The 57,671-nt window shown below is 37.2% G+C and carries 59 protein-coding genes and 2 pseudogenes (2 of these 61 cut by a window edge); 46 read left to right on the forward strand and 15 right to left on the reverse strand.

All coding sequences use genetic code 11. The features are described from left to right. Positions 1-210 carry the beginning of a GNAT family N-acetyltransferase gene (locus F1560_RS21440; protein ID WP_149476642.1) on the reverse strand. Its footprint begins 345 nt before the window's first position, so the window shows 210 of its 555 coding nt (coding positions 1-210); it begins with the start codon at positions 208-210; its stop codon lies off the left edge, out of view. Between the two features lie 190 nt (positions 211-400). Here F1560_RS21440 and F1560_RS21445 point away from each other — a divergent pair, with 190 nt between their 5' ends. After that, complete coding sequence (locus F1560_RS21445) at positions 401-1,603, forward strand: aminotransferase-like domain-containing protein (protein ID WP_149476643.1); 1,203 nt, start codon at positions 401-403, stop codon at positions 1,601-1,603. A gap of 72 nt (positions 1,604-1,675) precedes the next feature. On the opposite strand, the gene F1560_RS21450 is transcribed toward F1560_RS21445, so the two are convergent. After that, positions 1,676-2,860 carry an NADH-dependent flavin oxidoreductase gene (locus tag F1560_RS21450; RefSeq protein WP_149476644.1) on the reverse strand — a complete coding sequence of 395 codons (1,185 nt, stop codon included), beginning with the start codon at positions 2,858-2,860 and terminating at the stop codon, positions 1,676-1,678. A 240-nt stretch (positions 2,861-3,100) separates the two neighbouring features. Here F1560_RS21450 and F1560_RS21455 point away from each other — a divergent pair, with 240 nt between their 5' ends. The 6 genes from F1560_RS21455 to F1560_RS21480 all read left to right on the forward strand — a co-directional run bounded on the left by F1560_RS21455 (position 3,101) and on the right by F1560_RS21480 (position 8,709). Further along, positions 3,101-3,433: a glycine cleavage system H family protein gene (locus F1560_RS21455; protein WP_149476645.1), complete on the forward strand. Its 333-nt coding sequence runs from the start codon at positions 3,101-3,103 to the stop codon at positions 3,431-3,433. Between the two features lie 85 nt (positions 3,434-3,518). Continuing rightward, on the forward strand, positions 3,519-4,313 hold the full coding sequence (locus tag F1560_RS21460) for a protein-ADP-ribose hydrolase (protein ID WP_149476646.1): 795 nt from the start codon (positions 3,519-3,521) through the stop codon (positions 4,311-4,313). Positions 4,314-4,322: 9 nt separating this feature from the next. Continuing rightward, complete coding sequence (locus F1560_RS21465) at positions 4,323-5,201, forward strand: SIR2 family NAD-dependent protein deacylase (protein ID WP_149476647.1); 879 nt, start codon at positions 4,323-4,325, stop codon at positions 5,199-5,201. Positions 5,202-5,217: 16 nt separating this feature from the next. Then, on the forward strand, positions 5,218-6,249 hold the full coding sequence (lplA, locus tag F1560_RS21470; protein WP_149476648.1) for a lipoate--protein ligase: 1,032 nt from the start codon (positions 5,218-5,220) through the stop codon (positions 6,247-6,249). 30 nt (positions 6,250-6,279) lie between these two features. Further along, entirely contained in the window at positions 6,280-7,287 is a 1,008-nt protein-coding gene (locus tag F1560_RS21475; protein WP_149476649.1) for an LLM class flavin-dependent oxidoreductase, read from the forward strand. Positions 7,288-7,737: 450 nt separating this feature from the next. Beyond that, positions 7,738-8,709, forward strand: a complete 972-nt coding sequence (locus F1560_RS21480; RefSeq protein ID WP_149476650.1) for a GGDEF domain-containing protein — start codon at positions 7,738-7,740, stop codon at positions 8,707-8,709. A gap of 178 nt (positions 8,710-8,887) precedes the next feature. On the opposite strand, the gene F1560_RS21485 is transcribed toward F1560_RS21480, so the two are convergent. Next, positions 8,888-9,607, reverse strand: coding sequence for an EAL domain-containing protein (locus F1560_RS21485; RefSeq protein WP_245347821.1), 720 nt, complete (start codon positions 9,605-9,607; stop codon positions 8,888-8,890). A gap of 274 nt (positions 9,608-9,881) precedes the next feature. Between F1560_RS21485 and F1560_RS21490 the strand changes: the two genes are divergently transcribed. From F1560_RS21490 to F1560_RS21515, 7 genes and pseudogenes are all read left to right on the forward strand, one after another. Beyond that, on the forward strand, positions 9,882-10,268 hold the full coding sequence (locus F1560_RS21490; RefSeq protein ID WP_245347823.1) for a GNAT family N-acetyltransferase: 387 nt from the start codon (positions 9,882-9,884) through the stop codon (positions 10,266-10,268). 308 nt (positions 10,269-10,576) lie between these two features. After that, a pseudogene (locus F1560_RS22695) lies at positions 10,577-10,909 on the forward strand (ArsR/SmtB family transcription factor); the annotation flags it as partial. After that, a complete protein-coding gene (locus tag F1560_RS22530) occupies positions 10,910-11,323 on the forward strand; it encodes an SRPBCC family protein (RefSeq protein WP_245347822.1) in 414 nt (137 codons plus the stop codon). 140 nt (positions 11,324-11,463) lie between these two features. Beyond that, entirely contained in the window at positions 11,464-12,171 is a 708-nt protein-coding gene (locus F1560_RS21500) for an FAD-dependent oxidoreductase (RefSeq protein WP_149476653.1), read from the forward strand. A 270-nt stretch (positions 12,172-12,441) separates the two neighbouring features. After that, a complete protein-coding gene (gene yiaA, locus F1560_RS21505; protein ID WP_149476654.1) occupies positions 12,442-12,912 on the forward strand; it encodes an inner membrane protein YiaA in 471 nt (156 codons plus the stop codon). Between the two features lie 310 nt (positions 12,913-13,222). Continuing rightward, the gene (locus tag F1560_RS21510) at positions 13,223-13,783 is read left to right on the forward strand and encodes a sugar O-acetyltransferase (RefSeq protein WP_149476655.1); all 561 of its coding nucleotides are present in this window, start codon (positions 13,223-13,225) and stop codon (positions 13,781-13,783) included. A 231-nt stretch (positions 13,784-14,014) separates the two neighbouring features. Further along, positions 14,015-14,992, forward strand: a complete 978-nt coding sequence (locus F1560_RS21515) for an NAD(P)H-dependent flavin oxidoreductase (RefSeq protein WP_149476656.1) — start codon at positions 14,015-14,017, stop codon at positions 14,990-14,992. 116 nt (positions 14,993-15,108) lie between these two features. Here F1560_RS21515 and norA read toward each other — a convergent pair whose 3' ends face one another. Next, positions 15,109-16,284: a multidrug efflux MFS transporter NorA gene (gene norA, locus F1560_RS21520; RefSeq protein WP_149476657.1), complete on the reverse strand. Its 1,176-nt coding sequence runs from the start codon at positions 16,282-16,284 to the stop codon at positions 15,109-15,111. Positions 16,285-16,561: 277 nt separating this feature from the next. Here norA and F1560_RS21525 point away from each other — a divergent pair, with 277 nt between their 5' ends. The 4 genes from F1560_RS21525 to phnE (F1560_RS21540) all read left to right on the forward strand — a co-directional run bounded on the left by F1560_RS21525 (position 16,562) and on the right by phnE (F1560_RS21540) (position 20,105). Then, positions 16,562-17,632: a phosphate/phosphite/phosphonate ABC transporter substrate-binding protein gene (locus F1560_RS21525; protein WP_149476658.1), complete on the forward strand. Its 1,071-nt coding sequence runs from the start codon at positions 16,562-16,564 to the stop codon at positions 17,630-17,632. 83 nt (positions 17,633-17,715) lie between these two features. Next, entirely contained in the window at positions 17,716-18,501 is a 786-nt protein-coding gene (gene phnC, locus F1560_RS21530; RefSeq protein WP_149476659.1) for a phosphonate ABC transporter ATP-binding protein, read from the forward strand. Beyond that, the gene (phnE, locus tag F1560_RS21535; protein WP_149476660.1) at positions 18,476-19,291 is read left to right on the forward strand and encodes a phosphonate ABC transporter, permease protein PhnE; all 816 of its coding nucleotides are present in this window, start codon (positions 18,476-18,478) and stop codon (positions 19,289-19,291) included. The genes phnC and phnE (F1560_RS21535) overlap by 26 nt, the downstream gene beginning before the upstream one ends. Positions 19,292-19,301: 10 nt before the next feature. Beyond that, the gene (gene phnE, locus F1560_RS21540; RefSeq protein ID WP_149476661.1) at positions 19,302-20,105 is read left to right on the forward strand and encodes a phosphonate ABC transporter, permease protein PhnE; all 804 of its coding nucleotides are present in this window, start codon (positions 19,302-19,304) and stop codon (positions 20,103-20,105) included. A gap of 139 nt (positions 20,106-20,244) precedes the next feature. Here the strand turns inward: phnE (F1560_RS21540) and F1560_RS21545 are convergent, their stop codons facing one another. Beyond that, positions 20,245-21,702, reverse strand: coding sequence for a catalase (locus tag F1560_RS21545; RefSeq protein ID WP_187773798.1), 1,458 nt, complete (start codon positions 21,700-21,702; stop codon positions 20,245-20,247). A gap of 584 nt (positions 21,703-22,286) precedes the next feature. Between F1560_RS21545 and F1560_RS22820 the strand changes: the two genes are divergently transcribed. The 10 genes from F1560_RS22820 to F1560_RS21595 all read left to right on the forward strand — a co-directional run bounded on the left by F1560_RS22820 (position 22,287) and on the right by F1560_RS21595 (position 33,203). Continuing rightward, complete coding sequence (locus F1560_RS22820) at positions 22,287-22,472, forward strand: DUF1801 domain-containing protein (RefSeq protein WP_425466050.1); 186 nt, start codon at positions 22,287-22,289, stop codon at positions 22,470-22,472. Between the two features lie 210 nt (positions 22,473-22,682). Next, the gene (locus F1560_RS21555; RefSeq protein WP_149476664.1) at positions 22,683-24,554 is read left to right on the forward strand and encodes an anaerobic ribonucleoside triphosphate reductase; all 1,872 of its coding nucleotides are present in this window, start codon (positions 22,683-22,685) and stop codon (positions 24,552-24,554) included. Beyond that, positions 24,551-25,024, forward strand: coding sequence for an anaerobic ribonucleoside-triphosphate reductase activating protein (gene nrdG, locus F1560_RS21560; RefSeq protein WP_149476665.1), 474 nt, complete (start codon positions 24,551-24,553; stop codon positions 25,022-25,024). Before F1560_RS21555 ends, nrdG begins: the two co-directional genes overlap by 4 nt. A 286-nt stretch (positions 25,025-25,310) precedes the next feature. Then, a complete protein-coding gene (locus tag F1560_RS21565) occupies positions 25,311-28,118 on the forward strand; it encodes a UPF0182 family membrane protein (protein ID WP_149476666.1) in 2,808 nt (935 codons plus the stop codon). 501 nt (positions 28,119-28,619) lie between these two features. Continuing rightward, the gene (locus F1560_RS21570; protein WP_149476667.1) at positions 28,620-29,423 is read left to right on the forward strand and encodes an N-acyl homoserine lactonase family protein; all 804 of its coding nucleotides are present in this window, start codon (positions 28,620-28,622) and stop codon (positions 29,421-29,423) included. Between the two features lie 13 nt (positions 29,424-29,436). Further along, positions 29,437-29,910 carry a MarR family winged helix-turn-helix transcriptional regulator gene (locus tag F1560_RS21575; RefSeq protein ID WP_149476668.1) on the forward strand — a complete coding sequence of 158 codons (474 nt, stop codon included), beginning with the start codon at positions 29,437-29,439 and terminating at the stop codon, positions 29,908-29,910. A gap of 133 nt (positions 29,911-30,043) precedes the next feature. After that, positions 30,044-31,087, forward strand: a complete 1,044-nt coding sequence (locus F1560_RS21580) for an alpha/beta fold hydrolase (protein ID WP_149476669.1) — start codon at positions 30,044-30,046, stop codon at positions 31,085-31,087. A 20-nt stretch (positions 31,088-31,107) separates the two neighbouring features. Then, positions 31,108-31,341, forward strand: a complete 234-nt coding sequence (locus tag F1560_RS21585) for an AbrB/MazE/SpoVT family DNA-binding domain-containing protein (protein WP_149476670.1) — start codon at positions 31,108-31,110, stop codon at positions 31,339-31,341. A gap of 196 nt (positions 31,342-31,537) precedes the next feature. Beyond that, positions 31,538-32,446: a LysR family transcriptional regulator gene (locus F1560_RS21590; RefSeq protein WP_275955869.1), complete on the forward strand. Its 909-nt coding sequence runs from the start codon at positions 31,538-31,540 to the stop codon at positions 32,444-32,446. Positions 32,447-32,564: 118 nt separating this feature from the next. Continuing rightward, on the forward strand, positions 32,565-33,203 hold the full coding sequence (locus F1560_RS21595) for an HD domain-containing protein (RefSeq protein WP_149476672.1): 639 nt from the start codon (positions 32,565-32,567) through the stop codon (positions 33,201-33,203). 71 nt (positions 33,204-33,274) lie between these two features. Here the strand turns inward: F1560_RS21595 and F1560_RS21600 are convergent, their stop codons facing one another. After that, the gene (locus F1560_RS21600; protein ID WP_149476673.1) at positions 33,275-34,330 is read right to left on the reverse strand and encodes an LLM class flavin-dependent oxidoreductase; all 1,056 of its coding nucleotides are present in this window, start codon (positions 34,328-34,330) and stop codon (positions 33,275-33,277) included. A 179-nt stretch (positions 34,331-34,509) separates the two neighbouring features. On the opposite strand from F1560_RS21600, the gene wrbA reads away from it, so the two are divergent. Then, complete coding sequence (wrbA, locus tag F1560_RS21605) at positions 34,510-35,112, forward strand: NAD(P)H:quinone oxidoreductase (protein WP_149476674.1); 603 nt, start codon at positions 34,510-34,512, stop codon at positions 35,110-35,112. Between the two features lie 131 nt (positions 35,113-35,243). On the opposite strand, the gene F1560_RS21610 is transcribed toward wrbA, so the two are convergent. Beyond that, positions 35,244-35,879: a nitroreductase family protein gene (locus F1560_RS21610; protein ID WP_149476675.1), complete on the reverse strand. Its 636-nt coding sequence runs from the start codon at positions 35,877-35,879 to the stop codon at positions 35,244-35,246. Between the two features lie 348 nt (positions 35,880-36,227). Here F1560_RS21610 and F1560_RS21615 point away from each other — a divergent pair. Continuing rightward, positions 36,228-37,167 (forward strand): annotated as a pseudogene (locus F1560_RS21615) (ring-cleaving dioxygenase). A gap of 217 nt (positions 37,168-37,384) precedes the next feature. Here F1560_RS21615 and F1560_RS21620 read toward each other — a convergent pair. Further along, positions 37,385-38,263 carry a helix-turn-helix domain-containing protein gene (locus tag F1560_RS21620; protein ID WP_149476676.1) on the reverse strand — a complete coding sequence of 293 codons (879 nt, stop codon included), beginning with the start codon at positions 38,261-38,263 and terminating at the stop codon, positions 37,385-37,387. Positions 38,264-38,363: 100 nt separating this feature from the next. On the opposite strand from F1560_RS21620, the gene F1560_RS21625 reads away from it, so the two are divergent. Then, the gene (locus F1560_RS21625) at positions 38,364-39,266 is read left to right on the forward strand and encodes a DMT family transporter (protein ID WP_149476677.1); all 903 of its coding nucleotides are present in this window, start codon (positions 38,364-38,366) and stop codon (positions 39,264-39,266) included. A gap of 14 nt (positions 39,267-39,280) precedes the next feature. Continuing rightward, positions 39,281-39,388 (forward strand): Uma2 family endonuclease, encoded by a 108-nt coding sequence (locus tag F1560_RS22535; RefSeq protein ID WP_245347820.1) that lies wholly within the window; start codon positions 39,281-39,283, stop codon positions 39,386-39,388. Positions 39,389-39,619: 231 nt separating this feature from the next. Here the strand turns inward: F1560_RS22535 and F1560_RS21635 are convergent, their stop codons facing one another. Together F1560_RS21635 and F1560_RS21640 are read right to left on the reverse strand one after the other, a co-directional pair. Next, the gene (locus tag F1560_RS21635) at positions 39,620-40,801 is read right to left on the reverse strand and encodes a chromate transporter (RefSeq protein WP_149476678.1); all 1,182 of its coding nucleotides are present in this window, start codon (positions 40,799-40,801) and stop codon (positions 39,620-39,622) included. Positions 40,802-40,816: 15 nt separating this feature from the next. Then, a complete protein-coding gene (locus F1560_RS21640) occupies positions 40,817-41,125 on the reverse strand; it encodes a PadR family transcriptional regulator (protein ID WP_149476679.1) in 309 nt (102 codons plus the stop codon). A gap of 282 nt (positions 41,126-41,407) precedes the next feature. On the opposite strand from F1560_RS21640, the gene F1560_RS21645 reads away from it, so the two are divergent. The 5 genes from F1560_RS21645 to F1560_RS21665 all read left to right on the forward strand — a co-directional run bounded on the left by F1560_RS21645 (position 41,408) and on the right by F1560_RS21665 (position 45,888). Further along, a complete protein-coding gene (locus F1560_RS21645; RefSeq protein ID WP_149476680.1) occupies positions 41,408-42,346 on the forward strand; it encodes a phosphotransferase in 939 nt (312 codons plus the stop codon). A 630-nt stretch (positions 42,347-42,976) separates the two neighbouring features. Further along, the gene (locus F1560_RS21650; protein WP_149476681.1) at positions 42,977-43,531 is read left to right on the forward strand and encodes a GNAT family N-acetyltransferase; all 555 of its coding nucleotides are present in this window, start codon (positions 42,977-42,979) and stop codon (positions 43,529-43,531) included. 88 nt (positions 43,532-43,619) lie between these two features. Then, entirely contained in the window at positions 43,620-44,276 is a 657-nt protein-coding gene (locus F1560_RS21655; protein ID WP_149476682.1) for an HAD family hydrolase, read from the forward strand. Between the two features lie 228 nt (positions 44,277-44,504). Next, entirely contained in the window at positions 44,505-45,050 is a 546-nt protein-coding gene (locus tag F1560_RS21660) for a CueP family metal-binding protein (protein ID WP_149476683.1), read from the forward strand. Between the two features lie 142 nt (positions 45,051-45,192). Further along, positions 45,193-45,888, forward strand: coding sequence for a cupin domain-containing protein (locus tag F1560_RS21665; protein ID WP_245347819.1), 696 nt, complete (start codon positions 45,193-45,195; stop codon positions 45,886-45,888). Positions 45,889-46,106: 218 nt separating this feature from the next. On the opposite strand, the gene F1560_RS21670 is transcribed toward F1560_RS21665, so the two are convergent. Further along, positions 46,107-46,646 carry a hydrolase gene (locus tag F1560_RS21670; RefSeq protein ID WP_149476684.1) on the reverse strand — a complete coding sequence of 180 codons (540 nt, stop codon included), beginning with the start codon at positions 46,644-46,646 and terminating at the stop codon, positions 46,107-46,109. A gap of 422 nt (positions 46,647-47,068) precedes the next feature. Between F1560_RS21670 and F1560_RS21675 the strand changes: the two genes are divergently transcribed. From F1560_RS21675 to F1560_RS21685, 3 genes are all read left to right on the forward strand, one after another. Next, positions 47,069-48,127, forward strand: coding sequence for an AEC family transporter (locus F1560_RS21675; protein ID WP_149476685.1), 1,059 nt, complete (start codon positions 47,069-47,071; stop codon positions 48,125-48,127). A gap of 45 nt (positions 48,128-48,172) precedes the next feature. Then, positions 48,173-49,192, forward strand: a complete 1,020-nt coding sequence (locus F1560_RS21680; protein WP_245347818.1) for a 2-hydroxyacid dehydrogenase — start codon at positions 48,173-48,175, stop codon at positions 49,190-49,192. Between the two features lie 258 nt (positions 49,193-49,450). After that, positions 49,451-49,870 carry a hypothetical protein gene (locus F1560_RS21685; protein WP_149476687.1) on the forward strand — a complete coding sequence of 140 codons (420 nt, stop codon included), beginning with the start codon at positions 49,451-49,453 and terminating at the stop codon, positions 49,868-49,870. A gap of 129 nt (positions 49,871-49,999) precedes the next feature. On the opposite strand, the gene F1560_RS21690 is transcribed toward F1560_RS21685, so the two are convergent. Then, the gene (locus F1560_RS21690; RefSeq protein WP_149476688.1) at positions 50,000-50,311 is read right to left on the reverse strand and encodes an AzlD domain-containing protein; all 312 of its coding nucleotides are present in this window, start codon (positions 50,309-50,311) and stop codon (positions 50,000-50,002) included. After that, the gene (locus F1560_RS21695) at positions 50,304-50,999 is read right to left on the reverse strand and encodes an AzlC family ABC transporter permease (RefSeq protein WP_149476689.1); all 696 of its coding nucleotides are present in this window, start codon (positions 50,997-50,999) and stop codon (positions 50,304-50,306) included. Before F1560_RS21695 ends, F1560_RS21690 begins: the two co-directional genes overlap by 8 nt. A 143-nt stretch (positions 51,000-51,142) precedes the next feature. Here F1560_RS21695 and F1560_RS21700 point away from each other — a divergent pair, with 143 nt between their 5' ends. Continuing rightward, positions 51,143-51,712, forward strand: a complete 570-nt coding sequence (locus tag F1560_RS21700) for a helix-turn-helix domain-containing protein (protein ID WP_187773797.1) — start codon at positions 51,143-51,145, stop codon at positions 51,710-51,712. A 378-nt stretch (positions 51,713-52,090) separates the two neighbouring features. On the opposite strand, the gene F1560_RS21705 is transcribed toward F1560_RS21700, so the two are convergent. Together F1560_RS21705 and F1560_RS21710 are read right to left on the reverse strand one after the other, a co-directional pair. After that, positions 52,091-52,981, reverse strand: a complete 891-nt coding sequence (locus F1560_RS21705; protein WP_149476691.1) for a manganese catalase family protein — start codon at positions 52,979-52,981, stop codon at positions 52,091-52,093. A gap of 62 nt (positions 52,982-53,043) precedes the next feature. After that, entirely contained in the window at positions 53,044-53,256 is a 213-nt protein-coding gene (locus tag F1560_RS21710; RefSeq protein ID WP_149476692.1) for a YuzF family protein, read from the reverse strand. A gap of 538 nt (positions 53,257-53,794) precedes the next feature. Between F1560_RS21710 and F1560_RS21715 the strand changes: the two genes are divergently transcribed. The 5 genes from F1560_RS21715 to F1560_RS21735 form a co-directional block, all read left to right on the forward strand. Further along, a complete protein-coding gene (locus F1560_RS21715) occupies positions 53,795-55,489 on the forward strand; it encodes a methyl-accepting chemotaxis protein (RefSeq protein WP_149476693.1) in 1,695 nt (564 codons plus the stop codon). A 332-nt stretch (positions 55,490-55,821) separates the two neighbouring features. Continuing rightward, positions 55,822-56,280, forward strand: coding sequence for a GNAT family N-acetyltransferase (locus F1560_RS21720; RefSeq protein ID WP_149476694.1), 459 nt, complete (start codon positions 55,822-55,824; stop codon positions 56,278-56,280). A gap of 66 nt (positions 56,281-56,346) precedes the next feature. Further along, complete coding sequence (locus F1560_RS21725; protein WP_149476695.1) at positions 56,347-56,547, forward strand: VOC family protein; 201 nt, start codon at positions 56,347-56,349, stop codon at positions 56,545-56,547. A gap of 263 nt (positions 56,548-56,810) precedes the next feature. Next, entirely contained in the window at positions 56,811-57,284 is a 474-nt protein-coding gene (locus F1560_RS21730) for an SRPBCC family protein (protein ID WP_149476696.1), read from the forward strand. Between the two features lie 33 nt (positions 57,285-57,317). After that, positions 57,318-57,671: the 5' end (the start) of a class I SAM-dependent methyltransferase gene (locus tag F1560_RS21735; RefSeq protein ID WP_149476697.1), read on the forward strand. The gene runs 384 nt beyond the window's last position; only the first 354 of its 738 coding nucleotides appear in the window; it begins with the start codon at positions 57,318-57,320; its stop codon lies off the right edge, out of view.

Raw genomic sequence — 57,671 nt, forward strand, 5'->3', positions numbered from 1 at the left:
TTCGGACACTAATATTGGATAACCTTCATCCATCTTTTGTTTATACCATTGTTGTCTGCTTTCAAGCGTCTGGGGTTTATAGGCGTATACAGCAGTAGAATGAAGAATGGCATCATTATAGATATGTAAAATGTCCATTAGATCTTTTGGAGTTGCTTTCCTGATCATATTGTTCTTCCTCTCGTAATAAATGTTTTCTTCTTTGTTTATTTTAGAACGATTTGTACTAAACGTAAAACCTGATAATAATGTAAAATTTTGTAAACAAACAGAAAGGCGCCAAATATTGTCTGATATGACTGAAAGTTCGATTTTCTGTTAAAATAAAGATAGCTATTAAACTATTAAGATAATTGTTTGAATATAAGAGATAGCAAAAAATAAAAAGGAATGTTTATAAATGAAAAGTAAATTTGCTAAGAGAGCTCATTTCGTTAAGTCTTCGGAAACACGTGAAATTTTGAAAATAACAGAAAGGCCAGAAGTAATCTCCTTTGCGGGAGGACTGCCGGCTCCAGAGTTGTTTCCACTAGAAGCTCTTAAGGATGCGTGTAATGCTGTGTTGAATGAAGAGGGAGCGGCTTCTCTTCAATATAGTACGACAGAGGGGTATGTTCCATTAAGAGAGGCTATTAATCGAAGAATGAAAACTGTCGGAATTAACGCTGCTATTGGCAATATCCTTATCACATCGGGATCCCAGCAAGCAATCGACCTTACTGGAAGGTTATTTATCGATGAGGGAGACACGATTATTTGTGAAAGTCCAACCTACCTTGCAGCAATTAATACATTCAAGTCATACAATGCCAACTTTGTTGAAGTAGCGATGGATGAGGATGGAATGGTTATGGAAGAGCTAGAGGAACAGCTGCAGGAGCATCCTAACACGAAATTTATCTATACGATTCCAGACTTCCAAAACCCTACAGGTCGCACATTAAAGCTGGAAAGACGAAAAAGAATGATTGAGCTTGCTAATCAATATGATGTACTGATTGTAGAAGATAACCCTTATGGAGCTATAAGATTTGCTGGAGAGGAACTTCCACCAGTAAAACATTTTGATACGGAAGGTAGAGTAATTTATTTAAGTACTTTCTCCAAAATATTTACTCCTGGCCTTCGACTTGGATGGATTTGTGCAGACCAAGCTTTCATTGATAAGTATGTTACGTTTAAGCAAACAGCTGACTTACATACGGACAGCTTTGCGCAAAGAATTACAGCCAAGTATATGGAACTTTACGATATGGAAGAGCACATTAATAAAATCAAAGCTGTTTATAAAGAAAGGTGCACAGCAATGTTAGCGTGTATTGAAGAATTTTTTCCAAAGAATTTGTCTTACAGTAAGCCAGAAGGTGGATTATTTATTTGGGTAGAACTTCCTGAAGACGTTGATGCAACGCATATATTTACGGAGTGTTTGAAAAACAATGTTGCCTGTGTTCCTGGAACGCCATTTTTCCCGAATGGTACACAAACAAATACATTTCGTTTGAATTTCTCCAATATGTCGATAGAGAAGATTACGGAAGGTATGAAGCGTATGGGGGAAGTGTTATACCGTGAGTTAGAAAAAGAAAAAGCTCTTTTATAATTTATATACGTGCAACTAAGGTTGTCATCAAAAGGCTTGGTAAACCTTAGATGCACGTATAATTATTTAGCACTATTTATATAATTTACGTAGTTCATGACGGGCTTCTTCTGAAAGTGATCCACCGATATCCATTAATTCAACAATGTCTTTAAAAGCTCTTTCGGGAATCGCTAAATCGGCTAGCTCTTCTTTAGAAAAACCTAAGTTAATCTCATCTTCCCGGCCATCTTTTAACTTGATAACAAAATCAGGTTCGGTAACAAAAGGTGTAGACATACCAACCACATCAGAAAATTGGAAGGCTTCTAGTGCCTTTTCTGGTGAGTTGATGCCACCAGTGGCCATAACTGGAACACGACCAGCGATATGTTCGTACACAACTTGATTCATGAATTCACCTTTAAATTTACCTTGGCGAATTGTTTGTTTATAAATGTTCCTGCCCCAACTTGCAGTAGCTAAATATTGGATGTTTGCTACTTCCATGATTCGATCCATGAAATAAAGGAAGTCTTCTACACTGTAGCCAATTTCATTACCGCGCGTTTCTTCTGGTGTACCCCTAAACCCGAGAATAAAGTCAGCTGGTGCTTCTTCATCAATCACTTTCTGAACAGCCTTCATCACTTCGATACCAAAACGTGAACGATTCTCAATGTTTTGGACACCGTATTCATCATCACGCTGGTTAGAATAAGTGGAAAAGAACGTTTGAATTAGTAAACGCTGAGCACTTGAAATTTCAACTCCATCAAAACCGGCTTTAATCGCACGACGGGTTGCGTCAGCATATTGGGTAATAACATGCTCGATTTTGCGTTTGGACATTGGTAAGACGGTATGTTCAACAGGGCTCTTCAAGTTCATTTTACTTGGCCCATAAACGACACCAAAATCTTTAAGCGATATTTTGGAGAAACGACCGGCATGAGTTAATTGAATAATTGCCTTAGAGCCGTCTTTTTTCATCGCTTGAGCAAGTTGTTTAAGTCCTTCGATGCTACGATCATCAACGATACTAAAGCCATACTCAAACAATTGTCCATACTCTTCGATATAAGCTGCCCCTGTAATTTGTAGGGGAGCGGAACAAGCACGTCGTTCCGCATAAGCTAAATCTTCCCCAGTAACATAACCCTCAATAGTTGAAGAATTCGTAATCATCGGGGATAGGACAAAGCGATTATCTAATTCCATACCATTTGGTAGAACGATTGTCTCAAATAAAGGTCTGTATTGTTTTGTTGTCATCATTTGTATATTACCTAATTCCCTTCATCGCGCTATGATTGCTGTTAAATTAAAGCTATCAGCTATGCCAAGTAGTGTCAAATTAATACAGTTTTTCCACCTGTACCAATAGATTTGTTCCATAAAATAATTAGCTATTCTAATTATTTCCACTAGAATAAGCCACTCTGTTTGAGGTCTTGCTAATACATGATATACTTATGTTTATTCTGATAAAATTTAAAAAAGAAAGAAGGAATACGAATGAAAAAACGAGGGAATTTCTTATTTATAGAAAAAAATGATGACGTGTATACGTTAAGTATGACACCAGAATTGCAAGATGATATTGGTACAGTTGGATTTGTAGAATACATGCATGGAGATACACTTAACGTGGATGATAGCATTTTAAACATAGAAGCTTCAAAGACGGTTATTGATGTGGCTTCTCCATTAGCAGGCAAAATTGTTGAACGCAATGAAGCAGCAATAAACGAACCAATCCTTCTAAGCTCTGCCAAAACGGAGGAAAACTGGGTAGTAAAACTAACAGACGTGGATGAAGAAGCATTTAACCAATTAGAAGAAGCTTAATGAATACATGCTATGGAGCTATTCAGATATTCTGTTCAGAATAATAGGTCTATTGTATGTAAGTATATTTCGCAAGGAGTAGCATATGGATCAAGAAGCTAGATTGGATTATCTAATTGATTATTTATGGAGTGAGAACCCAAATGCTCTTGAACAAATGGTGCAGAGTAAAGCGGGTAGCGTAGAAGAAAAAATAGCGTTGTTTCGGGGGCTGTGTAATATCCGACAGCCCGAACCGATCTCAGAGCAATTTGTTAAGGTTCAAGATGCTTTCTTAACACAGTGGAATAACGAACGACATCTAACCTCATTGCATGATTTAGAAGCTGTTCAGCAGCAACTCTATTTATGGCAAGGTGATATTACGAGTCTAGCAGTTGATGCGATTGTTAATGCAGCTAATAGTGAGTTTCTGGGTTGCATGCAAGCAAATCATCATTGTATCGATAATATTATTCATACCCGTGCAGGGGTAAAATTGCGGCTAGATTGTGATGAACTAATAAAAGCACAAGGTCGCAAAGAGCCTGTTGGGAAGGCTAAAATTACTAAGGCATATAATTTACCGTCAGAATATATCATTCATACCGTTGGGCCATTTATCGACCAACGTGGTACTTCACCTTTGAGAGAACAATTACTGGCCTCGTCTTATAAATCTTGTCTAGCATTAGCGGATCAATATCAATTAGACAGCCTTGCTTTTTGCTGCATTTCGACAGGGGAATTTAATTTCCCTAATCAACGTGCAGCTGAAATTGCAATTCAAACAGTAAAAGAATATATGAGAAATACCGATTCGAAGCTTCAGGTCATCTTTAATGTGTTTAAAGATGAGGATTTACAAATCTATCAGTCATTATTAGCGAGGAAAGAATAGGGGATGGCTATGCAACAACTTAATCATTGGCAAACGTTAACAATGGGATCATCATTGACACAAGATAAAGTTTTAAATCAACTAATAGATGAAGCGGAGGCAATTGTCATTGGGATTGGTGCGGGAATGTCGGCAGCGACTGGTTTTACATATGTAGGCAAAAGATTTACGGACGCTTTTCCCGATTTTATTGCGAAGTATCGCTTTTTGGACATGTTACAAGCAAGTTTATTTGATTTCGAAGATGAACAAGAATATTGGGCTTTTCAAAGTCGCTTCAGTTTGTTGAATTTCTTTGATCAACCAGTAGGGCAAGCATATGTTGATTTGCGACGTATGATGACGGATAAAAATTATCATGTTATTACGACGAATGCCGATAATGCGTTTTATGCAGCGGAGTTCGATATGGATAAAGTGTTTCGCATTCAAGGAGAATACGGATTGTGGCAATGTTCGGAGCACTGTCACCAACAGACGTACCATGATGAAGCTTTAATTCGTCAAATGGTTCGGGAACAATCAGATATGAAGATACCTGCAAATTTAGTTCCGCGTTGTCCGAAATGTGGAGCTAGTTTGGAAGTTAACAAACGTAACGAAGAAAAGGGAATGGTCGAAGATGGTCATTTTCATGAACAGAAAGAACGTTATGAACAATTTTTAAAAGAAAATAAAGATAAGAAAGTGCTATTTTTAGAAATTGGTGTGGGACATACAACCCCACAATTTATTAAACATCCTTTCCAACAAATGACGGAAGGGAATGAGAAGGCGTTGTTTGTGACGATGAATCAAAAAGATTATTTCATACCACATGCAATTCGTCCACAAACAGTGCGAATTGATGAAGATATTGCTGAAGTATTACATACAATTAGCAAGTGAATAATGGAGGTTGCAAATGTATTTAATCGAATCGAAACGTAATGGAGAATGGATTTATGATCCAGGAATGGCAATGGCTTTACAAGAATATGTGAAAGACCATATATTCTTAGATGATGATGTTTTGTTTCCATACATGATGCAACCAGCTGTTCAAATTGGGAAATTCCAGAATGCATACGAAGAAGTCAATCAGCCTTATATGGACGCACATGATATTAAAATCATTCGCCGGGAAACAGGCGGCGGTGCGATTTACCTCGATGATCGAAATATGAGTTTTTGTTTCTTATTCGATGGTAGTACGGACATTCATGGAAACTATGCACGTTTGTATGAACCGGTTGTCAAAGCACTTGAGAATTTAGGTGTAGATCAGTTAGAACAAAAAGGCCGTAATGATTTAGTTTTAGATGGCAAGAAAGTTTCTGGTGCGGCGATGACCTTACAGAATGGTCGCATTTACGCTGGGTATTCGTTGCTATTAGATCCCAATTATGAAGCAATGGTGTCCGTATTGAATCCAAACCAAAAGAAAATTAAATCACATGGGATTCAGTCCGTCCGTAGTCGAGTAGGGTCAATCCGTCCTCATCTAGCACCAGAATACCGAGAAATGACGGTCTGGGAGTTTACTGATTATATAATTTGCCAATTACTTGAAATTAATGATGTTAGTGAAGCGAAGCGTTATGAATTAACACCAGAAGATTGGGCGGGTGTCGATAAAATCGCCGCTGATAAATACAATAATTGGGACTGGAACTATGGTCGCTTTCAACAGTTCGAATATCGTTTAACAGAACGTTTTCCAATTGGAACGATTAGTGTCGGTTTAACGATTGAGCATGCCAAAATTACTGCCATTCAGATTTCGGGTGACTTTTTCGGAACAAAAAATATAAAAGATGTGGAAGAAGTATTAGTCGGGGTGCGGTTAAGGAAAGAAGACTTACTTAACGCGTTAGACTCGCTGGAATTAGCTAATTATTTCGGAAATCTTACGAAAGAAGAATTCGTTAGCTTTATCTTAAGTGAAAAAGCATAAGCGCCTTGATACGTAGAAAGAAGGGTAAGATTGGTTAAATTAGGGATTTTAGATTACGCTCAAATTGATGAAGGAAGCAATGCCCAAAAAGCTTTGCAGAATACGATTGAGCTAGCTCAATTAGCAGAATTATTAGGTTATGAACGGTTTTGGATGGCAGAGCATCATAACGTTCCTGCTTTTGCTAGTAGTTCACCGGAACTAATCATGATGCGTTTAGCAGATGCGACTGAACGGATTCGTATTGGTTCAGGCGGCGTGATGATACCACATTATAGTCCTTATAAAGTAGCTGAAAATTTTAGGGTTCTCGAAGCGTTTCATCCTGGTCGAATTGATTTGGGAATAGGGAATACGATAGGAACGTCTCTTGTGAATCGGACGTTAAATGAGAATAAAAAGAGTAAACTAAATTATGAGCAGAGTATTGTTGATTTAACCAAGTATTTAAGCGATCAAGTGGATGAAAACCATCGTTTTTCAGGGATTGTTGCTAGCCCTGTTATCTCAACCGTTCCCGAGATGTGGGTGCTGTCAACTAGTATCAGAAATGCTAAAATGGCCGCTAAATTAGGGATTGGCTATACATTTGGATTATTCCCTCTTGCGGGCATCGATAAATTTCATATTGGTATCGAGGCAGCGGAGACGTATCGTAATGAATTTCAACCCTCATCTTTCATGCGAGAACCTAAAGTGTCCATCGCCCCGTTTGTTGTCGTTGCTGAAACGAATGAGCAAGCGGAAGAATACGCAAAAGCCTTAGATTTGTGGTTACTTGGCACGGATAATTTTGGCCATTTGACAGAATTTCCATCGGTTGAAACAGCTCATAAATATCCGTACACGGAAGATGAAAAAGAAATCATTCAAGCGAATCGAATCCGGATGGTAGTAGGGGACATTGAAAGTGTCACAGATCAATTAAATACGTTGATTAGTCAATTTAAGGCGGATGAAGTCCTGTTAGTACCATTTATGTCAGGGGTGGAAGCCCGTAAAAAAGCAATTGAGTTATTGGCTAGGGCGTTTAAATAGTTCGGTATGCTAAGGGCAAGTTAATGCCTTTTGTAGCTGTTGAGTGATATAAGTTTTTTGCACTTTTCGATTAGATAATTGTATATTCCAGCACAACATATTTAAGAGCCTGTTTTGATCAGTTTTTTTAAAACAGGCTCTAGTTTTTTTTCCATGAATGACTTCTTGAACTCCAATTTGATCAAAATCTATACATGTATTTTCTTCTATTTCATAACAATCTAATAAATCTCCGATAACAAATAGAAGTACTTACCATTACCTGGTCCTTTAACCCTGGGTATTTTTTCACAAAAAATCATGTTATTTACACTAAATTTACTATTTTTTAGTAAAATAATTGTACAATAAAAGAAGAGTGAAATATATTAGAATATTTTATTGCTGCTAATTAGTGGAGCGAATTAAAAACGCACTGAATTGAAGTGTAGAATACAGAGGGGACTTTATATGCATGTTGTTATTGGAGATATTGCAAGAGAAACGATACCGGTATTACCAACTACAAATTGCGAAAATGTTTATGCCTTTTTTAATGAGCAACCTTCCACGGAGGGAATAGTTGTTGCGGTTGATAGGCAACCTGTTGGATTAATAATGAGAGATACATTCTTTCAAAAATTATCCACTAAATATGGATTTGACCTTTTTATGCAACGACCAATTGAATTAATGATGGATAAAACAATGTTAGTTGTTGATTATTTTACTCCACTAACTAAAGTTAGTACGCTCGCCATGAAACGAGAGCAAGAAAGACTCTATGACTATGTTATTGTGCAGAAACAGGAAAAGTTGTATGGAGTTGTAAGTATACGTGAATTGATAATGAAGCTGTCCGAAGTCCAAATTAACATTGCGAAATATTCCAATCCATTAAGTGGACTGCCCGGAAACCATATTATAGACAATACGTTAGAAAAAGTATTGCATTACGAAAGCTATACGGTGCTTTATCTGGATCTCGACCATTTTAAAGCATTCAATGATGTTTATGGATTCAAAGCAGGGGATAAACTTTTGGTTGAGACGGCGGATATCATTCAACAAACAATCGGTACTAAACCAAATTATTTCGTTGGCCATATAGGTGGGGATGACTTTATTGCAGTGATTCCTCATTATCAGCATGAGGACATTTGCAAAAAGATTATTAGCCGCTTCGAACAGGCAATTGTCAGCTTCTATAGTAAAGAAGATATTGAACATGGATATGTCAAAACAATCAACCGAAAAGGTGCCATGGAAAATGTTCCATTGGTAAGTATCTCGATTGCGGTCGTTCAAAATAAACATACATACTTTTCTACGCCAAACGCGCTAAGTAAAGAAGCAGCAGAGATAAAACGGATTTGTAAAGCTAGTGAAGGAAGTATCTACCTAAGCAAGGAAGATAAAAATGCAGGGGAATTAAATGTATAAAAAAATGAGCGATATTTAAAAATCGCTCATTTTTTATGTTTGTTATAGTAGCTTTAACTCGGTATTGGTACGGCACCTTTACGTAATGTTCCAACTGGTTTTCCAATCGCATAGCCCTGTCCCATATCGACACCCATTTCTCGCAAATAGGTGTACTCAGAAAAAGTCTCGATTCCTTCTAGATTACTTTTGTTGCTGATTTATTTGCAAAATCAAGAATAAGCTCTACTAAATGTTGCTTTTCTGGTATTTTTTCGATGTTTCGAATTAATGATTTATCAATTTTTATAAACTCTGGATTTAAGTAAAGAAGTGTTTGTAAACTATTATAACCACTCCCAGCATCATCTACAGCAATCCGAAATCCCTGTTCCCTGTAATGCTCCACTAACTTCACAAATTGAGAATAATTGATTCCAGCCTTCTTTTCCGTCAATTCAAGAACAACTTGCTTAGGAGAAATGTTATGTTTAGCTAATAAATTCATTGTAGTTCCCGCTTGATAGTTTGGGTCTGCTAGAACTTGAGGGTGTATATTTAGGAATACAAAGCAATCTTCACCTTCATCTAATTGTTTAACCTGCTCATGATATCTTTTCAATGCTAAATTTCGTATAAAGCTTTCAACCATAAAAACATGTTTGCTTTCACCAACATAGTCATAAAAAGCATCCGTAGTAGGAAAGCTCTTCGTAAATTCTGGTCGATTCAAGATTTCATAACCAATCGTATCGCCACTATTTAATGATAGAATCGGCTGGAAAAAAGTCTGCATTCTGCTTTTACGGATAACATTTAATAATTCTTCATTCTTATTAAACTCTTGATAAAGTAATTTACGATTTGTATTTAAAAATCGAATAAAATGAATCGATTTATGAACTAAATTTGTTTTCATATGTCCACCTTTGAGTTGATTAAAATTATCAATTTAAATTCTATCGGTGAATTATTAAAATTGATAATTAGTTGTGTAAATTTATTGTAAAACCTGTGAAAGATTTTGTGGTGGAATAATATAATAATATTCAGATAACTAAAGATGTAGATTGTGCATATAATTTATTGAAGTTGGTTAAATAATTATACTAAAACTAAGGAGTATCGTAGTGAGCCAAAACAACATTAAAATAACCCCATATCATCCTAAATATGCTGAACAAACAGTGAATATGTGGCGTGCCAGTAAGGAACAGGCCATTGGTCAGAATGAGATTCATAGCTTTGAAAGTCAAATTGATTTTTTAAACAATATATTACCTAAGGAGTTTGACATAGATCTAGCGATAATTGATAAAAAGGTAGTTGGAATGATTGCCTATAATGAAAGTGAAGTAAGCCAGCTGTATATCCATATAGAATATCAGAGGATGGGTATCGGAAAAATCTTACTGGAAAAAGCAAAAGAACAATCAAGAGGTAGGTTAACTTTATATACATTTGAGGTAAACGAAAAGGCACAACGCTTTTACGAGAAACACGGATTTAAAATTATCGGTAGAGGACATGAAAATGAAAAAAATTTACCTGATATTCAGTATGAATGGATATTCGAATAACGAATATCATTGGATGGAGTTGGATAATATATATAATATTATCCAACTCGAACGATTTTTGACTGCTATTCAATCCGTTATACTAAATAAAAAATATAACATCAGACTGGATCCAGAAAAGATTCAGTCTTTTTCTTTTTAGTTTAATTAAGCAGGGATCATCATGTTAAAAGGGAGTTTATGGTTGAATCCAATTAATCTTGGCTAAAATTTTTATAAGGGGATACTTGACATGACACAAAATGGTGTCGTATTATAAATGCAAATAGGACACCTTATAGTGTCCTTTTAAAATGTAAGATCAGGGGATGGTGATATTGAGCGAAAAGGGAGTGGAAAGAGATGTTTATGATGCTATTTCCGATCACACCCGAAGGAAGCTGCTTCGTCTATTAGCGGATGCGGTAGAATTACCGCTTTATGAATTAACTGTCCCTTTCGAAATGGGTCGTACGGCAGTTTCAAAGCATTTGGCAATCCTAAAAGAGGCTGGACTTGTGACCAGCAGAAAGGTTGGCAGGGAAACGAGGTATCGGTTGAATGCCGCCCCTTTGAAGGAGATTCACGACTGGGTATCTTTTTATGAAGATTTCTGGAAGGAAAGAATGTTTAAATTAAATCTTTTATTGGAGGAACAAAAAATGAAAGCAGATGTATCATTAGATTTTAAATATACAAGTTCAATTGAAGAAGTGTGGAAGGCATTAACAGATTCGGAAATGCTTGCAAAATGGATATGGGAAAATGACTTTAAGCCAGTAGTTGGACATAAATTCCAATTTCGAGCGGAGCCAAATAAATGGTGGAACGGAATTGTAGATTGCGAAGTGCTTGAAGTGGAAGAGCCCCATAAATTATCTTATACGTGGGCAAGCCAAGGTGAGAACACTACTGTTACATGGACGTTGAAGGAAGGTTCAGATGGAACTACTCACTTGCACTTCGATCAAGTTGGATTCAGTGAAGAAACAAAAGCCACCAAAGGAGCTATCGAGGGGGCAATATACAGTTGGACGAAAATGGGTGAACAGCTTGGTAAAGTGTTGGATCAATAAGCATTATTGTCTTTCTCCTTGCCTCATACAGAATTTTTAAACCGGGGGCCAGTGAAACAGCCCCGAACTATTATAGGCTATCAATTGCCCAATTACTAACATGTGTATGGGTAGCTAATTTTAAAAAGGGAGATAAGAAAATGAGTTTCTTCAAAGATATGATAGCGGTGTTTAAGAAAAGAGAATTATCGTTTTTAGAAAGCTATAAAGAATCAGAAGGTGTATATACCTTTCTATTTGAAAAACCGGATGATTTCACCTGGAAAGCAGGGCAACACGGTCTGTTTAGTATCACGCATAAGAAAATAAAAAATGCTACACGACCATTTACAGTGGCGTCTGCTCCTGCAGAAAATGTTGTTAGACTATCCATGCGGATTAATGATAATCCAAGTGATTTTAAACAGGCAATGTTAGAACTCAACCAAGGAATGAAGGTTAGTATGAGCGGACCTGTAGGACCATTTTATTTGGAAAATAAAAGTCCTACCATCCTCATTGCAGGTGGGATTGGCATTACCCCATTTCGATCAATCCTAAAACAAATAGAAGCGGAAGGAAATCTCCATGAGAACCCAATACACCTGCTTTATTTAGATAGCGATAAATCTTACATTTTTAAAGATGAGCTTGATGAAATTGCTAACAATCCTGCCATACATGTAACTTACCTTGATGCAAGGGATGACTTGCATCAGGAGATAGATACGTTTAGCGACTTATATAAGAACGACGGTAAATACTTTATTGCAGGACCAAAATCCATGGTGGAGTCTATTTCAAGCCATTTAAGAAATATGGATGTTCCCAAACGCAATATCAAAAAAGATGCGTTTTTTGGATATTAGTTACAAATAGTACGAGCCTGCACTTAATAGTATCCATACAAAAATCTAATCAGAAAAAGTTTAACAAAAATCCTGTTTGTGCAGGATTTTTGTTTTTTAGCATTCAGTTATTGAAGCTGTTTTAGTACATCGTGAAAAAGGTTTGATTATTATACAGGACTCTTTTATAAATTTAACTTCTATTTGTAGGAATATTAAGTATAATAAGTGTAGAAAAGCGCGCTGCTGAACCGGATACTTATAATTAGCAATAAGAACGGGGGGAGTCTAATGTCTAATGAGCATGAGAGGTTAGTGGATAAGGAAAGAGAAGATGATCCAAAGGTAAAGTTAGAAAGAAAAGAGGGAGAACCAACCGCAGCTTTCAAAGGAGCTTCTTGGGGAGCTTTATTGATCGGTGTTGCAGCTTATCTAATCGGTCTGTTTAACGCAGCAATGGAACTGAATGAAAAAGGCTATTATTTTGCAGTTTTAGTATTCGGGCTTTATTCTGCGGTATCTTTACAAAAAGCAGTACGGGATAAAGAAGAAGGAATCCCAGTTACGAACATTTATTTTGGTATCAGTTGGATTGCACTTATTATATCGATTTTACTGATTGGCATCGGTTTATACAATGCGGGAAGTATTGTTTTAAGTGAAAAAGGATTTTATGGGATGGCATTTGTGCTTAGTATATTCGCTGCGGTAACCGTTCAGAAAAATATTCGAGATACACAGCGAGCGAGAGAAAGAGATTAAGCTTTCTTGTTTTGTAGCGAGCCATGAAGCTATTAGATATGGAATAACATGAATAAAAAATTAAAACTAAATATAATGCCATTTAGAAAGAATCCATGATTCAATGTGGGTTCTTTTTGCTTATTAAATATGTTAAATTTACAGATGTTGATGGTAAGGTGAATATAAGGCATAGATTTTAACGATAATTTAAAAAGGAATATGAACAAGAAACGGTATAATGTAGAGGCTGACTTCTTTGTATAAGCAAGGAACAGGAAGGACATTTAGATTTTTGAAATTCATTAGAGTTGAAAGTAGGTCATTTAAAATGAAAACAGAAAAAGAAAAAATGATATCTGGAGAAATGTATAACCCAGCTGACCCAGAATTAGTGCAGGATCGCACGGAAGCAAGGCGTAAGGTTAGGATATATAACCAAACGTTAGAAACAGAGGGAGAAAAACGAACAAACATATTAAAGGAATTACTCGGATCGACTGGAGAAAACATATATATAGAGCCAACTATACGATTTGATTATGGCTATAATACACACGTAGGTGACAATTTTTACGCAAACTTTGACTGTACGTTTTTAGATATTTGTGAAGTACGTTTTGGAGATAATTGTATGCTTGGTCCTAGAGTACAAATCTATACAGCGACACATCCGCTTCATCCAATAGAACGAAACTCTGGAATAGAAAGCGGAAAGCCGATTACGATTGGCAACAATGTATGGATTGGAGGAAGTGCAATCATAAATCCAGGAGTAACGGTAGGAGATAATGTTGTGATTGGGTCTGGTGCAGTAGTTACGAAAGATATACCTGATAATGTAGTAGTTGGGGGTAATCCTGCTAGAATCATTAAACAAATTGAAGTATAAAGTATCTTTTATTTCAAAACAAGTTAACGCTCTTTACGTTTAAAACAATCGGTACAATTCCGTTCACAAAGAATTGTACCTTTATTTAGAAAGTGGCCATTAAATTAAATTCGAACTAGCTATATTTGCATCAAACCCCATTCGAAAATAACTATATGTATAAATTAGTACCAAGTAATAGTAACAAGTGTTAATATAATTGTAAACACTAATGAGGAAGGTGAAAAGGCAATGAAAACTCGTATAACAGAGATGTTTGGAATTCAATATCCGATCATACAAGGTGGACTGGCTTATTTAGGTTATGCGGAATTAGCTGCTGCTGTTTCAAATGCAGGAGGATTGGGACAGATCACAGCAGCAACTTTACGTACACCTAAAAACCTTCGTAATGAAATTCATAAAGTACGTAAGCTTACAAACAAGCCGTTTGGTGTAAACTTTGCCATCGCAAGGTATAACGGGGAGTATGAGGAATTATTAGAAGTGGCAATTGAAGAAAAGGTGCCAGTAATCTCCATTACCGGTGGAAACCCACAACCAGTTTTAGAACGACTCAAAGGTGAGAATATCAAGACGTTCGTTCTTGTTTCAGGAGTTAGACACGCGCAAAAAGCGGAGCAACTTGGAGCGGATGCTCTTATTGCTGTAGGACAAGAAGGCGGAGGCCATTTAGGACGTGATGATATTGGTACAATGGTGCTCATTCCTCGTATCGTAGATCATGTATCCATTCCTGTATTAGCGGCAGGCGGAATAGGGGATGGCAGAGGCTTATTAGCAGCTTTTTCTCTTGGTGCAGAAGGAATTGTAATGGGGACTCGTTTTATTGCTACCAAAGAATGCGTCCATGCACATAACGAATACAAAGATGCGCTCGTTCAAGCACAAGAGACAGATACAGTTATTATTAAAAAATCATTAGGTGCACCAGGTCGAGTTCTTCAATCAGATTATGCGCTAGATATTATCGAACATGAACACCAAGGAGCAACGTACGAAGATCTGAAGGACATGATCAGTGGCAAAACCAATTGTAGATATATCTATGATGGACATGAAGAAGAAGGTTTTGGATGGGCTGGACAGGTAATTGGCCTTATCAACAATGTACCAACAGTGCAGGAGCTATTTGATGAGATGATTTTAACCGCTGAAAATGGATTGAGCCGTATTGGGAATATTGTTGGAGAACAGGTTCGTAGTTAATAGATACCTGTATTTAATTAACTATTTCAGCCATCCATCTCCGCCTAGTATGTTGAGGTGGGAGATGGATGGCTGTTTTTTAAAAGTAATTAATAATGTTGAATGGAAGGTGATATTCAAATCCCCTTCAAATGTGGATCCTTCCAGAACATCGTCATACCAAGACCCAGTATAATCACAACGACACTGAAGTAAAATGGATAATTTATATCGATATCAAACAGCATGCCTCCCAGTATTGGGCCAAATACATTGGCAAGCGAGGTGAAGAAAGAGTTCATACCACCAACAAACCCCTGATCATTACCAGCAATCCGTGATAAATACGTTGTTACAGCTGGACGAATGAGATCAAATCCGATGAATACCGTAAATGTCACCGCCATAACTGCCCAGTAGCTGTTTACGAGTGTCATCGCAAATACAATAATCGTTGAAAATAGTAATGACCAACGGATAATATTAATTTCTCCCATATATCTTGTTAATGGATCAAATAATAAAATCTGAAAAAATGCACCGATAATTGCCCCACCTGTAATGGCAATGGCTATGTCCGACGGGCTAAATGCGAATTTATGATCGACATATAAGCTGAATAAAGAATCAAATGCAGCTAAGCCAAATGAGGATATGAAAATCACGATAAAGGCAATGAAGAACATTGGTTTCAACATTTTCTTTAAGCTATTCTTTCCAGCTGCTGGCGATTCATCCAGCGTTTCTTCTGCTTTAGAATTAGGCTCGCGCAGTGTAAAAATGGATAAAATCGCAACGACAAAAGCAAATGCAGCCGCTGAATAAAATGGGACCCGTGTACCGATTTCTGCTAAGAAACCACCGATACCAGGTCCGATAATAAATCCGGTGTTAATCGCTGCGGACATATAGCCAAGTGCTTTTGGACGTTTCTCTATTGTAGTAACGTCTGCAATAAATGCCGTCACGGCTGGCATGATAAAAGCACCACTGACACCGCCTAAAATACGTGATACAAATAAAACTTCTATTGTTTTTCCCATTCCGAATAATAGTTCGGAAAAGCTGAAAATAAATAAGCCGATCACGATCATAATTTTACGACCAAATTTGTCGGCAGCTTTTCCCGCGAATGGAGAAAAAATTAATTGTGTTAAGGCAAATGCTGCTGTTAAATATCCAACAACTGTACCACTAATATTTAATTCATTCATTATCGTTGGCAATACTGGTATGACTAAGCTGATTCCTAAAAAGACAAAAAATATATTCATAAGTAATATGGCTAATGTCATTTCTTTTCTCTTCTTCATTTGTGTGTCTCCTACATTCTTTTTCCTAAGCAATATTAGAATTCTACTCTTTTTCCATCGTACTTGCAATCTTTATTTTTTTGGTAGTTTAGTTCTTATAAATTCCCAACACTTAACAAAAAATGAGGTGTGAAATTTGGCAGTAATATAGACTTTTTTACCTCTAGATAATAAATTTTTACTCTATGATTTTATAGGAATAAGTTAACAATTAATTTACAGTCAATTAATATAATTCTGTTAAACTGACCCTATTAAACTATAGGAGGATCGTTACATGAAAAAGGTTATTTTATTTGCTGTAGCATTACTATTATCGGTAGTCTTAGTGGCTTGTGGAGATGAGCCTGCAGAAAGTGATGCTTCAACTGAAGATGCTAATTCTAGTGATGCAACACAAAATGAGGCAATTGAGAGATTATCCATTGGATTTGTGCCTTCTCGTGAGCCGGAGGAAATTATTACTGCTACAGAGCCGTTAAAGGAATTGTTAAAAGAAGAACTATCAGGTTTAGGATATGATGTTAATGATATTGAGATCAATGTAGGAACGAATTATGAAGCAGTGGGAGAAGCGTTATCAGCAGGAACAACGGATATCGGTTTTATTCCGGGTGGTACATATGTTTTATATGATGACGGAGCAGAAGTCCTTTTAACTTCTACACGAGCAGGTTTAAGTAATGATTCTGATGATCCTGCCGATTGGAATACAAATGAACCAACGGAGCCAACGGATGAACAGACTACCTCTTATCGTGCATTATTAATTGCTGGTCCTACAGAAATAGGGAAGGCTTTAGCGGAGAAAGTGAATAATGGTGAGGAGCTGACATTTGAAGATGTCGATAATGCTACTTGGAATGTTATGTCTTCATCTTCTCCAGCAGGTTACATTTACCCTGCATTATGGTTACAAGAAAACTTTGATAAGACAATTACGGACTTATCGAAAGTAGTACCAGCTGATTCATACGGTAGTGCATTTGCTCGTTTAGCTACAGGGCAAACAGATGTATTAGTTACGTATGCAGATGCTCGTCGTGATTTTGAAGAGACGTGGACAACGGAATACGGTCGTGACGCTGATATTTGGGAAGAAACGGATGTCATTGGCGTTATGCCAGCAATCTATAATGATACGATTAGTGTCAGCAAAAATTCTGAAACAATGAATGATGAATTGAAAGCAGCATTACAAACAGCATTTATTAATATCGGAGAATCAGAAGAGGGAAAAGAAGTCATTGCAATCTACAGTCATGAAGGGTATCAAGAAGCAACAGATGCAGACTATGATAATGAACGTAAAGCCCAAGAAATTGTACAGCAAGTAGGCTCAAACTAAATCAATAGAAATCTAATAGAATGATAGGAAAAATGAGAACGTTATTCCATGTTCTCATTTTTTTCTAGGATTGGAGTATCAACATGATTGCATTTAAAAACGTTAACAAACAATATCCCAATGGTTTATTGGCGTTAAAGGATATTGATCTCCAGATTAAACAAGGAGAATATGTAGCCATTATTGGGCTTTCAGGCGCGGGAAAATCCACGTTATTACGTTGTATTAATCGTATGCATGATATATCGAACGGGTCTTTATCGGTAGACAATGTTGAAATCAGCACATTAAACGGAAGGGGGATACGTCAATTACGTCGCAATATTGGGATGATTTTTCAGTCTTTTAACTTGGTCACTCGTATCTCGGTTATGAAAAATGTGCTCGTCTCCTTTGTCCCTGAAATGCCTCTGTGGAGAAAGATACTAGGTGTCTTTACAGAAAAAGAGAAAAAACAAGCTTTAATGGCACTTGATCAGGTTGGTATTTTAGATAAAGCATACGTAAGGGTTGATCAATTGTCAGGCGGGCAGCAACAGCGCGTAGCTCTCGCTCGTACACTTGCTCAAAACCCCAAAATTATTTTAGCAGATGAGCCTGTGGCATCACTTGATCCAGTGACTGCGAATCAAGTAATGGGAGACTTCAGGCGAATCAATCAAGAGCTTCAAATGACCGTAATCATGAATATTCACCATGTCGAATTAGCACTGGAATATGCGAATCGAATTATTGGCATACGTGCTGGGGAAATTGTCTATGACGGGCGTTCAGAAGATGTAACAGATGAGATTTTAGAACAGATTTATAAAGGATCGGTTGATAAAGGGGAGGATATAGCCCATGTACGCGAAGTTGTTACCAACTAAGAAATTAACACTTCCAAATGGAAAAGTCGTGGTGGAAAAACGACCGATGACACCTCTTATCATTGTGCTTTTACTTGGATTTTCCTATTGGTCTATTCAAATTACGGGGTTCGATCTCGAAATGTTAATCACTCGAATCGGTCAGTTCCTTGTCATTATACAAGAAATGCTTTCACCAACATGGGTTTATATTCCACACATTTGGAAGCCTTTATTAGACACCATTAAAATGTCACTACTTGGATCACTTTTAGGTGCCATTTCTGCATTGCCGTTAGCAATGCTTGCGGCAAGTAATATTACGAGGTCAACATGGGTTTCATCCACAACAAAATTTGTTCTAAGCTTATTGCGAACACTCCCAACATTGATTGTCGCTCTTATTGCTACTTATATTTTTGGTTTAGGAACGATGGCAGGAACAGTTGCTATTTACTTATTTACAATCGCGTATGTTGGCAAATTACTGTATGAACAAATAGAGAATGTCAATATGGATGCATATGAAGCGATGCATTCGATGGGATTAACAACAATCCAATCGTTTCGGTATGCTATCTTTCCGCAAATACTACCTAATTACTTTTCTACATCTTTATTTTGTTTTGAGGGTAACGTACGTTATGCGGCAATTTTAGGGTATGTTGGGGCAGGAGGTATTGGACTACTACTAGATGAAAGTCTTGGCTGGCGAAACTACTCAAATGTCGGCATGATTTTACTGATGTTAGTAGTTGTTGTCTATCTGATTGAATCGATTAGTGAGCATTACCGAAAGAAATTAAAGTAGGAGATTACATATGAATCATATCGATAAACAGTATTATCTAGAGCCGAATCGTCGCCTTTCACAATTAATAACAGGGTTGATCTTGGTCGTCCTTTTTGGTTGGTCGTTGTCTGCCATTCAATTTGATCAATTAACAGCAAATGGACTAACAATAGCAAAAAATATTCTATTAGGTCTCGTTCAACCGGATGTAGAATTGCTATTTAATTTTACGAATGGTGTACCTTATTTACTAATTGAAACAATAGCAATTGCTTTCTTGGGTACGATCGTAGGAGCGGTTCTGGCAATTCCGCTTGCCTTTTTATCTGCTTCAAATATTGTACCGAAGCCAGTTGCGATCATCATCCGTTTATTGCTTGTTTTTATAAGAACGATTCCTGCCATTGTGTATGGACTAATGTTTATCCGGGTAACGGGACCAGGTCCGTTTGCCGGCGTATTAACAATGTCACTGACAAGTATAGGAATGCTAGCAAAATTGTATGTAGATGTTATAGAAGATTTAGATACGTCCATTCTAGAATCGATGGAATCGCTTGGATGTTCAGTTATGGAAAAAATCCGATTTGGGATACTGCCACAGCTTTCAGCTTTATTTCTATCCATCATCATTTACCGCTTTGATATGAATCTACGTGATGCAGCTGTTCTTGGGTTAGTAGGAGCAGGTGGGATTGGTGCTCCACTTATTTTTGCGATGAATTCTTATCGCTGGTCTGAGGTTGGTTCGATTTTGATCGGGCTTGTTGTGCTGATTTTGATTGTTGAATATGTATCTAATAAAATACGGACAAAGTTAGTACGGGGGTGAAATACTAATTGCACGGTTTCAAGTAGAAAAAAATGTGTATGTTGTTTATAAGATTTTGGATAGGGGTTTTTATACGTTCTCTAAACAAGAATAATACAAGAGACTACCTCATAATCGTGAGGATAGTCTCTTGTATTTGTTATACCGTAGTAGTGTCTGCTATTTCATCCACAGGAATGCCAAGTGCTGTGGCTACACCTTCACCATAAGCTGGATCTGCTTGATAGCAATTATGGATATGTCTTAATTGAATTTCTTTTGTGGTTCCTTGCATATTTCTTGCTGTGTTTTCAAATAGTCTTTGTTGCTCTTCAGTAGTCATTAAACGGAATAGCTTACCAGGCTGTTCATAGTAGTTATCATCATCTTCGCGGAAGTTATGATAATCAGCGTTACCGAATATATCTAGTGCTGGTTCTTGATGTTCCTTGCTGTCTTCCCATTCGCCATAGCTATTCGGACTATATGTGACTTGATTTCCATGAGGGATGACTCTCATGGCACCATCACGGTGATATGGGTTGAAATTCTTCGCGTTCTTCGGATAGTTGACAGGGATTTGCCAGTGGTTTACACCTAAACGATAGCGTTGTGCATCTCCATATGAGAATAAGCGGCCTTGTAACATTCTATCTGGTGAGAAACCAATACCAGGAACAATGTTAGTTGGAGCAAATGCAGCCTGCTCAACTTCTTCAAAGTAATTCTCTGGGTTACGATTTAATTCAACCTCACCAACTTCAATTAGTGGGAAATCCTCTTTATACCAAACTTTTGTAATATCAAATGGGTTATCTTTCATGGTTCTCGCATATTCTTCTGTCATTACTTGGATATATAAGGTCCATTTTGGATTATCGCCGCGTTCAATCGCTTCAAATAAATCTCGTTGATGGCTCTCGCGGTCGCGTCCAACTAATGCTTCAGCTTCTTGGTCAGTTAGGTTCTTAACTCCTTGTTGTGTTTTAAAGTGGAATTTGACCCAAAATCGTTCATTATTTGCATTGAAAAAGCTATACGTATGACTTCCGAACATATGCATGTTTCGATAGCTTGCAGGAATACCACGATCACTCATCGTAATGGTTACTTGGTGTAGTGCCTCTGGTAAACTTGTCCAAAAATCCCAGTTTGCTTGTGCGCTATGCATATTTGTTTTAGGATCACGTTTTACGACATGGTTTAAATCTGGGAATCGTTTCGGATCTCTCATGAAGAATACAGGAGTATTATTCCCAACAAGGTCCCAGTTACCTTCCTCTGTATAGAACTTCATAGATGTTCCACGAATATCACGTTCTGCATCAGCAGCTCCACGTTCACCAGCAACGGTAGAGAAGCGGACAAACATATCTGTTTTCTTTCCTACTTCTGAGAAGATGTTTGCTTTTGTATATTTCGTAATATCATTCGTAACGGTAAATGTTCCGTAAGCACCAGAACCTTTCGCATGCATACGGCGCTCTGGGATAACTTCACGATCAAAGTGAGCTAGTTTTTCTAGGAACCAGTAATCTTCCATTAATAGCGGACCACGAGGGCCGGCTGTCTTAGAATCTGAATCATTTGGTACAGGATTACCAAATGCAGTTGTCATTCTCTTCTTGTTTTCATTTGTATTCCCCAATATAATAACCTCCAAAATATAATTGTTTTTAATTTATATTAATTATAATTTATTTCTATGAATGTTATTTTATATAAACAAATAAAATAAGTCAAGAACGGAAGTTCTTATTTTTGAAATGTTTTTTCTCATTTAATTTTTATAATTGATAATTATAAACTTTGATGAATTGCCGGAAAGTTGTGATATTATAGTGGGGTAAATAGCGAAGTATTTCTAAGTAGTCATTGGTTTTGTAACTGAATGAACATGGATTAGGTAAGGATCATTTAAGTGTAAACATATTCGCTTGTAAAACATACATCATAGTAAATATTTCTAAATCAAATAACTGATTAGAGGTGAGAGAATAATGACCGCTATTATCGGTAAAAAGATTGCGGAGACTTTGTCACTCGAAGATAAAATATCATTTTTCCTCGGAAGCTCGAGTAATTCCGTACTTGAATACTGGTTCATATCAAATATACTTAAAATTAAGTGCTTCTTCCCCGAAAAAAGTTGGGCTAAAAGTTGATCAAATGATTGATCAATTGTCACCTGACATTCAAAAGATGACAATCGCTTCGCGAGAAATTATTTTTAATACCTCGCCTATTCTTACTGAAGAGTGGAAATGGTCAATGCCTAGTTACTCATATAGTAGACTTGTGTCAAAAGCATGGACTACTAAATATTTCACTCACTCTAATATTGTGAGTCTCCATTTCACAAAAGCATGTGCGCTATTTCAGCATTGAAATCTAATATCCAACATGGTAACATACAACATGTAGATGCTCATTACTTCACTAACGCAAAATATGGTGTTTTGAGATATGTGTTGATTTAAAAAGGGAAATCAATCAGTTAGAACTTGTTTTTACCCCTGTAACTATATAGTGATGATATGCAAAAGCTATATAGCAGGGAGAAATAAAAAAATAGGTTGTTGATAGGAGAGCGAAAAAATGAGTACAAGTATTCAAACGGAAGCGAATCACTACTTTACACTAAACAAGTTGGATGAGATTGTTTATTCAAGTAATCATGACCTAATTCAAGAGAATGCAAATGTTGATGGAAATTCCCCGATGGGACAAATGTCAAAGGTTTCCACAGAGGTAACGAAATTGTATGCAAAACAAATGATACTTAGTGAAGACATTAGGCAGGCAATTGATGAAAATTATATTCACCCACATGATCTTGATTTTTTAATAACGGGAACGACCACCTGCTGTCAGATTCCACTGGCAAAAGTATTGAAAGATGGTTTTAACACTGGACATGGATATATGCGAGAACCGAAAGATATCGTAAGTGCCATGGCTTTAGCATCCATTATCTTTCAATCTAATCAAAATATGCAGCATGGCGGGCAAAGTTATCCAATGTTTGATTACGATCTCGCGCCTTATGTGGATAAAACCTTCGAGAAAAACAAGAAACGTTTACAAAGCTATGCTACTCAATATACTGAGGAAGCGGTTGATAAGATAGCTTGGCAGGAAACGGATCGGGATGTATACCAAGCATGTGAAGCCTTTATACATAATTGTAATTCCATGCATTCGCGTGGAGGGGGACAAGTCCCGTTCGTTTCCATCAATTACGGTACGGATACATCCATGGCTGGTCGCCTCCTGGTAAAAAACCTTTTACTAGCCACTAAAGTAGGATTAGGTAATGGAGAAACACCTATTTTTCCTATTCAAATTTTTAAAATGAAAAAGGGAATTAATTTTGAACACAGAGAACCGAATTATGACTTGTACCAACTAGCACTTGAAACGACAGCGAAACGTCTATTCCCAAATTTTAGTTTTATCGATTCTTCGTTCAATATAGAGCATTATGATGGTGCTCCAGAATCGGAAGTAGCCTATATGGGGTGTCGAACACGTGTAATGGCAAATAGGCATGGTGAAGAGAAGGGCGTCGGGCGAGGGAATTTGTCCTTTACCTCTATTAATCTTGTGAAACTTGCACTTGTGGCAAAAGATGAAGAAGATTATTTTAAGCTACTGGACTACTATGTAGGAATAACAATTAAACAATTATTGGAACGTTTTGAGTTTCAGGTTAAAAAGAAGGCAGGGAATTTTCCATTCTTATATGGTCAGCATATTTGGAAAGGCAGTGAACACCTCCAGCTAGAAGATGAGCTTAATGAGGTATTGAAACAAGGAACGTTAAGTGTTGGCTTCATTGGATTGGCTGAAGCGTTAGTTGCTTTGACGGGTCAACACCATGGTGAGTCGGAGAAGTCGTATCAATTAGGATATCGAATCATTCAGTATTTACGAGAAAAGGTTGACGCAGCGAGTGAAAACTATGATTTAAATTTTTCACTGATTGCAACTCCTGCAGAAGGTTTATCTGGAAAATTCACGCGAAACGATCAACAGGTTTTTGGGGAAATACCTGGTATAACCGACAGGGATTATTATACGAATTCCTTCCATGTTCCGGTTTATTACAATATCAAGAGTATAGATAAGGCGAGAATTGAAGGTTCCTTTCATAAATTATGTAATGGTGGTCATATTACGTACATTGAATGTGACGGAGATGTTTCAAAAAATATAAAAGCGCTAGATGTTTTAGTGAAGGCGATGGCTACATCCGATATTGGCTATGGTGCCATCAATCATCCCGTTGATCAGTGTGGAGTTTGTGGATATTCAGGGATCATCGATAACGCGTGCCCAAGCTGCCAGAATGCAGATGAAAGCAAGATCGGGCGAATCAGAAGAATTACTGGTTACTTGGTTGGAGATATGCAACGGTGGAATTCTGCCAAAAGTGCAGAAGAAAGAGAAAGGGTTAAACATCAATGAAAGTGATGAATATCATTCATGATTCGGTTGTTGATGGCGAAGGGTTACGAACGGTCATTTTCTTTGCTGGTTGTCCGCATTTTTGCAAAGGATGCCACAATCCTAAAAGCTGGAATATCCGCAACGGCACGGAGATGTCAGTTGATGAGGTTATTGAAGAGGTGGCAAGTAATCCGCTAACAGATGTCACTTTATCTGGTGGTGACCCATTTTTCCAAGCGAAGGAAGTGTGTCAAGTAGCGAAACGACTAAAAAAATTGCAGAAAAACATTTGGGCATATACGGGTTATACATTCGAACAGTTACTTGCATCCAATGATCCATATAAGCAGGAATTACTTCGTTATTGTGATGTTCTCGTTGATGGTCCGTTTATTTTCGAAGAACGGGATTTAACTTTAAAATTTTATGGTAGTCGTAACCAGCGAATTATCGATTTATCGCATTTGGACAGTGTAGGATTGATTTGAAAATAACACTATTCTAGGGGTTTATTCATTGGAATTGGCTGTGTGATAGTAAGATAGCTGTAGGGACAGGCACCTTGACTTGCTCAAGCGTGGCCTGTTTCTTTGTATCTTAAACTGGGGTAACTTCTATTTATTCATTTTGGCCTTTATTATAAAACAACCAAAAATGACTTAAGCATACATTATTGGTAAAATAATAGAATAGATAATAATACATAGGAATCGGTTCTAGCTTTATTTTTTCCTGGGAAAATAAGATTAGAAAGGAACCGATAAAGGAGGGCATATGGACTTTAACGTTAACATAAACCGTAATCAAATGAAAAAGATACAAAAGTTTGGTGGTTGGACCGGGGCCATTATTGGAATTCTGTTTCTTCTTTTCATTTTAGGTACGATCGCATTCCAATGGATTACAGAATATATTTGGATGGATTCCATTGATTTTGGTACCGTGTTCACGACAATTCTAGGTAGTAAACTTGCACTTGCAGCAGCTGGTTTTGTCATCTTTGGCTTTGTAACCTGGTTGACCGTATTTTGGATACGCAGAACTTATTTAAGCCATTTCGATTTACATCAGCTTCCCACATTTCTCTATGAAAAGAAAGCAATCGTGAATGGAGCAATTATCGCAATTGCTGTGTTCGCAGGACTTATCGGTAGTATTATTGTCCAGGGCGTGGGCTGGGAACCACTCTTAAAGATACTAAACTATGAAACTTTTGGAGAAAGTGATCCTATCTTCAACCGAGATATTTCCTTCTACATGTTTGTGCTGCCATTTTTAGAAATGATTATCAATATTTTACTAGGGCTAAGCTTCTTCATGCTTGTAGTTGTGATTGCTGCGTATTCTGTTTTTCATATGTACCGCATGAATCGTTCCGCGCAAATTCATCTTGGATTAACCATTGCTATTATTGGTGTGTTGTTAGCAGGCACACACTTACTATCACCATTTAAAACATTGCTGACGAATCAAGTAAATGTTTTTCAAACTAGTGTGGTGCACGGTCTAAGTTACACCGATCGCATTATTAATATCCCTGTTTCCTATGTTCTAGCTGCAGTAGCAGTTATCGGTGCGATTTGGATTATTCTTACACTAAGGAAAGGCAATATCAATTTGATGCTGATCCCAATTGTTGCTTATATTGCTTTCATCATTCTTGGACAAGGGGTCTCTGCAGTTGTTCAAAATTACATGGTAGAGCCAAATGAGTTTCAACGCGAACAGCCCTACTTAGAGCATAATCTGAATTACACAAGGCAAGCTTATGATCTTGAAAATATTAACATAACGGAGCATCCAGGTAACCAGGATTCATTGGATGAAGAGATGCTTGAGAATAATGAGCTAACCATTAATAACGTGCGAATTAATGATGCACGCCCGTTGCTTGATATTTACAATCAATTGCAGACATTCCGTACGTATTATCAATTCAATGATATTGATGTTGATCGCTATGAAATTGATGGCGATTACCAGCAAGTATTTATTGGTGCAAGGGAATTGAACACCGATGACTTGCCAGAGCAAGCTCAGACATGGGTAAACCAGACATTACGCTATACGCATGGATATGGGATTGCGATGAGTCAGGTTAATGAGGTTACTTCCCAAGGACAGCCGCAATATATTGTAAAAAACCTTCCACCGGAAGGAGCGGTTAACGTTGAGCGTCCGCAGATTTACTTTGGGGAATTGGAATATCCAAACGTAATCGTCAATTCGGCAGTCGATGAATTCGATTATCCGTCCGGAGAAGAAAATATGACCAATCGCTATGAAGCAGATAAGGGGATTCAGCTAAGTGGTTGGAACCGTTTGTTATTTGCTATTAATGAAGGATCCTTCCGTATGCTCGTGTCGGATCAGCTTTCAAGTGAAAGTCAATTGCTCGATACCCGGAATATCGTAGATCGGGTTAACCGGATTGCACCATTTTTCGAATATGATGCAGACCCGTATATTATCGTACGTGACGATGGGACGCTAGCTTGGATAATTGATGCATACCTTGTAGAACAAGGCTATCCATATGCAGAAAACTACCAAGATAATAAGAATTATATTAAAAATGCAGCGAAAGTCATGATCGATGCGTATACTGGAGAAGTTAATTTCTTTATTACAGAACCAGAAGATCCATTACTCAGAACGTATCAAAATATCTTCCCGGAATTGTTTACAACGGAAATTCCAGAAGATGTGAATAGTCATTTCCGTTACCCAGAAAGATTGTTTACGATCCAAGCAAACAAATATGGAACGTATCATATGACAAATCTGGAAATTTTCTATAACCGCGAAGACCGCTGGGAATTCCCGACGGAGCATTATTTTAATGAAGACATTGAAATGGAACCTTATTATGTAACGATGAAGCTTCCAGAATATGAGGAAGAAGAATTTATTTTAATGATGCCATATACACCTCGAAACCGACAGAATATGGTTGGTTGGATTGGTGTACGTAATGATGGCGAGCACTATGGAGAAAAGTTTGTCTACCGTTTTCCAAAACAGGAGAATGTCTATGGTCCACAGCAAATTGAAAATAGGATCAACCAGGACAGCGTCATTTCTCAGGAGTTAAATCTCTGGTCACAAGGTGGTTCTCAAGTTATCCGCGGAAACTTGTTATCCATCCCGCTTGAAGACACGATGCTCTATGTGGAACCAATCTATATTGAGTCTTCCAATGAAACATCGTTGCCAGAAGTAAAACAGGTTGTCGTTGCATATCAAGATTATATCGTTATGGAGGCAACATTTGATGAAGCGTTAGAACGTATCCTTGAGCTTGCTAGAGGTGATATCGACGCAAGTGACTTGCAGCCTGAGGGACCGTCAACAGAAGATGTCGAAGAAGAGCCAGAGGAATCAGGTGAAACTGAGGAATCAGCAGAACCGGAAGAAGAGGAAACGCCTACTCCAGGAACCTCTGCCGGTTCCGATCAATTACTGCAGGAATTCTCTGAGCTGTTTAGCGATTATCAAGATGCCCTTTCTAATGGAAATTGGGAAGAAGCAGGGGAAATTATGGCTGAGATTGAAGCACAGTTAGAACAAGCAAATCAATAATGTTCTTACAAAGAATGAGCACAGCATATTGCTGGTGCTCATTTTTTTGATTAAGTAATGACCTCCGTATTCGAAAGGGAAGTGAGCTGCTTCATCATATATTCTTTACTGTAGGAGAACTTGGTTTTATCCAATAAATGATTAACCCTAATGTTTCTTTTGTTTGGTAATGGATAAATATATCGTAATTGATTTCTCCTAAAGCGGATTTAGCAGAAAATTTTAGTTGAGATAGGTGGCAATTAAATCGAGCAACACTATTATCTAATCTTATTAAAAGATCACTTGATATGTGCAAAGTTAGAAAAAGGATGCGTAAAATATAAAATCGGCATTTTTCTTTTAATAATAATGATATGCAACTTTACTTAGTTAGTAGTTTTTTAATATATTAAGAGCGTTTAAGCCAATTTACTAGGTTAAAAGATCATGCATCGGTAGAACTAACAGATCTTTTTGTGAGTAGTAATTTGTCAATTTTAATTCGTTAGGAGGAGAAAAATGAAAATACATATATTGCATACAGGTAAAGTTCTTATTTATCGTTCTCTAGCTTATAAAGAACGTGGTCTTCATCCAGCACCTTATACAGGGTGGCTAAGGAGGAAGGAGAATAAAATGTGGGTACCTGTATCCTCTTATTTAATTGAACATCCAAAAGGCTTAATTTTGGTGGATACTGGATGGAACGAAGACATGAGATTGAATCAAAGGAAACATTTGGGTAACTTCGCTTATTCTATGTATAAAGGTGAGCTTCCAGAAGGTAAGTCTATAGCTGAACAGCTCTATTCTCTAGGTGTGAGTAGTAAGGAGCTGGATTTTGTTATTTTATCGCATATGCATTCTGATCATGTTAGTGGCTTAAGGCATGTAAAGGATGCAAAAAAAATTCTTACCAGTAAAATAGAATGGAATGCTGCACAAAAAAAGTTGGGCTACATAAAAACCATGTGGAATAATATTGCGATTGATACTTTTGAATTAATGGACATACCATATGGTCCGTATAAAGAAGGTTTTGATTTATTACGGGATGAAACGCTTTACCTTGTTTATACTCCTGGTCATAGTGATGGTATGATTTCAACATTAGTTAAAATGAAAAATGGTTGGATGGTATTAGCAAGCGATGTCGGTTATTCTGAAAGGTCATGGAAAGAAATGATACTTCCAGGAATAACAACGGATAGGAAGGCTGCCTATCAGTCTTTGAAATGGCTGAGGGATTTTTCACTAAAAAGGGATTGTATAAAAGTAATTGCAAATCATGACGCTAACGTAAAACCCCAAATCATTGAATAAGGAGAATAGAAAAATGAGAATAGATATAAAAGAAGCTGAGAAATTTAGGTATCTTGTCTTAGCAGTTCAGAGGCAAGGGAACAGACTCTTAAAGAGTTACTTCAAAGAAATAGGTGTCACACCTTCACAAGCAGAAGTGATAACGATTTTAAAAGATACTCCATTTATTACCCTAAAGCAACTAGGAGCCTTGTTAATTTGTGAAGAAGGGAGTCCTTCAAGGTTAGTTGAAAGAATGGTTAAGGACCAGCTAATAGAACGTATTAAAGATAAAAAAGACTCTCGATTTGTTAGACTTACACTAACCCCATTAGGGAACGAAAAATATTCGGTAATCCTGAAGGCTGAGAATGAAATGTATAATATGCTTCACCATGTTTATACACAAGAAGAATTACAACAATCCAATCAAATGTTAAGCAAGTTATTAAAAGATACCCCATTTGAGCAAAAACTTGAAGAACGAGACTTTAGTTTAAAAGGATGAGTACCTAGATAATATAGGTGCTCATTTTTTTGATTAAGTAGAAAGCAACTATCTTGCAGTTTTATAAAACTAGAAGCATTATTAGTATGCAAAGTATGAAAAGTAATACTTATAGAGTGGTGTGATTATCTAAATGACAATTACTATTGGAATCGTTGTGTTTGTAATTCTGTTTTTTGGTAGCTATTTTTACACAAATATAACGTACGATACAAAGCTTATTAAGAAATTGTACAAAGCTGGTTTCATGGAAAAACAAGTAACATTGGCTGATGGAACAGTGTTAAATTATGGCGAGGGTCCTGATAATGGAAAGCAAGCTCTTTTATTGATTCACGGTCAAGCAGTGACCTGGGAGGATTATGCCAAAGTGTTACCTGCTCTTGCCGAACATTTCCATGTGTATGCTGTCGATTGTCACGGACATGGGGAATCCTCGATGAACCCAGAAAAATATAAAGCTCAATTAATGGGGGAAGATTTTAAGTGGTTTATTGAACATGTTATCCAGGAGTCTGTTATCGTATCTGGTCACTCCTCTGGAGGTTTGCTGACAGCTTGGCTAGCAGCGAATGCACCAGAACATATGAAAGGCATCATCATTGAGGATGCTCCATTTTTCTCTACGAAGCCAGGAAGACGTGAAACGACTTATGTTTGGATTGATGGATTTAACATGTATCACGAATTTACACAACAAAATGAGGAAAACGATTATTTTGCTTACTATTTAAAGCGGAGCTACTGGAAAAATGTATTTGGAGAGAAGCTTTGGAATCGATTTGCAAAGGACGCACTTTTCTATAAAAGGAAGCATGCACATAAACCAGCAAAAGTATGGTATCTTCCACCAGCGATTAATCGTATTTGGGAGACGATAACGTACCCGTACGACCGGTGTTTTGGTGAAACGTTTTATACCTATTCTTGGTTTGACGGATTTGATGAAGAGGAGACACTCTCGCAGATTGATTGTCCGACAGTTTTTATTAAAGCGTCGACGAAGTATGATAAAAATGGGACTATGCTTGCTGCACTAAGTGAAGAGGACACGGAGCGCGTCATAGAGCTTATTGGTGGTAGCAAGCGAATGAATATAAAATCAGGTCATGACGTGCATTATGATCACCCTAAGGCGTTTATTAAAATTGTACTTGATTTTGCGAAAGAGCTTTAAAGAGAAAGGAAGGAATTAAGATGGCAAATCCAGAAGGTAAACATATATTTGGCGTTGTAAAAGTAGGAACGAAAGGGCAGATTGTCATTCCGAAAGATGCTAGAGACATATTTGATATTAAACCAGGTGATTCTTTATTAATGCTTGGAGATGAAAAACAGGGAATTGCATTAGTTAAGCAAGACGCGTTTTTTGAATTTGCGGATGCGATATTGAATGCTAAAGAGATAGATGATTCTGGTGAAAAACAGTAAGAAATAATTACGACACTACCAATATTCAGATTGACGGAATCATTTTATGTACCCATGAAACTAAATCTACCACGAAAGGTTCAGGAGTTAAAAATGAATGACTGCTTCTGATTAATCCTCCTATGTTAGAATGAGGTATCGAATATTTATTAATTCTTTGATTAGAAAGGGATGAAATCATATCGAATTCCGACATTTGGAATATTTTTTAATGGTTAGCAAAGAAATGCATTTTACAAGGGCTGCCGAAAAACTGGGTATTTCGCAGCCGACATTGAGCCACCAGATTAAAATGCTAGAACAAGAGATTGGACATGCGCTTTTTAACCGTATTGGTAAGCGGATTGAGCTTACGAAGGTTGGAGAAATTGTCCGACAAGAAGCATTAACGATACAACGTTCCGTACAAAGCATATCTACTCAAATTAATGCATTTTCGAATATGGAATGTGGAGAGCTGAAAATTGCTGTATTGCCGGGAGAAATTACGGATTTAGTATCAACATTGTGTGTCAAATTCACTCAATTGTATCCCAACATTAAAGTGGTTGTTCAAACAACGGATCAAGTGGAAACAGCCGTTTTAGAAAACCAAGCTGATTTTGGTATTGGTTTTACTTTGGAACAGACTAATATGCTGCAGGCAACGAAATTATACGATGATGAATTTTACTTGATTAGTAATCAAAGGAGTGAAGGGGCCGGCGCGCTCTCATTCTCTAATGTTTTAGATAAACCGCTTATATTATTTCCGCCAATTCATCAATGTAGAAAAATACTTGAAAAAACAAGTCAGACGTTTGGTAGGCAGCTAGAACCCATAGTAGAAACTTCTAGTGTTGAATCTATTTTGAAGCTCGTTCGAAGTGGAGTTGGAAACAGTATTGTCTCGCGTACATTATATGAATTTTATGATACCGAGAATTTGTATCTTCAACCGATTGAAAATCCTACGTTGGAAAGAACGGTTTATCTAGTGATGAAAAAGAATTGTTTTGTTGATTATGCAGCACGTAAATTTATACAAATATTAGTTGAGGAAATTGAAAAGCTACGTTTCCATACAGAAAAGACTGCGATAGCTTCTTTACAAAAATCTTTATAATAGATTTCATCTATCATTATCATAGAAATGATAGTATAGGAAAGTGATCAAATCTTATTTACAATAGAGACAGTTCATATAGGGATGAACTAGCAAATTGTAAAGGGGATTTTTAACGATGATACAGGAAGTAGCAGGTATTAAAATTCCAGATTCTAAATTGGCGAAGGATGCAGCAGATATTTTACGAGATTATGGGAATGACTTATTGTGGAATCATTCCAATCGTGTGTTTTTATTTGGTGCAGTCAATGGTGTAAACGCCAAGCAGAAGTATGACTTGGAGCTATTGTATGTTAGTGCATTGTTTCATGATTTAGGATTAACGAAACAGTATAGTAGCCCGGATTTGCGATTTGAGGTAGATGGTGCAAATGCAGCAAGAAGCTTTCTGCAGCAGTATCAAATTCCCGATGGGGCGATCCAGCTTGTATGGGATGCAATTGCGTTGCATACAACACCAGGTGTTGCAGAACATAAAGAGTCTGAAGTTGCATTACTCTTTCATGGTGTTGGTTTAGATGTAATGGGAGATGGCTTTGATCAATTCCCAGAACACTTGCGTGAGGAAATTATACAAGCCTTCCCGCGAAACAATTTCAAACAAGAGATTATCCCGGCGTTTTATGAAGGCTTTAAGCATAAGCCAGAGACGACATTTGGTAATATGAAGGAAGACGTTGTTCAATATTTTAGGCCTGAATATAAAAATAAGAATTTCTGTCAATGTATTTTGCATTCCCCTTGGTCTGAATAGGTAGAGATGTACAAAGGAAAACAGGCACTTCTACATTTGGAAGTGCCTGTTTTCCTATGAGAAGGTATTGATTATGCTTGTTCGGATGCTTCCCATTTTGCTACTTCTTCACGTACCATCGGTGCAACCTTTGTACCTAACAATTCAATCGCCTTCATAACATCCGCATGTGGCATGGAACCAACTGGAACATGAAGCATAAACCGTGTAATGCCTACATTTTTACGTAGGAAGATAATCTTTTCAGCAACGGTTTTCGCATCGCCTACATATAACGCTCCTTCTAGGCTTCGTGCTTGATCGAATGTATTTCGTGTATAAGGTCCCCATCCTCGCTCTTTCCCAAGCATATTCATTGCCTGAGCAGTTGATGGGAAGAATTTGTCCGCTGCGATATCCGTTGTTTCAGCAACAAATCCATGTGAATGGGAAGCGACCGTTAGCTTAGATGGATCATGACCACTTTCTTTGGCAGCTCGATGATAAAGTTTAACAAGTGGTGCGAACTGTAATGGGCTACCACCAATAATCGCAAGAACTAGTGGGAGACCAAGCAATCCTGCGCGTACCACGGATTCAGGAGTGCCACCACTCGCAATCCAAACCGGTATTGGGTCCTGAACTGGACGCGGATAAATACCACGGTTTTCGATAGAAGGACGATGTTTTCCATTCCAATTTACAAACTCTGAAGAACGAATTTTTAAAAGTAAATCTAATTTCTCGTCGAATAATTCATTGTAATCATTTAAATCATAGCCGAACAATGGGAACGACTCAATAAAAGAACCACGGCCTGCCATAATTTCTGCACGTCCATTAGAAATCGCATCAACCGTAGAAAATTCCTCAAATACCCGAACTGGATCGTCTGAGGATAAAACAGTTACAGCACTTGTAAGCCGAATCCGATTCGTCTGAGATGCGGCTGCTGCCAGTATTACTGCTGGTGCAGATCCAGCATAATCTTTACGATGATGCTCTCCGACACCAAACACATCTAGGCCAACCTGATCCGCTAATACAATCTCTTCTACAACCTCACGAATTCGCTCTGCATGGCTGATTACATTTCCTGTATTTGTATCTGGAGTTGTTTCAACAAATGTTGTTACACCAATTTCCATGTTATAGCCTCCATTTCAGATTCTCATTTATAGTGTAACTTTAGAGGATTGTCGGTGGTTTTGGAAGAAAAAAGCTTTATCTTAATAGAAATTCTGGTAAAAGGCGTATAGAAGGAGATAGGAATAAAAATGGGGTTTTGTAGACAAGCTAATTGCAAAAACAAAGGAGAATAGAAAAAATGTCAAATGTTAAATTAGCAGTTGTTTTTTATAGTATGGGTGGTACAAACTATCAATTAGCAAAATGGGCAGAAGAAGGAGCACAAGCAGCAGGTGCTGAAGTAAGGGTATTAAAAGTACAAGAATTAGCTCCGGAATCAGTAATTGAAGCAAATGAAGGATGGAAAGCAACTGTAGAAGCAACAAAAGACGTTCCGGTTGCGACGTCCGAGGATATCGAATGGGCAGATGCTATTATCTTTAGTGTTCCGACGCGCTTTGGTAACATGCCATCTCAAATGAAGCAATTCCTTGATATTCAAGGTGGTCTATGGGCTCATGGAAAAACAATGAATAAAGTAGTAAGTGCAATGACTTCTGCACAAAATCCACATGGTGGTCAAGAAGCCACTATTTTATCCTTGTATACTTCTATGATGCACTGGGGTGCTATTATTGCTGCACCTGGTTACACGGATCCTGTTATTTATGGAGCAGGTGGAAATCCTTATGGGACAAGTGTAACAGTTGATCAAGAAGGTAAAATGATTGAGGATGTTGAAGACGCTGTGAAACATCAAGCAAAACGTACGGTGACAGTTGCGGAATGGGTAAAAGGATAACCAATAATAGGATCAGGTATAGCAAATCCCTCACAGAGGAAGTGGTGAGGGATTTGTTATCCAAATTTTAATTTGAGATCATCTATTTCGGTGAATTTATTTACTAATATTAAAAACAAAACATATGAAATTTACCGATATCCGTTGAAATTGACGAAATCTCCTACTGGTCTACGATAGCCCCGCGGGCGCACCTTATCGACACTTTTACCAATTGTGATCAACATAATTGGTTGGAGATGATTTGGAATATTGAACTCTTCCCTTAATTGGTCTACATGATGAACATGCATTGGGCAAGTATCAAATCCATAATGTTTTGCATTTAGCATAAATAACATCGCGTTAATTCCAACATTTCGCGCCAATTCTATATCTAAAGCATTTGGATTTGCCTTTAATCCATCACTATATTTCTTTATTGCACCCATTGTCATATCATAGTCAATTTCATTCATCATCTTTAGCATTTTCATTGGCTTATAGATTTCTTCTACCTTGGACATTTCAATGCTCTTTTTATTTCCCAATACAATAATAACAGCACTTGCTGTATGAATTTTGTATTGGTTAAAGCTTAATTCTTTTACTCTTTTTTTCTTATCTTTATCCGTTATTACTAAATAATCCGTAAATTGCAGATTATAAGCGCTTGGTGCCAGCTTTGTTAACTCAAATATTTTATTAAAATCATCTTCTGTTATTTCCTCATTCTCAATAAAATTAACTGCTGAATGGCGAGCAGTTACTAATTCTTCAAAATTCATTCTGATACCCTCCTGAAACATAAAAATAGTTCTTTTTACCTAAATATAACTTGGATGATAAATATTTCAACTTAAATGCTTGGGTTAAATTCATGTTGCAATATAATGAGTCGCTTCTTTTTGTTTCAAATTCTTGTTTTGATAAAAGTAGAGGAAGGTCTGAGATGGCAAATATATTTAATTAAAAATAAGTAGTTGACACATTATTAATTCCATACAACAATACATTTAATTAAATATACTTTAATTAAATGTATTGTAACGTAATGGACAAAATAAGTCCAGTAGATAGTCCACCATCCAATTAGGCACTGAACTAAAAATATGAAATTGAAGGAGAGAATTGCAATGAAGGAAACTGCAGGTATTCACCATATTACAGCGATTGTTGGACATCCACAGGAAAACACAGATTTTTATGGAGGTGTATTAGGTTTAAGGTTACTTAAAAAAACGGTTAACTTCGATGATCCTGGTACGTATCATCTTTACTTCGGTGATGATGGTGGGAAGCCAGGGAACTATTATTACCTTTTTCCCGTGGGCTAACGCTTATCAAGGAAAGGTTGGTGGTGGACAGGTAGGTGTAACCACGTATATCATCCCGGTAGGTTCTGTGAATTTTTGGAAAAATAGATTAACAAAGTTCAATATTACGTACAACATAGCGAAAAGATTCGGAGAAACCTATCTGGAATTCTCTGATCCGCATGGGTTACAGCTAGAACTTGTGGAGCGGGATGAAGGAGAGCCAAACAATTGGACACACGGTGATGTTACGCCTGAGGTCGCCATTAAAGGGTTTGGTGGAGCTATCTTATTATCCACTAATCCAGAAAAAACTGAGGAAACACTTCTTAATGTTTTGGGACTTAAAAAAGTCGGTGAGGAAGATGATTTAATCCGTTTCAAATCCCACGGTGATATTGGGAATGTAATTGATGTGAAGCGAACTCCAATTGGCAGGGGACAAATGGGAGTAGGGACAGTTCATCATATAGCATGGCGTGCTAAAGATAATGAAGATCATTTAGACTGGCAGCAGCATGTAGCAAACAGTGGCTATGGGGTAACAGCAGTAAGAGATAGAAACTATTTTAATGCTGTCTACTTTAAGGAATACGGCGAAATTCTGTTTGAAATTGCAACAGACCCACCAGGGTTTACTCATGATGAGTCTTATGAAACCATGGGAACGGAATTGAAGCTGCCTGCTCAATATGAGCAGTATCGGGACCAATTGAATCGATCATTGATACCGATTGAAATAAGAAACGTTGATAACTAACTAGATAATCTCCAGAATTTCGTGAGATTAGAGGATTGAATCTGAAACGGATGAGGAATTTAAGGCGTGTTAGATAGATGAAGAATCTAATTCGGTAATTAAACAAACATTTGATTAACTGAAAATGTATTGAGGGCTCTAATCCAATAAGTACGTTTTTGAAAAAGCCTTGGAATCTCTTAAAGAAAAGTAAATGAAAAGGTTAAGGGTCTAACGATTACTTAACCTTTTTAGCATCTCTATATTTTTTAGGTGTGTGATGAAATGCCTTTTTGAATTTATCAATAAAGTAGCTAACACTAGAAAATCCACATTCTATTGCAATTTCAGTAATAGTGCTCCTCGTCCCGATTAGAAGATCAATGCTGCGTTCTAATCGATAATCAAGGATATACGTAAAGGGAGTTCGTCCAACATGTTTCTTAAATAATCTGTTTGTTTCAGATTTGCTTAAATAGGCTATGTCAGCAAGTGTTTCTAATTTAATTTGTGTTCGGTAATGCGTATGAATATATTCTAGAATATTTTTTACTCGTTGGTCATAAATCGGGTTATTATTCGTTGAATCAAGTACGACCTCATGTAGTAATTCTTTTATACATATTAGATATTGAATGGTTATGATTAATTCAAAAGATTTTTCTTTTATTATGTAACAATCATAACTAGTCATAATGGCTTGTATAATACGATTATGTCCTTCGTTTGAAGGGTTAAGAATGACGTAGGGTGTGCTTCCTTCCTGTATTAAAGGAAGGATGTATTTGGTTTGGATGTGTTTATCGAATAAGGTAATCCCTATATTCCAGCAGATAAATGTAGCATTCAATGTTTTTGCATGGATTTCATGAATAATCCCAGAATTGATAAAAAATCCGGATCCTTCCGCTAAGCTCATTTTTTCCCCTAAAATATGAAGTTCTACTGTACCTTTCACCACGGCGACAAACTGTAATTCCTCATGCCAGTGTAACGGGATGTAACCTAAAAGCGTCTTTGAAATGTTTGTGCATTCGATGGAGTGTAACCAATCTGGTTCTGTATAAGGAATGAGTTCTTCATTCAACGAATTCAAGATAATATCTCTCGTTTTCATGCTATCACCTCAATATTTATATATTTTTTGACTCTATTTGTATATAATTATGGGGTTTACTAAGATATAGTAATCATATATTAGTATTATAGGTGATGTTATGAAAAATACAAACAATCGTACAGTCGGAATTATTTTTGTTCTTTTAGGTGCAAGTTTTTGGGGAATTGGTGGAACAGCAGCACACTACTTATTTGAAACAGCTGATATCAATGTAAATTGGTATGTTTCAACCAGACTTGTACTTAGTGGGGTGTTGTTATTAGGAATGCAATTGCTCCTAGCAGGTAGAAAAACGGTTTTTACGATATGGAAAGATCCCCAAAAAAGATTATCTTTAATTATTTTTAGTTTGTTGGGGATGTTATTAGTTCAATATTCTTATATGGCCTCCATTGCAGAGGGGAATGCAGCTATAGCCACTTTATTACAGTATCTAGCTCCCATTTATATTATTATCTGGGTTATTTTTAGAGGCCATCAGAAGCTACATGTTTCAGATATGGTTGCGATTTTGTTAACGATAATCGGGACACTGCTTTTGTTAACGAATGGTTCGTTTAAAGGATTGTCAGTTCCTAGTATTGCAATCATTTGGGGAGTTATCTCTGGGATTTCACTAGCATTCTATACACTTTATGCGCGCAATTTGCTCCGCTTTTATTCATCCGTAACAGTTGTTGGATGGGCTATGATTATTGCTGGGGTGTGTATGAATGTTATTCATCCCATCTGGAGAGTTGAAACACAGGATTGGTCGGCAGCAACTTTCGGCGTATTAGGTTTTACGATTATATTTGGCACAACACTTGCCTTTTGGATGTTTATCAAAAGTTTAGAGTATTTGGAAGCAAAAGAAACAACATTATTGGGGACTGTCGAGCCATTAACGGCAGTAGTTAGTAGCGTCATCTGGTTAAATATTCCGTTTGGGTTTTGGCAAGTTATCGGAATGGGGTTAATTTTAATTTTAGTACTTTATTTATCGTTAGCTAAAAAGTAATAGTAGAAATGTAAATGAGTAAGTTGGATCGTTGGACGAAATACCAGCTTTACGAAATAGCAGGTGTAAAAGAGTACTGGCTTGTTGATCCAGCTAACGAATCTGTAGAATACATCTTTTAATCGATGAGCACTATGAATTTCATGGAGTTTTTACAAAAGATGATACGATTTCCTTTCATATTTTAAGTGGATTGGAAGTAGATCTTGGACGGATATTCATGTAGTTAGATGTAAAAAACCTAAGCAATATGAAAGGAAATTATGAACATGGGGAAAGGCATTTGTAAAATAGAAGAAAAAGGCTATTCCAATACCCGCTTGGAATAGCCTTTGCTATTGTTTAAAGAAATTCTAAAGGTATGATATGAACATTCCACCTATTGCACCAGATAACACAATTACCCATGGTGGAAGCTTCCAGTAGACGAGCATACTGAATAGTATGGATGCGAGTGCAAAGTCGATTGGAGCATGAATCGAACTTGTCCAAATGGGGTCGTAAAGTGCAGCGATTAAAATACCTACAACAGAAGCATTTACCCCGATTAATGCAGCTTTAATTTTCGGGTTGCGGCGTAGTGCATCCCAAAATGGCAATGTACCTAAGATGAGAAGGAATGCTGGTAAAAAGATTGCAAACGTAGCAAACAAACCGCCTTGCCAGCCATTTATTACTGCCCCAATGTATGCGGCGAACGTAAATAATGGGCCGGGAACTGCCTGTGCTGCTCCATAACCTGCAAGAAACTCCTGTTCACTTAGCCATCCTGCAGGAACAAATTCCTGTTCTAATAAAGGTAACATAACGTGTCCTCCCCCAAAAACGAGAGAGCCGGAGCGATAGAAACTATCAAACAAAGCAATCCACTGTATCGATGTAAGGTTACGTAATATTGGTAGCAGAATGAGTAAACCAAAAAATAGCGTTAAACAAATATACCCGAATCGACGTGAAATATGGAAATGGCTAACCGTCTGTTCTTCCTTGTTGGTTTGCTGTCTGAAAAGAAGGAAACCGACAACTGCTGCTAAAAGAATTGCACCAATTTGTGTATAAGCTGTCTGCCATAGTAGCGTGACAACGAGTGTAAATAAAGCAATTGTTTTTCTTTTTAGGTCAGGTGTTAAGTTTTGGGCCATACCTAAGACTGCATGGGCAACAACGATAACAGCAACGATTTTCAATCCATTGATCCATCCAGCATTTTCTATTCCAAACGTATGAAGAAGGGAAGCGAAAATAATAAGTGCAATGACAGACGGTAATGTAAAGCCAAGAAAGGAAATAATTCCACCGAATACTCCTCCACGCATGACGCCAATCCCAATTCCAACCTGACTACTAGCGGGTCCGGGCAGAAACTGACAGAGTGCAACTAAATCTGCATAGCTTTTTTCGTCCATCCATTTTCTTCTTCGTACATACTCTTCGTGAAAGTAGCCTAAATGTGCAATAGGTCCACCGAATGACGTTAATCCAAGCCTGGTAGAAACGATTAAGATTTCTAACCATGTTTTAAGTTTACGATTCATGTTTGCACTTGCCTCCTAGTCTTTAATCTCTTTAAATAATTCATAGGCTTTAGCCCGAGCTTGATCAAGAATTTCTTCTCCTTTGCTAGTAGCTGTATAATACTTTCTTATTTTTCCTTCTACATTTCGATCTTCTTTCGTTAAAAGCCCATCTGATTCCATGTTGTGAAGAATTGGATATAAGGTGCCTGCGCTGATCTCGTAGCCGTGTGATTGTAACTCTTCGTACATCCAAGCTCCGTAAATCGGATGTTCCTTTGCGTGATGTAAAATATGTATTTGGATAAATCCTAAAAAGAGCTTTCGTAGTATTTTATCTTCCAATTTTACTTACTCCTTCCTAACAATTGAATCAATATCGAATATCGATATTGATTTTCGATATTTCTAAAGTAACACGATTCATTGTCTAGTACAATGTACTTCATCAAAACTTAAAAATCTTTACACTTACTTAAAATAAATGGAATGTTAAAGTAGAGTTAGTGGAGAAAACTTTATAACTTCATTTGTTATAATAAATCTACGAAAAAACTCGTGCTTGCCTACATATTTTTTAGGTACTTCATATATAAAGAGTTCAATTCAATACTAGGAGAGAAATGCATGGATAATATCAATAATATATTAAGAGCGCACTATAATATCGGAGTCATCAATAAATCGAGTCAACAAGGTGGATGGGCATCGCTTGCTTATAAGTTAGATGATGGAAAGAATGCTTACTTTCTGAAAGTATACGAAAAGCAGCGAGCATCTACGCCAAAATTGACAGCACTTATTGACCAATATACGCCTATACTCATGTGGTTAAAGGAGCATAGTAATTTAAAAACTCATATCATTGTACCGATTCTAACCAAGCAAAAGGAGTATACTTGTGAAGATGAAAATAACATTTACATGCTCTACGACTATATCGATGGAGGGACCATTGGTAATCAATCTTTAGCAGATAACCAGATAAAGCAGTTTTCACAAATTATCTCAGAGCTTCATTTGTATGGAGAAGATATCCCTATTAAAACAGATGCAATCAAAGAAGATTTTGATGTAGCATTTCTAGAACAGTTACAAGATACGGTGAGCGATCGTAATAATTTTATGTTCGACGTATGGCAATTAATTCGTCCGTATGTTAAGACATTAGAAGAAATGACCATACATGTTAAACGACTTGCAAAGCAATTAAAAGTGGCTAACCTAAGGATGAGTCTGTGCCATACCGATTTACACTATTGGAATTTGATGCAATCTGATCATCTCATGTTAATCGATTGGGAAGGACTAAAATTAGCACCAGTTGAAGCGGATTTAATGTTTGTTGTGGATAAGGCTTATTTCAATGAATTTCTTACGATTTATCAAAAAAGCCATCCAAACTTCTCGATTAATTCTAATGCATTAAAATTTTATCAAGAAAAAAGAAAGCTAGAAGATATTTGGGAGTTTATCGAACAACTTTTATATGATAAGCAAGAAGAACATGAACGAGTTACGACAATAGATTATTTAGTAGATGAGTTGAAAAGTATTGGTGAATGATGAAAAACCAGAACCTATTTTTTTCTTGTCACGAACCGACTTGCAGTTTCGGTAATGCTCACCTTGAAGGTCATTATTGTTGTTGTGAATGGATAATAATCAGTATTATAAAAAGGAATTACGATGATTGAAGAGAACTAATATAAAAGGTGAGGTAATAATTTATCGTTATGATGTGAGGGTGAGAAAAAGTGAGGTTAGATAATCCATTTGCTATTGGTAATACAGCAAAAATATATCAGTAATAATCGAGTTGTGAAGTTATTTAAAAGAAAGAGATATTTCAATGGGCTCCAATTATTGCAGGAGCACGATTGTCCGAAAATGTATCTCCAGAAAGTGCTGAACGGCTTAGAAAGATGGTAGACCATCCGGATTTTATGTAGTTAATGAACTATAGGGGGCTCTGAAAACTGTATCGGGACAGGGTATGTTTACATTTATAATCTAGATTATAAGAAGATTCCTTGTTAACATGTGTTGGTTGTTATGTTATGTTTTCCCTAACTCGATAATTTCTGGGGAGACAGTCTAATTTAAGAAAAATTTTGTATGATTGCCAAATGGTTAAGACGATCCTTCAGATAAGGCTTAACCCTACTGGATAACGATGATAAGGAGAAGATTTAAATGAAAAGAATTCGTCTGAAAATGATAAGAGAAGATTTATTAAGTATTCCAGCGTATTCACTTCCGGATGGATATCAAATTCGAATGTTTAAAAAAGGTGACGAGCATCACTGGGCTAGAATTGAAGCGAGTGTGGATGAATTTAAAGATGAAAAGGCTGCACTTGAACACTTTGCGAAAGAATTTGGACCGTATATAGATGAAATGGAAGAGCGCTGTCTATTCATTGAAAATAGTCAGGGAGAGGCGATTGCAACAACAACCGCATGGTATGGAGATTTAAAAGGAAATGGTGAGATATTGGGCAGAATCCATTGGGTCGGTGTTGTTCCCGAATATCAAGGGAAGAAGCTTTCGAAGCCTTTACTTAGTGAGGCACTAAAAGTTTTAGCACAGCATCATGAAGGAGCTTATCTTACATCGCAAACAACGAGTTATCAGGCCGTTAATATGTATTTAAACTTCGGATTTGAGCCTTTCATTACAGAACCTAGCTGTCACGAGGCATGGGACTTAATGGAAAGTACGTTAGAACGAAGGATAGTAACAAAATAAGCAGTTTTTTTAAAGGGCGATAGTTTAGTGCGAGTTACGAAAAGTGTATATTCTCTTTTGGATAAAGAGAATATATAGGAGGCTGATTATGATTAAGGCAGTGATCTTCGATTTCGATGGATTAATCTTAGATACCGAGACAGCTTGGTTTCAATCCTATAAGGAAGTTTTAAATGACCAATTTAAATTTGATTTACCACTTGAAGTCTTTGTGAAGTGTGTTGGCTCTAATGACACAGCATTAGTTGCATATTTGAAAAAAGAGATTGGTGATCAACTGGATGCGAATGCGATTCGTGAGCGTGCAGGAGAATTACATGCGCAACTGGTTAAGGAAGCAAAGGCACGGGAAGGTGTGGAAGCCTATCTTGCGGAGGCACGTGAGGCAGGGCTGACAATTGCATTAGCAACGAGTTCAACTAAGAAATGGGTGACTACTCATTTGACCAATTTAAATTTGATTTCCTATTTTGATTATCTCATTACACAAGATATGGTAGAACTTGTTAAGCCAGCGCCAGATCTGTTTTTGAAAACATTAGAAATACTTAAGGTCGAACCGTATGAGGCAATCGTTTTTGAAGATTCCTTAAACGGTTTAATGGCTGCATTGGAAGCGAAACTACCTACTGTTATTATTCCGAACCCAGTTACAGAGTTGTTGCCATTTGAAAATTATCATTTAAAGTTAAACTCTATGGCGGATATGAGCTTGCAGGATATTATAGAGTCTTTGAAAAAATAGGTGGCAATGATTGAAGAAGCTTTGACTGTGAACTTTGTTGGCAAGACGAATAGGGCGTAGGAACAAATAACAGCAAAGGATAGAATTGAAGCATGTGAATAAATCTTGAACTCTTTATATACAGACCTATCTGTAAGTAATTTATGCTAAAATATAATTAGTTTGTGAATATGTGAACGTGATAAAATGGAATGTAAAAAAATAGATGAAGGTAGGTCTTGTGTCAAAATGAGAAGAAAACTAGTTGTGGTTATTGGATTTGCATTAGTTGTTTTGATAGGATATCTGTTTTCGGTGAATAACAGTAACGTGGCCCAGAAAGAAAATGGATCGAAAGACATTAAGGAATTGGTGCATGATTACAGCAACGGTAATATAGAAAATCAATCTGCTTCTATTACATCACATGAACTTATCGTGACGGATCAGGATGGTAGTCAGCAAACGTATGATTTACCGGAAGATGAATTTTTTGTTTCCATCGCTCCGTATATGAAGGAAACCCATCCATGTGCTATTCATAGCTTAACTGGGTGCCAAGGAGAAATGGTAAATGAAGAATTTGATGTATACATTAAAGATTTAGACGGTAATGTGATAGTGGATGAAACCATGAAATCCCAATCCAATGGATTTGTTGACTTGTGGCTTCCTCGGGATAGTACGTATCGTATTACAATTGCAAAAGATGGAAAAGAAGTGAAGTCAGAGATTTCTTCATTTGAAAGTGACAATACATGCGTTACAACGCTGCAATTAGCTGAGAATATGTGAGGTTTCCCAATCAGTGAAGGGAACTTCGCACATAAAACGGCTTCTTCCATTATGGTATATGTTAATGAAAGGTACAGGTTACATTCTCTAGTGATAGGCATATGCTAACTTATAATGCTTTGAAAGGAATGAGAGTAGAAAAATGTATACTGTATTTTTACCATATCCGTATCCTTATTATGTTGGTTCATCTATAACACCTAATCCGTACGATGCTTTTCATACTTATCAGGAAGAACTGCAAAGAGCATATCAAGCGAGATTAGATGCTTATGAAGCACAAAGAAAAGCATATTTGTCTAATCCAAATCAAAATGAAACAGAAATGGCTAGCCCATCTTTGACTGTTGATGATGAAGAAGTTCGAGAGAAACCGTTAGAGGATGCACAATCATCAACACAAGATACTCGAGTTGTTTTAAAAGATTATGGAGCTGCCCCATTTGTGGTTAATATTGAGAATGCTACGGAGCAAAACACGAATTATCGCACTGTTTTATGGACAGGAAATCATTTGCAAGTTACATTGATGCGAATTAGCGTTGGAGAGGATATTGGTTTAGAAAGACATTCAAATCTTGATCAATTTATCCGTATTGAGGAAGGCCGTGGGCTCGTACAGATGGGCGATCATCAACACGTATTTAATTTTGAAGAAAGGGTTCGTGAAGACGATGCAATCATGATACCTGCAGGTAAGTGGCATAATCTAACGAACATTGGCAATGAACCGCTACAGTTATATTCGATCTATGCACCACCCGAGCATCCACATGGAGCTGTCCATGCAACAAAAGCAATTGCCTTGGCTGCTGAAGCGGAACACGGACACTCATAGAGGTAATGAATGCCTAAACAGAGAGAAAAAGCAAATATTCGGTAACAGATGAAGGCAATGCGCCCTAACTAGACAAAGATACAGGATATTTTAGCGAACTATTTGGTTGGTTAGTATTTTCCGCTTGTCCTCATAATTGTTTTGTCTTCATGTTATGGAAGTAACTATTCAAAAATAACAGCTTTCCTGAAATCGAAAGCTGTTATTTTTATGTTTCCTTATTTAAGTAATTTCAAGACTTGTTTAAAATCTTTACCTTCAGCTGTTTCCATTAATTCATATAATGCCATTTCCACACTTGATGGCAGGATTCCTGATGCTAGCATTTTTTGAAGCCCTATTTCTTTATTTAACATTGTTCGTGAAGAAACGGCGTCTGCGACAACATTCACCTCATATCCTAAGGATTTAATCCCTACTGCTGTTTGATACACACAAATATGCGTTTCAATGCCAGCTACTAAAACCTGTTTTCGTTTCGTAGCAGTTAATGCATCGACAAATGCTTGATTTTTACAAGCATCAAAAGTAATTTTATGAATCGGATTAATGTCTGTTAAATATTTCGTTAACGCTTCGTTTGTTCCTCCTAGTCCTTTAGGATATTGCTCAAGCCAAACGATTGGAATCTGAAGAATGTTGAGTCCTTGAATCAGTATTTTTAAATTTTCGATTACATCCTTACTATCATGTACAATGTTAGACAGCTTTCCCTGTACATCCACTAATACAAACACGGTATTATCTTTAAGCAGCATCTTATCACACCTCCTAGAAAACTAGCCTTTCATTTTCTACTTACTAAATTAAGTTCGTTATTTGTTTGTTCAAACCTCCTTTTTCGCCTTATTATAGTGAAAAGTTTATGCAATTCGGTGTAGCGTAAGCCCTTATTCACCTGTCAAAAAATAGACATAATTTAATTTGGGAAAAGGGGTTGCCAAAATGGAGAAGTCATTGTATTATTTAATTGTGAAGTAATTCACAAATGAAAGGGCCCGAAAGGAACAAGGTAAGATAACAGGGAGTAGAAATCATTGTATATTAGATTATTATCTTTAGATAACATATTACCATTTCAAGTGAAGTAATTCACAAATGAGTGTTTATTTTGTGGTTGTATGTGAAATTATTCACAATTGATTAGATCTCTTACAAGATATTTAGGGAGGAAACGTTTATGAATTTTGCAGAGATTTTTGCCAGTACAATTACGAACCCGAAGGTAATAAGTGCTGTAAGTTCTGCTGTACTCATTATATTACTCGGATTTTATTTACGGAAAAAGGATATTATTAGCAAGCAAACCTCAAAGATGCTAAGTGTGCTTCTATTGACTGTATCTATTCCAGCACTTGCATATACAGCTTTTATGCAGGATATCGATACGGAAAGTTTAACCCAAGGTGTTAACTTATTAATTTGGGGATTTATTATCTACATTGTGCTCATTATTATGGGTAAATTCTTCTTTATGAATTTTACAGGAGACAAAAACAAAGTATTACATGTCCTAACGATTTTCGGTTCTACAACGTTTTTCGGTATTCCAATTGTTGGTGTGATGTATGGTGCAGAAGGTGTTATGTACGCATCCATTTTTAACATCTCTTACCGCGTGTTCTTGTACTCATATGGATATATTAAAATGTCTGGTTTGAAGTTTACGAAAGATAATATTAAAAGCATGTTGATGAATCCAATTATCATTGCAACTTTTCTCGGTCTTGCTGTATGGATGTTCCAAGGTTATCTTCCACAGATGCAAGCAACAAATGCTGAAGGACTCGCTGTCTCTGCTGCATTCTTGCGTATCGATGTTACAGCACCGTGGTTATTTGAAACCTTGAACTATCTTGCGAAGCTTTGTTCTCCACTTGCATGGATTGCGATCGGAGCACAGCTTGCAGAAATCCCATTAAAAGATGCATTCCGTGATAAACCGTCCTTACAATATAGTGCTGTAAAAGTAATCTTAGTCCCAGCTTTCATCTTAGCGTTAATTACAGCTGGAAGTATGATGGGTATTTTCCCAGTTAACCATGTTGCAATGGCAACCGCAGTAATTATGATGGCAACACCAACTGCAACAGTTGCCGCAGCATTTGCGATTAGCTTTGATAAAGAAGCATTATTAACATCAAATTGTTCTTTACTCTCAACGATTTTGGGAGTTGTAGCAATGCCACTATGGGTAGTAGTTGTTGAATTGATGAAAGGATTTAGTATCTTTTCTTAATAGACTTGGATGAAAAAAATATAATGAAAAAGGTAGGTAATGAAAATGACAATCCAATTAGTATGTTTCGGTGTAAGAGATGTAGAGGTAGAATTTTTCAATTCCTTAAATAAATATAACTTTGATTTAACACTTATTTCAGAGCTAATGAATGATGAGAATGTGGAACAATGTAAAGGTGCAGACGCAGTAATGCTTCGTGGGAACTGTAAAGCAGATCGAGAAAACCTGACGAAATTAGCGGATTATGGTATTCGTTATATTCTAACAAGAACAGTTGGCTATAATCATATTGATCTTGAAGCAGCGGCTGAGTTGGAATTAAAAGTAGCACGTGTTCCAGCTTATTCACCAAATGCAATCTCAGAGCTTGCATTAAACCTTGGGATTAACCTTTTGCGTAATATCCCATATACAACTGCTAAAACGCATCAAAAAGATTTTACAGTAGATGCAATGATGTTTAGTAAAGAAATTAGAAAGTCTACGATTGGAATTCTAGGGACTGGAAAAATCGGTTTGACGACTGCCAAGCTATTTAAAGGCTTAGGAGCTCGTGTTGTTGCTTATGATGTATACGAATCAGAAGCTGCAAAGGAAATTGTTGAATACCTTCCATTAGACGAGGTATTAGCTGTATCTGACGTTGTCTCTGCTCATGTTCCGCACTTTAAAGGTGTTAATGATAAATTTATTAACGAAGATTTCTTAAATAAAATGAAAGACGGAGCGGTCTTAATTAATACATCTAGAGGGGAAATCCAAGACCATAAAGCAATTCTAAATGCACTAAAAGAAAATAAGCTTAGTGGATATGGTACAGATGTATTTGAAGGAGAAAAAGACTTCTTCTTCCGTAAATTAACAGGAGAGAAGCTAGCTGACCCGGTTATTGAGGAATTAATTAGTTTGTATCCAAGAGTACTCGTTACTCCGCACATTGGTTCTTATACAGATGAGGCGTTAACGAATATGGTTGAAATCTCTTATGATAATCTTCATGAGTATTTAATGTATGGACGCTGTGAAAATGAGGTACCACTGCCTGAAATAGCGCTTGTCTAAAAACTTAAGCCGACCAGTTTGATTGGTCGGCTTTCTTAGCAGATAGGAAACCACCATTGCGATCAAGAACATTCCACCCAAAGGCTTGCACTCCAACGTATAAGGGGTTCTAAGAAAGCAAAGAACGTAAAGAACGCCATCATAAGAACCCCTTAACGAATGCCAAGATTTCTGATATTCGCCTTTCATTCCATATATACATTTGTCACACTCTTTGATAAAGTGAAGTTGTGAGAATGAAAAATGAGGTGTATGTTTATGTTGTCATTGATTGACAAACTGCCTAATTACTTTCGTTGGATATTGTTTATACCCTTTTTCTTTATTACGTACTATTTGTTTAATAAAGTGCTTTCATTCAGCTTGGCCCCGGTCTTCGGACTATATGATGAGAACGATCCTTTTACATTTATCGCTTATAACCTTTACCTGAACACGATTAGCACAGCTTTAGCTATTATCTGCAGTGCTTTTTTTGCTCCTAAGCTCCGAAGAATTGTTGCTCGTTCTCTCGTTCTATTCATCGCTCTCTATTTTTTAGCACATATTCCTTTTATCGCAACAGGTTCATTGCAAATATCTGTTTGGAAGCTTTTATTTAGCATGTTAACAATGCTCCTCGGTGGGTTTTGGGGACTGCGTGTTGTATATCGAAAAACAGTTCAATCTCAGTGTTAATAGTTAACGTCTGTTATAGTTCTAGCTATCAGCGATACCCGCCGAGTGTGTGGCGGGCGAGTCGTTGTGTGGTTATGCTTGCTTCAGGTCGTTGTGAAGGTGCACTGTTAAGGGATAGAAGGCTACCAACTATAAAAAATAACGAGCTAACAATCCAGCCGCTATTCCAATTATAAGGGAAGGTAGAAACGTATGGATAACTTTTATGGTAATTGCGGTAGCAAGACAACCGATTAGCACTGGTAACGAAAAAACGGTTCCTCCATCTGTTGGTACTAACATTTGATTCACAATCAGTGCGGCTATAATTGCAATCGGTACATAATTAAAATACAAACGTAAGGTTGCGTTCATTTCTCTTCCGGCCATAATTTCGACACCGATGACTCGTGATAGATAAGTAGAAATAGATAATAATGCAATGAGCATCCAGTTATTCATTGTCTCTTGCCCTCCTGCTTACATATAATCCTACAAGCGGTGATAAGACACCCGCTAAAATAATCGTAAATTCATTCCCAGGTGTTACATATTGAAGGATAACCGTTATCGTGACAGCAACTAGTGCTGTTGCAATGACTGGCTTTCCTCTTAAAGAAGGAATCAAGAGCGCTGTAAAAGTAATTGGAAAAGCCAAGTCCAAACCCCATTTTAGAGGATCAACCTGTCCGCCAATAACAGCCCCGATATAGGAAGATGTAATCCAAGCAAGGTAAAAGGTAGCTGCAACAATACCAAAATAGAGTGGGTCTGGACCATGCTTTTGAAATCTTGCGCTGCCTAAAACAAATGCCTCATCGGACACACCGAAAGATAATAATCCTCTCCACTTTCTTGTAGCGTGAGAAAGCCCTTCAGCAAGTGCCGCTCCGTATAATAAATTACGCAGATTTAACAAAGCAGTAGCAATAAGAACGCTTGTAGCTGTTGCTCCTGCTGCTAACATTGCGACAACCACCAGTTGAACAGAACCGGAAAACACAAACAATGACATTGCTAGCGTGTTTGCTAGGCTCAAGCTCGTTTGAGTTGCAAGCACACCATAAGATAAACCATATGCTGCGATAGCGATTGCTAGCGGTAAAGATTCGATGAAAGCCGTTTTAATTGTTTGTTTTTTGTTATTCATCTAATTAACAGCTCCTTATTCTATGTAGAAAATCATATGTTTTGATATGCTAAAATATAAGTTATATTTAACTATACTATATGATATATTATAATGAAATGAAAAGTTTATTTAAATATACTATTTTGTGGGGAGGGAAGTACGTGACTATTGAAAAGCCTTGGAATGAAGAAGATGTAGGAAAGCGTATTGGAGCTAATCTACGGAAATATCGCAAGCATAAAGGACTGAGTATGGAGGCATTTGCTAAACAAATTGGTGTTAGCAAATTAACATTAATCAAGGTCGAGCATGGGGAAGCTAACCCTACATTATCTGTAATTTGGAAAATTGCAGATGGACTAAAAATATCGATAACGGAACTACTGGAAATGGAATCGGATGTGTCTATTATTCGTAGAGAGGATGGGCTGAAGCTGGCAAGCTCAGATGAGTTGTTTGTTGCTGAGCCGTTATTTCGCTCCCATAGCTTTGAATTATACCGAGGATACCTGCAGGGGGAGAGTGAATACATTTCGGAAGCACATCAACCAGGGGTAATAGAATTTGTTACCGTGATGTCAGGAGAACTAACAATGGAGCTTGACGGAAAAGTATATCATTTGAATGCGTACGATTCGATTCGCTTTAAAGGGGATCGTCTCCACAAATATGCTAACCCATCTTCTTCAGTATCGATTTTGCATTTTGCTATTTCCTATAATAACCACTAAAACACCTCCTTTAATGATAAAAGAGGCTGGAATGTTTTATGATATAGTTCCTTGTGTCCATAAAGTATGTAAATTCAACGTGACAGGGATTAGTTGCCATCACTTTAACATTTTCAATTTGAGCGTTTGAATCTCTTTTTTCAACAATGCACGATTGCTTAGTTTCTGCTGAAATATGAATAAGAAGTAAATGATAAATGCCCACTACTTTCTATATGTAAAGACATAAAAAAAGAGTTCCTATTAATCATATTTTGATTAATAGGAACTCTATAAATCACCTTATTTTTGGTAGAAGAAAGTATAAAACTTTCTATCTGCACAAGTGTAACTAAGACATTTGCTCAAAGGATTGAAGGAATCCAAGTTATCTAAAGATTACATATTGCTCTTTAAGCGTTTTAAAATTTGGTAGTAGTCGTCACGATCAATCCCGGGTGCAAATTGCTCTGGAATTTCTGGTAAATCAGGAACAGCCGCACCTTCAGGCATTCCATCAATCACTCTCAGTGTTTCGCCAGTTTCTGGGTTTGCCCCTTTCCAAATTTGATTGATGTCCCGATAATCTGCTTCTCCCCATGTATACAACACATTGAACAATCCTTGATCCATAAATTTCTTTGCGTAATCAAATTGATTATTATCCAAGCTTGGAACAGGTAGCATCTTGCCGACATCTACCCCTGTAGCCACTTCAATTGCTTTGGCATAAGCAATAACATGAGTCCCGCCTCGAACGAGTAGGTAGCCAATCATTTCTAATGCGGTTGGATGGGTAGTCATTTCGTAAACACGCATTTTATGGTTTCTTGCGCCGATTTCCAATAAATAGTTGGCAAGAAGATCTTCGACTAGTGTACCACTGTTATTTACATAAGATCCATTCCATGGTCTTCCCATTCCATCACCCGGATAAGCTGTTTGAGCAGTTGTTGTAAAATGCGTTGAATAGCGGGCATCCTTTCCATTTTGTAAAGGCGCGGTGTCGGGATCGCCAGGAACGGTATTGCCAATCGAAAGTAGATTAATGGCGTTTGCGACTAATTCAACATGACCAAATTCTTCGGCTGTAATACTCGCAATTAAATCATAAAAAGGTTTTAGCTTTTTTTTGCCACGAAAGTTAAAGGACTGAAACATGTAATTATTTAGTGTGGACATTTCACCGAATTTGCCTCCCATTAATTCCTGAACAGCTGCAGCAGCATTCATATCGCCATGTTCTGGAATGGGTAGCTCAATAGCGATCTTATTCACACGTTTCATCATGAGCTTTGTGCCTCCATCCATAAATAATAACCATTGACATCATATGTTGGATATAGCTTGATTTATTCACTCTTTATTTGGTTGAACCAAATTATTTGAGCTGTACGAATATAGAATGGTGAACCTCCCATATGGATAACGATATGGTCTGGCATCACCTTTCTTAATACTCCTCGGACAGACCCATGTGTTGTTTGGACGGCAAGCGGCTTATTCTGAAGACCAGTTAAAGCTTGATAAACGTATGGATCACTAAGATTCCATTTCTCATTCATTATTCAACACTCCTTTTTTCGAAGCCCATAGAAGTATATGCACGGAAGTGAAAATGTATATTTGTTTTATTGAAATAAAGACGCAGTATTTTTTATCTCCTGCCTTTATAAATGATTAGATGAACCGATATAAAAGATAGGCACTGTTATTCCTCTTGGTTAATGTATCTATAGGTTCGAAGTATAACAATGAAGCAATGGCATTAGATATATAAATGGGTTTAAAAAATGGGTATTCCTGTATAGTGAATAGCCATTTTTAATTGTTGTGTTATCAACGAACGTGTGCTTTTGATAATGCTGAAGAGTAGAGTCATAAAGAAGGTTATACGAAGGAGGCAACTGTACTAACAATAATTCAATCTTCAGCATGAGATGCGTTGTGATTTTAATCTGGAGATCTTTTAGACTGTCCGATTTTCTGAATCCAGTTCAGTTAAAAGTTCCCTTAAATAAACGATATAGGTATTAACAGCTGCAGTGCAGCTTGAGGATAGTAGCAATGTAATCAATATCTAAACAACTAAAGGAGAAAACAATGAAAAAGATTTTTAACTTCAAGAGTATTAAACATAAAATCATATTTGCATTTTCTTTTGTAATTTTATTCGTCATTCTATTAGGTGTATACAATTACACAGCAGTTAAGCAGATTAATAATGATATGGCAAATATTATGGAAAATGATCTTCAACGATTAATTGCTAATATGGGAATGGAAACAACGATGGCTAATCGAATTTCTACAGCTCGTGGTTACGTACTAAGTGGTGATAGCGACTTTAAAGATCGTTTTGCAGCATATACAGAGCAAGGAATTGAATTTGAAATGCTGGCAAGAAGTGTGGGGGTTACTCAAGAATTTGATGATTTGATTAAGAAGACCGTTGAGTGGCGGACAGCAATCGCTGATGATGTATTTGATGTCTACGATCGTGGTGATGAGGATTTAGCAATAGAGAATTTGAATGACTTAACTCCAGTTGTACGTGAAATCATGGCTGGATATGAAGAGCTAGCAGGGAATTCCGAAGTAGAAATTAATCAACTTGGAGAAGAGATAATTTCTAACGGTGAACAAACGCAAACAATTGTCGTTATTGTATCGATTTTAATTGTTGTGCTTAGTGTTGGAGCGGCGCTCATTACAGCGGGAATGATTTCGAAACCAATTAAAACGGTTATGGATCGAATGAAGCTCATTGCAAGTGGGGACTTAAGCCAAGATGTATTACAGACAAAATCTAAAGATGAAGTTGGGCAGTTAGTTGAAGCTACCAATGAGATGGCGAGGAATACACGTGAGCTACTCACTCAAATAAATGTAGTGTCTGAGACGGTTACAAGTCAGAGCGAGGAATTAACACAGGCAGCGAACGAAGTGAAATCTGGTTCTGAGCAGGTAGCAGTTACGATGCAAGAGTTGGCGACAGGCTCAGAAACGCAGGCAAACAGTGCTAGTGACTTAGCATCGATTATGAGTACTTTTGCGATTAAGGTAGATGAAGCGCATGATAATGGTGGGCGTGTGCAGCAGTATTCAAATGAAGTGCTTGGAATGACATCTAAAGGAAGCGAATTAATGGCATCTTCCACCGAACAAATGGCTAAAATTGACCAAATTGTACAAGGTGCAGTTACGAAGGTAGAGGGATTAGATGAACAATCCCAAGAAATATCGCAGCTTGTTTCAGTCATTCGTGATATCGCAGACCAAACAAATTTACTTGCATTAAACGCAGCGATTGAAGCGGCAAGGGCGGGTGAACATGGTAAAGGATTTGCTGTTGTAGCCGATGAAGTAAGAAAACTTGCAGAACAGGTATCTGTTTCTGTTACGGATATTACTGGCATTGTTTCCAACATCCAAAATGAATCAAGTCTTGTCGTAGAATCGTTAAAGGACGGTTATACAGAAGTTGAACAAGGGACAAGTCAAATCAAAATTACCGGGGAAACCTTCCATGAGATTAGTGACTCCGTATCTAAGATGGTGGATAGTATTAGCTTAGTATCTGATAACTTAGCTGATATTGCTGCAAATAGCCAGGAGATGAACGGATCGGTTGAAGAAATAGCTTCAATTTCCGAAGAAGCAGCAGCTGGAGTAGAACAAACCTCTGCATCGACACAGCAAACGAGCAGTTCCATGGAAGAGGTGGCAGGAAGTTCTGAGCAATTAGCGCAGCTTGCTGAGGAATTAAATGGATTAGTAAGGAGATTCAAGCTTTAAACTAGTAAATAGATAGCAAAGGAGTATCGCTTGTACACGCATGAATTATTGAGAAATGCCCAGAGAGTACTAGGAGCTTCTTCTTTAGAGCTTATCTTTTTGATAAAAGGAGTTGTGGGACAAGATAATGGTCGATGTCCTCCGACTCCTTTTTGTGCTATTTCCAACTATATCAAATGATCTTGCTAATCGTATTAAAACATTTCTAACTTCCGCAAGAAGCGTAGGAATGATAACGGGAGGTACTACTAGGTAGCCTTTGTATAAAAAGGTGTGTGTGGAAAAAACTTGTGGTAAAATTTTGATAGAAAATCATGGGTAGGAGGAGTTAGATGGAAATCGTTGCATTACAAGAAAGGAATCATCTATTTGATGAAGCTGTACAGGTTTTTTGGAAGCTATGGGGGTCTGAGAAGAATTATAGCTTTTATTATGATTCTATGCTTCATTCGATTCAAACGGTCGATGGGATTCCAACGTATTATGTGTTACTTGATAATGAGACGATTATTGGTACGTACGCTTTAATAAGAAATGATTTAAATAGTCGTCAGGATCTATACCCATGGCTTGCGTGTTTATATGTAGCACCTGAATATCGTGGGAAAAAGCTTGGCTCACTCTTGCTTGATCATGGCCTAAAGGAAGCTGGAAAAAGAGGCTTTAACTCGCTTTATCTAAGTACGGATTTAGAAGGTTATTATGAAAAGTATGGCTGGCAGCGCTCGGCAGAAACGTATGGATATAGTGGTGAATCAATCAAGGTTTATGAGAAGAGGATTGTGAAATAAAGCTAAGTAAACGTATTCGATAGATTGTTAAATTATGAAAAGGATTAAGAGGGAGTGTGTGTATGTATGAAGCTAAAGATTGATGCAATAACTCTAGCTGTTCATCATCTTGAAAAAGCAGTTGCCTTTTACAGGGAAATACTTCAGTTACCGGAAGATCAGATTTCGAAGGGAGAAGACCACGTAGCTTTCTTTTTTAACGAGGACTTATCACTTGTTCTCTATCCACGTACGGAAATTGCTCGCACAACTGGTCAAACAATTTAACCCCTAGTTCAAATGAAGTAATGCTAAGCTCTTTTGTGGAAAGTCGTCAAGAAGTTGACCATATTTTGCGGCGAGTAATGTCTTCTAAAGGTACGGTAATAAAGCAAGGAGAAGCAAACGAATGGGGTTATTCAGGATGTTTCGCTGATTTAGACGGTCATGTTTGGGAGCTTAGTACAACATAGGGTAAAACGTTGTTGTAAGATACCTGAATCTATAATTAACGTTTTTTACTATAAATCGTGAAATTGGAGGAGAAAGCTATGCAAACATATGGAAAGCTAAATAAAGTAGATGAACGGTATAAGTTAAAATTTGAACGTGCGTACGCTTATTCAGTTGAAGAAGTTTGGGGTATTGTTACGAATCCAAAGCATTTTACTCAGTGGTACCCATTTGCAACAGGTGAGATGGAATTACGTTTAGGAGGTAAAATTTATTTTGATGATGGTGAAGGCTCCACTTACGAAGGAGTAATCACGGAACTTGCGCCTCCTCACATCTTCGCTTTCCGTGAAATCGATGACTTGCTATCTATAGAACTGAAGACCGAAGACGATGGTTGTTGCTTGGTATTCGAGCACACTTTTGACGACGCTTCTATGAGTACTTCCGTTGCTACTGGATGGCATCGTTGTCTAGATGCCTTAGGGATGATTATAGAAGGAAGTCCGGTTGAGTGGCCGGATAATGCCGCTTCGTTGCGTAAAACTTATAAAGAAACATTCAATTCTTAACTTGACTTTCAACCTTGTGATGGGGGATAGGTTATGAAGCAGAATAAATATGATGATGCTCACTTTTTTGCAGCGTATGAGGAAATGCCACGATCCATTAAAGGACTTGAAGGAGCGGGAGAGTGGCCATTATTGAAGAAGCTACTGCCAGAATTAAAGGATAAACGTGTACTTGATTTAGGGTGTGGCTTTGGGTGGCATTGTCGCTACGCACGCAAGCAACAGGCTCGCTCCGTAGTTGGCATTGATATATCGGAAAAAATGTTACAAAAAGCTCGTGAATTAACGGAGGATCCACACATCGTTTATCAAAGAATCCCAATTGAAGATATTCATTTCACTACTGCTTCATTCGACGTGGTATTTAGTTCGCTTGCACTCCATTAT

The sequence above is a fragment of the Oceanobacillus polygoni genome, from assembly GCF_008304605.1.
Lineage (GTDB): Bacteria > Bacillota > Bacilli > Bacillales > Amphibacillaceae > Oceanobacillus > Oceanobacillus polygoni.

What these genes read in the sequence shown, in the direction of transcription:
- F1560_RS21445 (WP_149476643.1), top strand. Translation starts at nt 401, where the DNA reads ATGAAAAGTAAATTTGCTAAGAGAGCTCATTTCGTTAAGTCTTCGGAA.
- F1560_RS21450 (WP_149476644.1), bottom strand. Translation starts at nt 2,860, where the DNA reads ATGATGACAACAAAACAATACAGACCTTTATTTGAGACAATCGTTCTA.
- F1560_RS21455 (WP_149476645.1), top strand. Translation starts at nt 3,101, where the DNA reads ATGAAAAAACGAGGGAATTTCTTATTTATAGAAAAAAATGATGACGTG.
- F1560_RS21460 (WP_149476646.1), top strand. Translation starts at nt 3,519, where the DNA reads ATGGATCAAGAAGCTAGATTGGATTATCTAATTGATTATTTATGGAGT.
- F1560_RS21465 (WP_149476647.1), top strand. Translation starts at nt 4,323, where the DNA reads ATGCAACAACTTAATCATTGGCAAACGTTAACAATGGGATCATCATTG.
- lplA (WP_149476648.1), top strand. Translation starts at nt 5,218, where the DNA reads ATGTATTTAATCGAATCGAAACGTAATGGAGAATGGATTTATGATCCA.
- F1560_RS21480 (WP_149476650.1), top strand. Translation starts at nt 7,738, where the DNA reads ATGCATGTTGTTATTGGAGATATTGCAAGAGAAACGATACCGGTATTA.
- F1560_RS21485 (WP_245347821.1), bottom strand. Translation starts at nt 9,607, where the DNA reads ATGAAAACAAATTTAGTTCATAAATCGATTCATTTTATTCGATTTTTA.
- F1560_RS21490 (WP_245347823.1), top strand. Translation starts at nt 9,882, where the DNA reads ATGTGGCGTGCCAGTAAGGAACAGGCCATTGGTCAGAATGAGATTCAT.
- F1560_RS22530 (WP_245347822.1), top strand. Translation starts at nt 10,910, where the DNA reads ATGAAAGCAGATGTATCATTAGATTTTAAATATACAAGTTCAATTGAA.
- F1560_RS21500 (WP_149476653.1), top strand. Translation starts at nt 11,464, where the DNA reads ATGAGTTTCTTCAAAGATATGATAGCGGTGTTTAAGAAAAGAGAATTA.
- yiaA (WP_149476654.1), top strand. Translation starts at nt 12,442, where the DNA reads ATGTCTAATGAGCATGAGAGGTTAGTGGATAAGGAAAGAGAAGATGAT.
- F1560_RS21510 (WP_149476655.1), top strand. Translation starts at nt 13,223, where the DNA reads ATGAAAACAGAAAAAGAAAAAATGATATCTGGAGAAATGTATAACCCA.
- F1560_RS21515 (WP_149476656.1), top strand. Translation starts at nt 14,015, where the DNA reads ATGAAAACTCGTATAACAGAGATGTTTGGAATTCAATATCCGATCATA.
- norA (WP_149476657.1), bottom strand. Translation starts at nt 16,284, where the DNA reads ATGAAGAAGAGAAAAGAAATGACATTAGCCATATTACTTATGAATATA.
- F1560_RS21525 (WP_149476658.1), top strand. Translation starts at nt 16,562, where the DNA reads ATGAAAAAGGTTATTTTATTTGCTGTAGCATTACTATTATCGGTAGTC.
- phnC (WP_149476659.1), top strand. Translation starts at nt 17,716, where the DNA reads ATGATTGCATTTAAAAACGTTAACAAACAATATCCCAATGGTTTATTG.
- phnE (WP_149476660.1), top strand. Translation starts at nt 18,476, where the DNA reads ATGTACGCGAAGTTGTTACCAACTAAGAAATTAACACTTCCAAATGGA.
- phnE (WP_149476661.1), top strand. Translation starts at nt 19,302, where the DNA reads ATGAATCATATCGATAAACAGTATTATCTAGAGCCGAATCGTCGCCTT.
- F1560_RS21545 (WP_187773798.1), bottom strand. Translation starts at nt 21,702, where the DNA reads ATGACAACTGCATTTGGTAATCCTGTACCAAATGATTCAGATTCTAAG.
- F1560_RS22820 (WP_425466050.1), top strand. Translation starts at nt 22,287, where the DNA reads ATGACAATCGCTTCGCGAGAAATTATTTTTAATACCTCGCCTATTCTT.
- F1560_RS21555 (WP_149476664.1), top strand. Translation starts at nt 22,683, where the DNA reads ATGAGTACAAGTATTCAAACGGAAGCGAATCACTACTTTACACTAAAC.
- nrdG (WP_149476665.1), top strand. Translation starts at nt 24,551, where the DNA reads ATGAAAGTGATGAATATCATTCATGATTCGGTTGTTGATGGCGAAGGG.
- F1560_RS21565 (WP_149476666.1), top strand. Translation starts at nt 25,311, where the DNA reads ATGGACTTTAACGTTAACATAAACCGTAATCAAATGAAAAAGATACAA.
- F1560_RS21570 (WP_149476667.1), top strand. Translation starts at nt 28,620, where the DNA reads ATGAAAATACATATATTGCATACAGGTAAAGTTCTTATTTATCGTTCT.
- F1560_RS21575 (WP_149476668.1), top strand. Translation starts at nt 29,437, where the DNA reads ATGAGAATAGATATAAAAGAAGCTGAGAAATTTAGGTATCTTGTCTTA.
- F1560_RS21580 (WP_149476669.1), top strand. Translation starts at nt 30,044, where the DNA reads ATGACAATTACTATTGGAATCGTTGTGTTTGTAATTCTGTTTTTTGGT.
- F1560_RS21585 (WP_149476670.1), top strand. Translation starts at nt 31,108, where the DNA reads ATGGCAAATCCAGAAGGTAAACATATATTTGGCGTTGTAAAAGTAGGA.
- F1560_RS21595 (WP_149476672.1), top strand. Translation starts at nt 32,565, where the DNA reads ATGATACAGGAAGTAGCAGGTATTAAAATTCCAGATTCTAAATTGGCG.
- F1560_RS21600 (WP_149476673.1), bottom strand. Translation starts at nt 34,330, where the DNA reads ATGGAAATTGGTGTAACAACATTTGTTGAAACAACTCCAGATACAAAT.
- wrbA (WP_149476674.1), top strand. Translation starts at nt 34,510, where the DNA reads ATGTCAAATGTTAAATTAGCAGTTGTTTTTTATAGTATGGGTGGTACA.
- F1560_RS21610 (WP_149476675.1), bottom strand. Translation starts at nt 35,879, where the DNA reads ATGAATTTTGAAGAATTAGTAACTGCTCGCCATTCAGCAGTTAATTTT.
- F1560_RS21620 (WP_149476676.1), bottom strand. Translation starts at nt 38,263, where the DNA reads ATGAAAACGAGAGATATTATCTTGAATTCGTTGAATGAAGAACTCATT.
- F1560_RS21625 (WP_149476677.1), top strand. Translation starts at nt 38,364, where the DNA reads ATGAAAAATACAAACAATCGTACAGTCGGAATTATTTTTGTTCTTTTA.
- F1560_RS22535 (WP_245347820.1), top strand. Translation starts at nt 39,281, where the DNA reads ATGAGTAAGTTGGATCGTTGGACGAAATACCAGCTTTACGAAATAGCA.
- F1560_RS21635 (WP_149476678.1), bottom strand. Translation starts at nt 40,801, where the DNA reads ATGAATCGTAAACTTAAAACATGGTTAGAAATCTTAATCGTTTCTACC.
- F1560_RS21645 (WP_149476680.1), top strand. Translation starts at nt 41,408, where the DNA reads ATGGATAATATCAATAATATATTAAGAGCGCACTATAATATCGGAGTC.
- F1560_RS21650 (WP_149476681.1), top strand. Translation starts at nt 42,977, where the DNA reads ATGAAAAGAATTCGTCTGAAAATGATAAGAGAAGATTTATTAAGTATT.
- F1560_RS21655 (WP_149476682.1), top strand. Translation starts at nt 43,620, where the DNA reads ATGATTAAGGCAGTGATCTTCGATTTCGATGGATTAATCTTAGATACC.
- F1560_RS21660 (WP_149476683.1), top strand. Translation starts at nt 44,505, where the DNA reads ATGAGAAGAAAACTAGTTGTGGTTATTGGATTTGCATTAGTTGTTTTG.
- F1560_RS21665 (WP_245347819.1), top strand. Translation starts at nt 45,193, where the DNA reads ATGTATACTGTATTTTTACCATATCCGTATCCTTATTATGTTGGTTCA.
- F1560_RS21670 (WP_149476684.1), bottom strand. Translation starts at nt 46,646, where the DNA reads ATGCTGCTTAAAGATAATACCGTGTTTGTATTAGTGGATGTACAGGGA.
- F1560_RS21675 (WP_149476685.1), top strand. Translation starts at nt 47,069, where the DNA reads ATGAATTTTGCAGAGATTTTTGCCAGTACAATTACGAACCCGAAGGTA.
- F1560_RS21680 (WP_245347818.1), top strand. Translation starts at nt 48,173, where the DNA reads ATGACAATCCAATTAGTATGTTTCGGTGTAAGAGATGTAGAGGTAGAA.
- F1560_RS21685 (WP_149476687.1), top strand. Translation starts at nt 49,451, where the DNA reads ATGTTGTCATTGATTGACAAACTGCCTAATTACTTTCGTTGGATATTG.
- F1560_RS21690 (WP_149476688.1), bottom strand. Translation starts at nt 50,311, where the DNA reads ATGAATAACTGGATGCTCATTGCATTATTATCTATTTCTACTTATCTA.
- F1560_RS21695 (WP_149476689.1), bottom strand. Translation starts at nt 50,999, where the DNA reads ATGAATAACAAAAAACAAACAATTAAAACGGCTTTCATCGAATCTTTA.
- F1560_RS21705 (WP_149476691.1), bottom strand. Translation starts at nt 52,981, where the DNA reads ATGATGAAACGTGTGAATAAGATCGCTATTGAGCTACCCATTCCAGAA.
- F1560_RS21710 (WP_149476692.1), bottom strand. Translation starts at nt 53,256, where the DNA reads ATGAATGAGAAATGGAATCTTAGTGATCCATACGTTTATCAAGCTTTA.
- F1560_RS21715 (WP_149476693.1), top strand. Translation starts at nt 53,795, where the DNA reads ATGAAAAAGATTTTTAACTTCAAGAGTATTAAACATAAAATCATATTT.
- F1560_RS21720 (WP_149476694.1), top strand. Translation starts at nt 55,822, where the DNA reads ATGGAAATCGTTGCATTACAAGAAAGGAATCATCTATTTGATGAAGCT.
- F1560_RS21725 (WP_149476695.1), top strand. Translation starts at nt 56,347, where the DNA reads ATGAAGCTAAAGATTGATGCAATAACTCTAGCTGTTCATCATCTTGAA.
- F1560_RS21730 (WP_149476696.1), top strand. Translation starts at nt 56,811, where the DNA reads ATGCAAACATATGGAAAGCTAAATAAAGTAGATGAACGGTATAAGTTA.